This is a genomic window from Gilliamella sp. LMG 34362, assembly GCF_984569125.1.
In genome coordinates this window covers 748395-806065 of sequence record NZ_OZ474902.1, presented here as the reverse complement: position 1 = coordinate 806065, position 57671 = coordinate 748395, and the positions used below count along the sequence as shown (strand labels likewise).

Sequence of the window (57671 nt, the reverse complement as noted above, 5' to 3'; positions counted from 1 at the left end):
TCACCTTTAGTGTTAACTAAAGCACCTCCAGAATTACCATGATTGATGGAAGCATCAGTTTGGATAAAATTTTGTCGACGATATGGACTGAGTCCATCACGACCAGTAGCACTAATGATACCTTGAGTAATAGTTTGCCCGATGTTATAAGGGTTGCCAATGGCTAAGACGACATCACCAATTTTCGGATCGCGGGAAGAATTAATCGGTATTCTTGGAAGATTAGATGCTTCGATTTTTAATACAGCAATATCAACTAATTTATCGGAACCAACAGGTAATGCAGCAAAAATCCGCCCATCTTGCAAAGCAACAATAATTTGTTCTGCTCCATCAACAACATGATAATTGGTAACGATATAACCAAGCTCACTCATAATAACACCAGAACCCAACGGTGTTATTGGACTATCTTGTGATTGTTTAGGTACAGAATTAATTGAGCGACTATAAATATTTACCACGGCTGGTGCGGCTATCTTTACTGCATTTGAATAACTCATAGGTTCATCATTAAAAATAGATCTTGAAAAATCAGATTGCGTTCCATTTCTTAAAGAAGGAAAAATAATGAGTAACACTATCGCTAAAACAGCACCAATTAATATTGGCCATAGAATTTTTTTAAGCATAATGGTCACTAGTAGGATGAGAATGATTAATAGGATTCTATCATATATAACGAAGGGTTAAAAAGGCGTTTTCGTCGATGCTAAGCACCGACGATATCTAGCTAAATAATTAACGTAAAATGAGATAAAGACGACTATCGCCTCTAACAATATTTAAAGCAATAGCAGAAGGATTGCTATCAATAATTGTACGTAAATCAGAAATACTATTCACTCTCGCTTTATTTACACCAGTGATTAAATCACCTTCTTGTAAACTTAATCGAGATGCAGGTGAATTTTTAGCAATACTTTCAATCAGCACACCTTTTTGGCCTTTTACCTCACCATTAGCTAAAGTTGCACCATCTAGAGCTGGATGAAGAGATTTTGCTTGAGTAGTTGATTCATCGCTGTTTTTTAATTTCACCTCAACAGAAATTTCTTTTCCATCTCGAATAATACCTAACTTAACAGTACGGCCAGCGCCCGTTGTGGCAATTTTAGCGCGTAACTCAGCAAAGCTCTCAACGGGTTTGCCATCCATTGAGATGATTATATCACCTGATTTTATACCAGCTTCTTGGGCTGCTGAATCAGCAATAACTTCACTAACAAAGGCGCCTTTCTGCACTTCAAGATCAAAAGCTTTCGCGATATCGGAAGTTAATTCGTTACCTTTGATACCTAAAACCCCTCGTTTGACTTCACCATATTCAATAAGTTGAGAAGTTAAACTTTTAACCATATTGCTCGGTATCGCAAAACCAATACCTACATTACCACCACTTGGCGCAATAATAGCAGTGTTAATGCCAACGAGTTCACCATTCAAATTAACTAAAGCGCCACCAGAATTACCTTGGTTAATGGAAGCATCAGTTTGGATAAAGTTCTCAAATCCATTCATGTTTAGCCCACTACGAGCTAGTGCTGAAATAATACCTGATGTTACTGTTTGACCAATTCCAAATGGATTACCAATCGCAACAACATAATCACCTACTCTAGTTTTATCTGAATCAGCAATTTTAATTGCAGTTAATCTGCTAGCATCATCAACTTTTAACAATGCAATATCACTTTGTGGATCCCTACCGATTAATTTAGCTTGATATTCATGACCGTCATTTAACGAAACAGTAATTTTATCTGCATTATCAATAACATGATTATTAGTAACAATATACCCTTTTTCGGCATCAATAATTACACCAGAGCCTAATCCCGAAAATGATCTAGACTGACTATCAGGATAACCAAAAAAGCGTCTAAACTCTTCTGGCATATTACTTTGCATTTTTGCTGTGCCTTCAACTTTTATACTTACAACCGAAGGTAATACTGTTTCTAACATTGGTGCCAATGTAGGCTGTTGCGGTTGTGAATTATTATCTGTAGGAATAAATGGAAAAGCAGCATAAGCATTCGGTAATGTAGCTAAACTTAAACCTAAACTTAAGGCAATAATACTTAATAAATTTTTTGGTTTACATAAAGAATGACTCATTATAAAACTCTCTTATTTAACGGATTTAATATTTACAATATAAATCTGATTAATATTATCTTATCAAAAAGTATTTAAAATTAATCATGGTTTAATATCTTCACTTTTGAATAATCCAGATGGGTTATCTGAATAATCTTTGGGCTGTTTTTCAAGCGTTAATTCTTGTTTAACGCTGATGTCATTATTTGACTCTAAATCAATAATAGGCATATTCTCGTTATTTACAAATTGACCTGAACTTTCAGCTATGTGTTGATATAATCGACGAAATTCTTTAGCCATATTATCTAAAATCTCAGCACTATGTGAAAAATGCTTAACCATCATTTGTTTCTGTGAAGCTAACTCTTCTTGAGCTTGCTCTAATTCGCGTTGAGCTTTGATATATTTACGCCCTTTTGGCGAAATAAAATTCATGAAAATCATGCCTAAAATAAATCCAATTACTAGGCCAATGATGATATAAGTCATCATGTTATTATCCATATTTCACTCCTTATAGCTTTTAATTATATAACTTAAACATATTATTTGGTTTATTTTGCATGGTTCGCAAGTTTAATCAATTGTTTTTTCAATTTATCTGGTGCTTGTTCTGCAACTGCATTTAAATATATTGCTGTTTGCTTACTAATCACATTACTAATTTTAACATTCTTGGCTGACAAAATTACTGATTGCGAATAATTAGTTGCTATAGTCGGATTAATTTTATATTGGATAGAAGATAAAGATGGTAAAATTTTTTGGCGTATCCCAGATAATAAGTTACCTTGTTCGTACTTCAGTCTTGTTAACCAACTGGCCGAACTGACTTCAAGAATAAGCACACCTTGACGATAATTAGCAACCCGATATTGCTGATTTAATGGCGTTGGAAGTAATTCATCAATAACTTTGGTCAATTGACTTAAAGCGACAGCTCTTTCCTTTAATTTTGATAATAATGCCCCTTGTGACAACAAAGAGGTCAACACTTTTGGTTCATTATCACGCATAATTCAGGCTATCCTTACTTCTTGCTAAAATTAATAGCAACTAACTCAACCATAAACATTTTTATGCCAAATAATTTACCTTATCTAATTAAAAATGTCCTGTAAAAAAATAATATTTACAGTTTTTTTGTATTATCAGAAAACAATTGAAAGACTAAACCAAATAATTGAACTCGCTCGAATAATAAATAGGTAGAATCAAAAATTTTGATTCTACCTATTCTAGTTTACTGATTAATTATCCAATTAATAATTAATCATAAACTTTATTTTCTCGAATAAATATCCAAAGCACAATTGCTCCAATTACATCAAAGAAAGCTAACGCAATAAAGAATGGACCAAAACCAATTATGCCAACAAATGCACCGATGAAAAGGTTAAATATTAACTGTCCTGTCCAAGCACAAGCGCCTGCCATTCCAACTGCTGTAGCAACTTGATTTTTCTTAAATAAATCGCCACCTAAAGTTGATGCAACAGTAGATAATAATTGATGAGAGAAACCACCAAGACTAATTAAGAATACAGCTAAGTATGGGTTTTCAACAATACTAACAAAACCAATTGTCATCATTAATACTGCACCGATCGTAAAGGTAATCAATCTCGAATTGATTAATGATATTCCACGATCATTAAAGAACTTCGCTACAAAACCACTAGCTAAACAGCCGAGATCAGCCATCAAAAATGGTAACCAAACAAACATGGCAATTTCTTTTAAACTAAAATGCAATGTTTCAACAAAGAAGATTGGTACCCAAAAATTGATTGTTCCCCACGCTGGATCAGCAAGAAAACGAGCAATACCAATACCCCAAAAATTACGCTGAGTAAGGATTGTTTTAAGGGATGCTTTTTCCTGTTTGTTATCGCTGTCTAAATATTTCTCTTGTCCAGCTTCAATATACTCTCTTTCTTCTGCAGATAGTCTTTTTGAATCTTTAGGATCACGATAGAAAATAAACCATGCTAGAGCAGCAATTAATGCTAATGATCCTGAAACAACAAAAGCAAATCCCCAACCTTGGAATAAAATACACCAAGCAATCAAAGGTGGAGCAAGCATCGCACCAAATGAGGTCCCCATATTAAACACCCCTGACGCGATTCCTCTTTCTTTTGCTGGAAACCATATGGATGCGGTTTTTATTCCTGCAGGAATAGCTGATGCTTCACTAAAGCCCATTACTCCACGCATGAAAGCTAAACCTTGCCATGTACCAGTTAATGCATGGCCCATAGTTGCTAGTCCCCAAATTACTGCGCAGATAGCAAATCCAAGTCTTAGACCAATTGTATCAATAAAAAAGCCCATAATAGGTTGACCAATAGTATAGGCCAACTGGAATGCACTCACTATCCAAGAATATTGCTCTTTAGTAATACCAGTGGTTTCTAAAATTGTCGGTGCAGCAACACCTAATGCAGTTCGATCTAGATAATTGATAATAGTAATACCACAAACAAGTAAAATCATGCACCATCTAAACTTTGGTATTTTTCTCATTTTATTTCCTTCATCCTATTTAATGTTAATTTGAATTATTGCTATTTAGAAAAATAATGACTTGCATTGTTAAAACAAATATTTCTAATCATATTGCCAACTAAATCAAAATCAGCAGGAATTTCGCCATTTTCCATCCAATGTCCCACCATATTGCAAAGGATTCGCCTAAAATATTCATGTCTGGTAAAGGATAAGAAACTACGAGAATCAGTTAACATACCAACAAATTGACTTAATAATCCCATTTGAGAAAGTTGCATAATTTGGCGTTCCATGCCATCTTTCTGGTCATTGAACCACCAACCAGATCCAAATTGAATTTTTCCTGCAATGCCTGAACCTTGAAAGTTACCAGCCATAGTAGCTAACACTTCATTGTCACGAGGGTTTAGGCAATATAAAATAGTTTTCGGTAATTCGTCAGTTAAGTCTAAAATACCTAATAATGAAGAGAGTGGTTCGGCAATTGGTCTATCGCCAATCGAATCAAATCCAGCATCAGGGCCAAGTAATTTAAACATTCTTTGATTATTATTACGTAGCGCACCTAAGTGTAATTGCATTACCCAATTGCGTTTATGATATTGCTTACCTAACCAAACCAATACCGCGGTACTAAATTGAGCAATTTCTAATTCAGAAAGGGATTGATTAGCAAGGCGTTTTGTTATTATTTGATCAAGCTGTTTTCCGGTAGGAATGTCGGCATAACGTAAAATTTCTATACCGTGATCTGATGCTTCACAGCCATGCTGTTCAAAATGATCTAGGCGTTTGGTTAATGCACAAAGTAGTTTGTCAAAATTATCAATTTCAATATCCGTAACTTTGCCTAATTCAGTAATGTACTCAACAAAACCAGCCAATTCTATTTTGAAGACTTTATCTGGCCTCCAGCTAGGCCTTACTTTAGTCTGAAATGAGGTATCTAATGCAATTTGTTTATGATATTCAAGTGAATCGATGGGATCATCAGTTGTACCAACGGCTTTAACATTCATTTGAGTTAAAATCCCGCGAGTAGAAAACTCAGCTGTTGCTAATTTAGCATTAGCTTCAGCCCATATTTGATCAGCTGTTTTTTCATTAAGAATAATATTTTTTATACCAAATGGTCTCTTTAACTCTAAATGGGTCCAATGATAAATAGGGTTTCCTAGTGTTAAAGGAACAACTTTTGCCCATGTAAGATATTTTTCATAATCAGATGCGGTACCAGTTATAAATTTTTCATCGACACCAGCAGTTCGCAATACTCGCCATTTATAATGGTCACCAGCTAACCAAATTTCAGTTAAATTACCGAAATTTTTATTCTCAGCGATATCTTTTGGTGGTAAATGACAATGATAATCATATATAGGTTGATCTTTAGCATAATCAAAATAAAGCTTTTGTGCTGCATCAGTTTGTAACAAAAAGTTATCATCTAAAAATTTTTTCATACTCTAAAGCCCAATTTAAAAAAATAAATCCTGAATAGTTTGTTTTGCACCATTCTCCATTAAACAAAGATAATGTTGAGTTACTTTATCTTTAAATAATGAATTATTTGGTAGATCAGATCCAAAAACAGCGTCTAAAGTTAATAAAGCATTGACTCGCCCAATACCATCATCACTGGCGGTTACTAGTTTTTTTAACTCATCCACCATTGGGTCACGAAGATCGATTATTTGTTTATGATCATCAATACCACCAACATAACGCATCCAGCCAGCCACACCTAAAGCAAGTAAAGAAAAATCAGAATTATGTTTGATATGCCAACGAATTGAATCAAGTAAACGTTGTGGTAGTTTTTGCGTTCCATCCATGGCTATTTGCCATGTTCGATGTTTTAGTGATGGATTACTAAATCTTTCAATCAATTTTTCAGCATATTGCTGTAAATTAACCTGTGGTGGAACATTTAAAGTTGGAGCTTGTTGTTGTAGCATTAATGATAAAGTTGCCTGTTTATAAGCCTCATCATTCATACAATCATTAATATTCTCATAACCAGCTAAATAACCTAAATATGCTAAGAATGAATGGCTACCATTTAACATTCGAAGTTTCATCTCTTCATATGGGACAACATTATCAACAAATTCAGCGCCAACTTCATTCCAATTAGGTCGAGCAGTAACAAAATTATCTTCAATAACCCATTGAATAAATGGTTCACAAGCTATACCACAAGGATCAAACATACCGCCTAGTACATCTTGAATTTCTGTTAATGTTTCGGCTGTCGCAGCTGGTACAATACGATCAACCATGGTACAAGGGAAAGTGGTGTTGGTTTCAATCCATTGGGCTAACTCTGGATCACGTGCATTTGCTAAGTCTAGAATCGCTTTTTTTAATACCAAACCATTTTCAGGCATATTATCACATGATAAAGCAGTAAATGATTTTAAACCTCGTTGCATCCGTCTATATAAGGCCTCAACAATCACGCCAGGAGCTGACATAGGTTTAGTTGGCGAACTCAGATCAGATTTAATTAATTGATTATTTAAATCCAAGCCAGCACCACCTGGTAACATACAATAACCTTTTTCGGTTACCGTCAATGAAACAATCTCGATTACCGGATCAGCCATTTTTTCTAAAATAGCTTCAATACCATCTATTGGCGCTAATAATGATTCTTTCACACTGCCAATAATATAGGCTTGTTTAGACGTTGCACCTTTTTCTAAAACCGTATAGAGATGATCTTGTTTTCGAATATCATTAATAAGCTCTTCACCGCCAACAATATTCACCTCACAAATGGCCCAATCACTGTTACCTTTATTTAACAGACGATCAGTAAATAATGCCTGATGAGCTCGATGAAAAGCCCCAAAACCTATATGTACAATCCGCGCTACCATTTTTTCTCGATCATATAAAGGTTTGTGTTCGATTGATTGGGGAGTATTTGATAAATTTAACATGTAACACACCATTATTAACTAGTTGACAGTATTTATTGGTTAGACATATTTTCATTTGTTGATAAAATTTTCACCTTTATTTTTTTATTTTTGTGACGAATATCACATTTTTTGGTTTATATTATGAGTTATTTTGCAAAAAACACTATAATACCGAAGAATATTGGTAAACCAATATAAAAACTGAAACGACTTTCTGTTATTATAGGCTTAGAGGAGTTGTAATAATTAGCGTATAATTATCTACATTAAACTTTAAAGTATTCTAAGGACTATAGATTATGCCAAGGGTCAATCGACTTTATCAAGAAATTGGTAATGAGTTGAAATCATTATTAAAAAGTGGAACTTTTAAAATTGGTGATCGGCTCCCACCAGAAAGAGACATTGCTGAAACTTTTAATGTCAGTAGAACAGTAGTTCGTGAAGCGTTGATTATGCTAGAGCTTGAAAATTTAGTTGCAGTAAAAAAAGGCTCCGGTGTTTATGTAATTGGTTTACCTGATGAAGTCTTATCTGAAAAAGATAGAAAAATTGAAGAAGAAGATTTAGGTCCATTTGAATTATTACAAGCTAGACAATTAATTGAAAGCAATATTGCCGCTTTTGCAGCTTCACAGATTGTCAAAGCAGATATTGTTGAATTAAGAGCAATATTGGAACAAGAACGGAAAATATTAGAACAAGAAGTTCTTGATGACTATAGTGCTGATGAAATGTTTCATATTGCTATAGCACGAGCTACCAAAAATTCTGTACTTGAACGTTTATTGACAGATCTATGGGCTAAACGATCTACAAGTAAAATGTGGGACCAGCTACAAAGTAGAATTACCGATCATAGTTACCGTAAAAAGTGGCTATATGATCATGAAAAAATTCTACAAGCTTTACAGTTAAAAGATGCTATGGCTGCACGCCATGCTATGTGGCAACACTTAGAAAATGTTAAACAAACATTAATGACTGTTTCTGACAGTGAAGATCCAAATTTTGATGGTTATTTATTTGACTCTATTCCGGTCACTATTGTTAACCAATAGCTGAAAATATGCATTGTTAATGGATCTTCATTTAAGAATGACTTATTAAATAAAGAATCATTGAGGAGATTTTAGATGGAACAAACAATGCGTTGGTTTGGACCTGGCGACCCAGTATCATTGGATGATATTAGACAATCCGGAGCAACCGGAATTGTTACAGCATTGCACCATATACCTAATGGTGAAGTATGGACTATTGATGAAATTCAAAAGCGAAAAAAAATAATCGAAGATAAAGGCCTCACTTGGTCAGTTGTCGAAAGTATTCCAGTTCATGAAGAGATAAAAACCCATTCAGGTAACGTTGAACAACATATTGCTAATTATCAACAATCTATTCGTAATTTAGCCGCTTGTGGTATTGATACTGTTTGTTACAATTTTATGCCGGTATTAGACTGGACTCGCACCGATCTTGGTTATCAATTACCAGATGGTTCAAGAGCTCTTCGCTTTGATCAAATTGCCTTTGCAGCATTTGATATCCATATTTTACAACGACCTAATGCCGAAAAAGATTATAGTCAAGAAGATATCCTTTCAGCAAAAACTTACTTTGAACAAATGACACAAGCCGATAAAGATAAACTGGTCGCAAACATTATTGCTGGTTTACCTGGCGCTGAAGAAGGTTATTCACTTGATCAGTTTCGAGCTCATCTTGCAACTTATGATGGTATTGATAAAGCTAAATTACGCGAAAACTATGCTTATTTCTTAAAAGCTATTGTACCTGTTGCAGAAGAAGTTGGAGTTGTATTAACTGTTCATCCAGATGATCCTCCTAGACCGATTTTAGGTCTACCTCGCATTGTTTCAACGATTGAAGATATGCAATGGATAAAAGAGACTGTTGATAGTATCCATAATGGTTTTTGCTTTTGTACTGGCTCTTATGGTGTTCGTAGTGATAATGATTTAGTTACTATGGCTGAAAAATTTGCCGATCGAGTTTATTTTATTCATCTACGTGCAACAGTACGTGAAGATAATCCATTATCTTTCCACGAAGGCGATCACCTAGCTGGAGACGTTGATATGTATGGCGTAATAAAAGTACTTATTGCGGAAGAAGAACGTCGCAAAAAGGCTGGCATAAACCGTTTAATACCCGTTCGTCCTGATCATGGTCACCAGATGCTTGATGATCTTAAAAAGAAAACTAATCCAGGTTATTCGGCAATAGGACGCTTAAGAGGTTTAGCTGAAATCCGGGGGGTTGAATACGCAATTAAACGTGCATTTTTCGAATAAAAAATAATTTTTCTGTATTGAAAGCCCTGATTATGGGCTTTTTTTATTTTACATAATTTACATATAAAAATAGCGTGATATACACGCTATTTTCCTTATATAGTTAGGATGTTTTTACTATAAATAATTATTTTTCAGAATTATCATTGATATCTACTAATTGAAACATTTTTAATCAAATTAAAGAATTAAATTTGCAAGCCAATTTCTTAGTCTATACCTGTTTTCTATTGTTTAAAGTGAATTAATAAAATCCATATTACAATTGGTGAACCAAATATGCTAGTATTTTTAACCAATATATTAAAAATATTTAAAAAATCGCGATACATATCACACATATTTATATAATTGGTATAATAAATTTATAGAACCAAAAGATAAACCTGTTTAAATTAATAGTTAAATAGTCTAAACAAGAATACCTAATAAAAGCAGTCAATATTTTTGCGTTTATAAGCAATATTACAAAAAATGCTATTAAATGATTGTGGTTTTGACATAATTTATACTTAACCGCTATACTTAAGGGGATATTTTCTACATCTATATCGTTAAGCAGTTTTTTAATAAGCAGTTTAAACATAAGGGGTGTAATATGGGTATCTTAAATAATATTTTTTCAAAAATATTTCCAAGCGCACAAGCCGCTGTAGGTCATGCTAAAGATGCAGTGAAAGAGCAAGTTGATAAAATCACTGACACAGTAAAAGACAAAACTTCAGATAATACTTCAAGTAATAACACAAATAATAGTAATTCCGATCAAAATCAACAAAACACATCGGACAACAAAGCGCCGATATCTGAGATCGATGTCATGTCAATTTTGGATAATTTGGCTAAAAAATTTCCAGAAAAACTTAATTGGAAAACATCTATTGTTGATTTATTGAAATTATTAGGTATCGATAGTAGTTTAGATGCACGTAAAAAACTCGCCACCGAACTTAATTATACCGGCAGTACTGACGATACCGCATCGATGAATACATGGTTAATAAAAGAAGTAATGAAGAAAATAGCTGAAAAAGGTGGTAATGTTTCTCATTTATTTTCTTAATCAGAATTGATACGTGATTTGTTATCCACCTGTTTATCAGGTGGATTTTTTTATAGTCAATTAATTAAAACACGCTATTGTTAACAACTTTAAGCTTTAAATGCATGCAAACGATTCATCGCACTTTCAATTCCATCAGTTAATAAAATATTAGTACAATAGACTGATTCATCAATAGCTTTATCAATTAATTCTTGCTCTGGTTTAGAGGGTTTATTTAAGACATAACCAACTACTTTATTTTTATCGCCTGGATGGCCAATTCCAATTCTTAATCGATAGAAATTCAGATTATTGCCAAGTTTACTGGCAATGTCTTTTAAGCCATTATGGCCACCATGACTACCGCCAAATTTTAATTTGGCAATCCCTGGATTAAGATCTAACTCATCATGAGCTACTAATATCTCATCAGGCTTAATTTGATAAAAAGAAGCCATTGCTTGCACTGCTTTACCACTTAAATTCATAAAGGTAGTTGGTACTAACAAACGAACATCATGCCCATTGATGTTAATTCGAGAACTATATCCAAAAAATTTAGGATCATTTTTTAATGGTTGATTATAACGTTCAGCAAGTAAATCAACATACCAAGCTCCCGCATTATGGCGAGTTGCGGCATATTCATTACCCGGATTGGCTAACCCTACAATTAGTTTGATTGTTGACATAATAGTTTAATCGTTAATTATCCTGTTATTACAAAAAAGCCCCTAATAGGGGCATTTATCTAATTCAGAAGAAAAGATTATTGATGGAACATTGCTGAAATCGATTCTTCGTTACTAATACGTCGAATTGCTTCAGCAAGCATACCTGATAATGTAAGTTGACGCACATTTTTCAATGCTTTAACTTCCGCAGTTAATGGAATTGTGTCACAAACTACAATTTCATCAATAGCAGAGTCTTTAATGTTACTTACAGCTTTTCCTGAGAAAATTGGGTGGGTCGCATAAGCAAAGACACGTTTTGCGCCACGAGCTTTTAATGCATCAGCCGCTTTACAAAGTGTTCCTGCCGTATCGATCATGTCATCAACTAAAATACAATCTCTATCAGCAACATCACCGATAATATTCATCACTTCTGCTTCGTTAGCACGTTGACGACGTTTATCGATAATAGCCATATCAGTGTCATTTAAAAGTTTAGCAATCGCACGAGCACGAACCACACCACCAATATCTGGAGATACCACGATTGGGCGTTCAAAATCACGTTGCAACATATCTTCTAAAATAACAGGGCTACCAAACACATTATCAACGGGTACATCAAAGAAACCTTGAATCTGTTCAGCATGAAGATCAACGGTTAAAACCCTATCAACACCTACAGTCGATAAAAAGTCAGCAACAACTTTGGCTGTAATAGGCACACGGGCTGAACGCACGCGACGATCTTGTCTTGCATAACCAAAATAAGGAATAACAGCAGTAATACGACCAGCAGATGCTCGACGCATCGCATCAATCATCACTAATAATTCCATTAAATTGTCATTGGTAGGCGCACAAGTTGATTGGATAATAAAAACATCTTCACCACGGACATTTTCATTAATTTGAACATTTACTTCACCGTCACTAAAACGGCTAACAATAATATCACCAAGAGAAGTATAAAGACGATTAGCTATACGTTTTGCTAGTTCGGGTGTGGCGTTACCAGCAAAAAGCTTCATATCAGGCACGAGAAATCCTCAAGCATGTAATCATGATTACATAAAACGTAATCGGTTAAATCGGGATCACAATTATATAATCATTTACAGATTATGCTCAACCACATTATAAAAATTTATTAAAAATATTTTACATTCATCACATTAATCTATAAAAAACTAAGTTAATAAGATGTTTTTTTGAAGTGAATAAAAAATCAGGTAAACTACTATATAGCTAAGATGATCAATTATCTTAATAATCTATTTAACCTAACAGCAGATACGTAATGAGTGAACAATTAGACACAAATAACCAAGTAACAGAATCTAAACGAACAATACGAAGTTTTGTATTAAGACAAGGCCGTTTAACTAAAGGACAACAACAGGCTTTAACGCATTTATGGCCTATCTATGGTGTTGAGTACAATGCTACCTCACCAATTGTTTTTAAAGATAATAAACCGGTGGTGTTTGAAATCGGTTTTGGAATGGGCGCTTCATTAATTGAAATGGCAAAAAATGCCCCATCCAAGAACTTTTTAGGTATTGAAGTCCATAAACCGGGCGTTGGAGCTTGTTTAATGGCAATTGAGGAAAATCAATTATCTAATTTAAAAGTTATGTGCCATGATGCCGTTGAAGTGTTAGAAAACATGATACCTGATAACTCATTAGATAAGGTGCAAATTTTCTTCCCCGATCCATGGCATAAAGCAAGACACAATAAACGTCGAATCATTCAACCTAATTTTGTTGCTTTAATTCATAGAAAATTAAAGACTGATGGTATTTTACATTTAGCTACCGATTGGCAACACTATGCAGAGCATATGCTTGAAGTATTAAATCAAGCGGAAGGATTTAAAAATTTATCTGCCACTAATGACTATATTCCAAGACCTGAAGATCGCCCTATTACCAAATTCGAAAAACGTGGTCAAAATCTGGGGCATGGTGTTTGGGATTTGCAATTTATAAAAAAACAGTGATATTAAGGAGCCGTTATGCCAAATAAGACAATTGATTTAATTTGCCAGCGTCGTTCAATTCGATCTTATAAATCAACGCCATTAACAAGTGAACAGATTAATGAAATTATTCAAGCGGCACAATCGGCTCCAAGTTCAAACTTTTTACAATGCGCAACCATCATTAGAATCACTGATAGTGAGAAAAGATCAGAATTAGCTCATTATTCAGGCGATCAGAGTTATATCGTTCAAGCGCCAGAGTTTTGGGTATTTTGTGCCGATTTTAACCGCCATTTTCAAATTGATGCTACTATTCCACTTGAAAAAGCCGAGCAACTTTTAGTGGGTTGTATTGATACCACACTTATGGCTCAAAACGCGGTTATTGCAGCACAGTCATTAGGTTTAGGTACGGTGTACATTGGCGGTTTACGCAATAATATTGCTAAAGTGACCGAGTTACTTGCGCTACCTAAATATGTTCTTCCTTTATTTGGACTTTGTATTGGTTATCCTGACCAAAATCCTGATATTAAACCACGATTACCAAAACAATTGGTTTTCTTTGAAAATCATTATCAACCAATTAATCATCAATTATTAGCACAATATGATAGCCAAATGCGTGACTATTATGGTCACAGAGAAATTAATCAAAAAACAAATGGTTGGAGTGATAAAATTGCAGAAACAATTAGCAAAGGGCAACGAGATTTCGTTTTAAATTATTTGCATAAACAAGGATGGATAACTAAATGAAAAAAGATCAATACCAATTAGATAAAGTTGTAATACTAAGTCGTCATGGAATACGCACTCCATTAGCAAACACCATAGAGTTTTTAGAAAAAGCTAGCCCATTAAAATGGCCAAGTTGGGATCATGCTTATGGTTATTTAACTACCCGAGGAGGGGTTTTAGAATCTTATTTTGGACATTATCTATCGCAATGGCTTGAACAACAAAACATTCGCCTTACACCGGAAAATCCTGATATATATGTTTATGCTAATAGTCTTCAAAGAACAGTTGCCACCGCGCAATTCTTAGTTACAGGGGCTTTTGCGGGTTATGATATCCCGGTTAACCACAAATATACCATTGAAAAAATGGACCCTATATTTGATCCAAGTGTACAAGATGATTCACCAGAATCTAAACAAGCATTATTAAAAGATATTGATGATGCAGATAAAGCTGAATCAATTTTCAAAAATTTAGCGCCAGCTTATGCGATGCTATCGGATATTTTGGACTATAAAAATTCACAATTATATGCTGAATATCAATGTGATTTTGCTGATATTCCTTATGATCTTCATTTTGTAAAAGATGAAGAGCCAGAATTATTAGGGCCTCTAGCAATTGGTATTTGTGCTGTTGATGCTTTCTTATTACAGTACTATTCAGCTTTTCCTAAAGAACAAATTGCATGGGGAAAAATAACCAGCCACGAACAATGGCAACAACTCATACAAATTCGTAACCACTATATTAATTTAGTTTTTCATTCCAGATCTATAGCTCGAAAAAATAGTGCGTTATTAATTAATATGATAGATGATCTGTTACACCAAAAGAATAACAAGGTAAATTTACTCGTTGGCCATGATAGTACCATTGCTGCACTACTTGGTGCCTTGGATTTTGCTGAATACCAACTTCCTAACCAATGTGAAAATACACCAATTGGTGGTATGGTTATATTACAACGTTATCGTAATAAAGCATCGGGGGAATATTTGTTTAAAGCTGAATACGTTTATCAAAGTTTTGAACAACTTTATACCGCGCAACCACTTGATATCAATCATCCACCACAACATTACCAACTTCAGCTAAAAAATGCCGTAGCAAATAGTGATGGTTTTTATCAGTGGCAAGACTTTGAAACTCGTCTAAAAGAATTTAAAAAATAAATAAATTAGATTGTCTATAAATGTTTAAAGTTTAAACGATTAGACAATCTAAATATCTCCTCTATATTACTAATACATTTTAATTAATTTCATAAAGTAAATTTGGATATCATTCACTTTTATTTGATTATTTCATCTATTTTATCTATCAGCTTGTTATTAAAACTAAGTATCACTCTTAGTATTGCTATTAGTTTTTCTTCAGTTAGTTTTATGTTAATTGATAGCAAATATGCTTATCACTTGCTAAAGCTATTAGCTTCATCAAAATAACATGCCTACTTTGTCAAGTTCGTCATAGAAGTCATTATAGTAAAAAATACCTATGGTAAAAAAATTATGATTATTTATTATTACGTTTCTGGACATCAAAATACATAATTACTCATTTATCTTTTCTCTTTACACTTATCAATAACTGTATATTTGATAAAATTTTTATTGCAAAACAAATGTCTATGATGTTTAATTCGACTAATTCTAGTATTTTGTTAATATTGGTCTAGAAGGAGCTTAATTAGTACTAAGCTAAATCAACTTTAGTTTTGCATTGAAATCATCCTTAACAATATGGTTAAGGTCATTAGGTGCTTTTTAAACTGAATATAATTAATAAATTCGATAATTAATCTAAATTCAATAAACGTAATTAGCATAAATTAAGGTATCAAGATGAAAATATTAGTCACTGGTGGTTGTGGATATATTGGCAGTCATACTTGCGTTCAATTAATTCTTTCTGGTTATACTCCGATTGTGGTTGATAATTTATTCAATAGTAAAGCTTCGGTTTTAGAAAGAATAAAAACTATCACTGGACAATCAGTTGAGTTCTATCATGGCGATGTTTGTGATGCTAAGTTACTGACAAAAATCTTTAATGAACATGACATTAAAGCCGTTATTCACTTCGCTGGCTTAAAAGCCGTGGGCGAATCAGTATATAAACCTCTTGAATACTATGAAAATAATGTCTATGGCACTATTGTGTTAATGAAAGCGATGCGTGAGGCTGGAGTTAAACAATTAGTGTTTAGCTCATCAGCTACCGTTTATGGTGAATTAGCTCCCGTCCCTTATGTCGAAACATTACCACAAGGATTACCGACTAGCCCATATGGTAAAAGTAAGCTGATGGTCGAACAATGTATAATGGATTTAGCGGTTGCTGAACCTGATTGGTCTCTTACCTTATTGCGTTATTTTAATCCTGTTGGTGCTCACCCTAGTGGTTTAATGGGGGAAGATCCACTCGGTATCCCTAATAATTTAATGCCATATATTACCCAAGTTGCGATTGGAAAACGAGACTCTTTATCTGTTTTTGGTAATGATTATCCAACAGCTGATGGAACCTGTGTTCGTGACTTTATTCATGTCGTCGATTTGGCTGATGGTCATATTGCAGCACTCAAAGCCGATCAAAATAAAGCTGGAGTACATATCTATAATTTAGGTTCAGGAATTGGTTTTAGTGTCCTACAAGTGATAAAAGCCTTTGAAAAAGCTTCTGGAAAACCACTTAATTGGCATTTTGCACCAAGACGTGCTGGTGATTTAGCTGCGTTTTGGGCAGATACAAAGAAAGCAGAACAACAATTGGGCTGGAAAACTAAATTAACCCTTGATGATATGGTCAAAGATTCATGGAATTGGCAATCTAGCAATCCTCAAGGCTATCCTGATTAATTAATGTTTGGCAAATAATAGGAAAATAACCAATAAGAGACATAAATGGATATTTTTAACCCAGTAGACCATCCACATCGTCGATATAACCCATTAACCGATCAATGGGTATTAGTTTCGCCGCATAGGGCAAAACGCCCTTGGCAAGGTCAACAAGAGACAATAAATGAGGAACAAAAACCTTATTATGATGCAGATTGTTTTTTATGTCCGGGAAATAAACGTGTAACCGGTGATATCAATCCTAATTATACGGGAACATTTGTCTTTACTAATGATTTTGCCGCGTTAATGCAAGATATACCTGACTCACCTATTAGTCATGACCCGTTATTCCAAATGCAAAGTGCTAAAGGTACAAGCCGAGTTATCTGTTTTTCTCCCGACCATAGTAAAACGTTACCCGAACTAAATTTATCTGCCATTGAAGAAGTGATAAAAACTTGGATCACCCTACAGCAAGAATTGGGAAAAAATTATCCATGGGTACAAATCTTTGAAAATAAAGGGGCGGCTATGGGCTGTTCCAATCCGCATCCTCACGGGCAAGTTTGGGCAAATAGTTTTATACCGAATGAAATTGCACGAGAAGATTTTAATATGTGTAACTATTTTCAAAAGTATGGGCGAAATTTGCTAGTTGATTATGTACAAAAAGAGTTAATCAATCAACAGCGTATTGTTGTTGAAACTGAACATTGGTTAGCTGTAGTTCCATTTTGGGCTGTCTGGCCATTTGAGACACTATTGTTACCGAAAAAACATATTCCTAGATTGACTGATTTAAATCAATCAGAACAAAAAGATTTAGCTATAGCTTTAAAAAAATTAACTTGTCGCTACGATAATTTGTTTAATTGCTCTTTTCCTTATTCTATGGGGTGGCATAGTGCACCATTTATTAATGATAATACCGATTATTGGCAAGTACATGCTCATTTCTATCCCCCATTATTACGTTCAGCCAGTATTAAAAAATTTATGGTCGGTTATGAAATGCTGGCAGAAGCGCAACGAGATCTAACGCCAGAACAAGCAGCAGAAAGATTGCGCAATCTTAGTGATGTACACTATAAAAATAAATCTAACGAATAACGAATAACGAATATTTTATAGTTAAAAATTGGACATAAAACAGCTAACATTTACGTTATCCTCAATATTTTTTATCACTACAAAAAATTTGAGGAAAGGGATTTTTTAAGGATAAAAAATCGAAGATTTTACATAGTTAACCTAACAATCTAGGTTAAAATTAGGTATGATATTCCCCTATTCACTAATGGATATTAAGATAAATGAAAAGCAAAGCGCTCACAGCAATTTTTCCGGGAACATTTGATCCAATCACCAATGGTCATATCGACCTAATTACCCGCGCATCGCAATTGTTTCCCCGTTTAATTGTAGCTATAGCGCAAAATCCAAATAAAAAAACGCTGTTTACTTTAGAAGAACGAGTAAACTTAGCCTCAACATCGGTTGAACACTTATTGAATGTGGAAGTGATTGGCTTTGATAATCTTATGGCTGATTTCGCCCAAAAACATGCGGCGACAGTGATAGTCAGAGGAGTGAGAACAACTCACGATTTTGAATACGAAAGACAATTAGCTGAAATGAATCGAGCATTAAAACCTGATTTAGATACTATCTTCTTAATGCCATCTATTGCAATGGGATTTATTTCATCAACCATTGTTAAAGATGTTGCTTTCCATGGTGGAGACATCTCTAATTTAGTACCTTTACATGTCAAAACAGAGTTACTAAAACGGTTAACATAACTTCAATTTATTAATATGGTTAATTTTTACACCCCGACAAAAAAGAAGCTTACTGCACAAAAATTGACAGTTACTATCACTAATTTAGATGCCTTTGGTCAAGGCGTGACAAATCATAAAGGTAAAACAATTTTTGTAAAATCAGCGTTACCTGATGAAACAGTTGATATCCAATTAACTGATGATAAAAAAAATTATGCTAAAGCAAAAGTTATAAAATACCACAATTATAGCCAACAGCGAGTCACACCAAAATGTAAATACTATACAAAATGTGGAGGCTGTGAATTACAACATATTTCATCAAATTTACAGCAACAAGCTAAATATGAAGCATTGATCAAACTTTTACAGAAAGAAGCTGGGGCGGAGTTCGACTATAAAGACAATTCACCTAATATCATTGCCGACCAACCATACCATTATCGTAGGAGAGCTAGATTATCAATTAATTTAGTTAAAGGTGAATTATTAATCGGCTTTAGGCAGGCAGAATCAAACCAAATTATAAATATAGAACACTGTCCGGTATTAGTTGAACAATTAGATAAATTATTAATGCCATTACAGTCTTGTTTAAGACAAATTAAACAAAAAAAATCGCTTGGACATATTGAATTAATCGCCGTCGATAGTGGCATTATCCTTGTGTTAAGACACACCATGCCACTCACAGAGCAAGATAGCATTTTATTAAAACAATTCGCTGAAGCTCACAATATTTCACTCTATTTTCACGGTCATGACCTGATTCATATCAGTGGCAGCACTGAACATTATTATCTGATTAATCATCTAAAATTAACTTTCAGTCCACTAGATTTTATACAAGTTAATAGTCAAATTAATCAAAAAATGATTGATAAAGCCTTAGAATGGTTAGATATAACTTCGGATGATAAAATACTCGACCTATTTTGTGGTATGGGTAATTTCTCATTACCTATGGCAATAAAAAGCCAATCAGTCACAGGTATTGAAGGTGTTGATGCTCTGGTTGAAAAAGCCAAGATCAATGCTAAACTTAATAAAGCTAAAATTGGTGCTAAAACTCAGTTTTTCACCTGTAATTTAGAAGATAAACAGCAATTTTCAATATGGAATCAGTCAAAATTTGACAAAGTATTATTAGATCCAGCTAGAGCCGGTGCTTATAATGCTACAGCAGAAATTGTTAAGATATCACCTACAAAAATAGTTTATATTTCGTGCAATCCTGCTACATTGGCTAGGGACTGCAAGCTATTTATTGAGGAAGGATACAACATTGTAAAAGTAGCTATTTTGGATATGTTTCCACAAACTAAGCACATTGAATCAATGTTGATGTTAACTAAATCAGGATAATAATTATGGTATCAATTAGAGGCGCCCATCAACAAAATGACGAACATTACACGCTCGCACAATTTGATGTTGAACGATGGGCAAAACAAGAACTGTTATTAACCAATATTGAATCTTATCAAAAATTTAAAGATATTTGGGATTTTTGTTTTGAGCATAGTGCTGGTGAACCAGAGCAAATCTATTGCTTCGAAAATGCCATTGAAATGGTTGAAATTTTATCCACCTTAAATATGGATATTAATAGTTTAGCAACCGCTCTTTTACTACCTTTCTTTGATACTAAAATTATCTGCCGTGAAGATCTACCGGAAAATTTTGATCGAGAAATAATTCATATTCTTTCTAGTGTTGTCAAAATGAAAGACATTAGGCAACTACGTGCTATCCGTAATGGTCATGCAACAAACGAACAAATTGATAGTATTCGTCGTATGTTACTCGCGATGGTTAATGATTTCCGTAGTGTAGTCATTAAACTAGCTGAGCGTATTACTTATTTACGAAATTTGATGCATGCGCCAAAAGAAGATCAAGTGCTAGCTGCTAAAGAGTGCTTTAATATCTATGCTCCCTTAGCTAATCGACTCGGTATTGGTCAATTAAAATGGGAGCTTGAAGATTTTTGTTTCCGCTATTTACATCCTGACCAATATCGTTTTATTGCCCATAAATTACATGAGAAACGTCTAGATCGCGAATCATATATCAATCAATTTGTTAAAAATTTACAGGATATGATGAATAAAGATCATATTCGTGCCGAAGTTTACGGTCGCCCTAAACATATCTATAGCATATGGCGAAAAATGGAACGTAAACATCTACAATTTGAAGATTTATATGATATTAGAGCGGTACGCATCATCTGTGATCGAATCGAAGACTGCTATAATGCCTTAGGTATCGTACATAGCCATTATAAACATATTGCAAAAGAATTTGATGACTATGTCGCCAATCCAAAACCCAATGGATATCAATCAATTCATACCGTTGTTTATGGACCAAATGATAAAACTATTGAAATTCAAATACGTACCGAACAAATGCACAATGATGCTGAATTAGGTGTAGCGGCACATTGGAAATACAAAGAAGGCAGTACAGATAAAATGACTGCCTACGATCAGCGTATTTCTTGGCTACGTAAATTATTAACTTGGCAACAAGAGATGTCAGAAAGTGGTGAAATTCAGGAAACTGTCCGTAGTCAAATTTTTGATGATCGCGTTTATGTATTTACACCAAAAGGTGATGTTGTTGACTTGCCTGCTGGTTCAACCCCATTAGATTTTGCTTATCATATTCATAGTGATGTTGGTCACCGTTGTATCGGTGCTAAAGTTGCGGGGCGCATAGTACCGTTTACCTATATATTAAAAACGGGTGATCAAGTTGAAATTATTACCCAAAAACAACCTAATCCAAGTCGCGATTGGCTAAATCCAAATACTGGATTTGTAAATAGCAGCCGAGCACGAGCAAAAATACAAGCTTGGTTTAAAAAACAAGATCGAGATAAAAATATAGCTGCTGGCCAACAAATTTTAGACAACGAATTAGAACCGTTAAATATTAGCCTAAAAAGTGTCGAAAAGATTCTGATTAGTAAATATAACGCCCATTCGTTTGACGAAGTATTAGCAGGGATAGGTAGTGGGGATGTTAGAATTAACCAACTGGTTAATTTTATTAATGCCCAATTTAATAAGCCAACAGCTGAAGAGGAAGATGAAGCTGTTCTTAAACAGATCACCCAAAAATCAACCTCTCAAGCCAAAAATACCAATAAAACATCATCGATAAAAGGTGGTGAAATTATTATCGAAGGTGTAGATAATTTACTCTACACCATTGCTAATTGTTGTCGCCCTATCCCCGGTGATCCAATTGTCGGTTTTGTTACCCAAGGACGTGGTATTTCAATCCATCGTTCAGATTGTGAACAACTGCAAGAACTAAAAAATCATGCACCAGAACGAATCACCAGTGCAGTGTGGAGTGGTAATCATAACACAAGTTATACCATGGTCATTCGCATCATAGCTAGTGATAGAAGTGGATTATTGCGTGACATAACAACAATTTTAGCTAATGAGAAAGTAAATGTTTTAGGTGTTTCGAGTCGCATAGATATGAAACAACAAATTGCAACGATCGATATGGATATGCAAATTTTTGATCAGGACTCTCTTGAACGAGTTATGAATAAAATAAAACAACTTTCTGACGTGCTGGAAGCAAAACGCTTACAAGGATAATAATTCGGTTGCCACTAAGATGTGAGTGGCAACCTTATCTATTGATTAACTTCGCTGTAAAATCTCAAATTGGTAATCATAACAATTTTTATCATCCGCTTTATGATTTTCTGAATAAATTTGTTGCCATGATGTCTGTAAATAATCAGGAAAATAAGTATCGCCAGTCAATTTGGCATCAATATGAGTTAAATAAAGTCGATTAACTAAAGGTAATACCTGTTGATAAATATGACCACCGCCTATAATAAATGCTTCGTCTACTTGTTGTTGATTAATCATTGATATTGCCTCATCAATCGATTTAACCCAACTAACATTAGGATTAATTGACGTATTACTCTCAGCCTGTCGACTGATGACAATATTATGGCGATTAGGCAATGGTCTACCAATAGATTCAAACGTTTTACGCCCCATAATCACCGGTTTATTTAATGTGTTCTTTTTAAACCACGCTAAATCTGCAGGCATGTGCCATGGCATTTGATTGTTCATACCAATTACACGATTATCTGCCATTGCAACAATTATACTTAATATCATTGTAGTTCCTTTATACATAACCTAAAGATTTGATGCGCTCACTTACATTACTCGGAAATTTGGTCTGCGACCACAGTCTTTGGCTTAAAGAAAGTAATGTCTCTTTTTGACCTGAAACTATCCAATTCGCTAATTCAGTCGCCACATCAGGATAAATAGTAGGTTTAGGTGACGGTAGACCTAACCAATATTTCAACTTCATACTATTTAAATGTTCCATAACGGTTGCCATATCCAAAGACTGCAAACATTGGGCATTGTAAACTTGTTCAAATTGACCCGCGACTGGTTTAGTTAAAATCTTTTTACCCAAAGATAACGCTTCTGAAATTAAAGCAAATCCAGTATTTGAAATAATACCAGAACAACTGAGTAGAGCTTGAGTAAAATTATCTCGACTTAGCGGTTGTAATAAAATATTACCGCGTGCAGAAGATTGTTTTATTTCAGGGTGAAAACAACTAAATTGATATTGCGGAAATTGGCTTAATAATTCGGTTATTTCCGTTAAATCTTCAAAAGGCAAATAAACGATAATTTTACCATCTTCAGTTGGTGGTGTAGCAAATGAATCAATCATTGGCGGAATCAGTTTATGACCAAAATGGAACCAATGTAAACCAATAGGTTGTGTAACTGGAGCATAGTATTTCATAATCACATTTGCTATCGTGCCATATTCTTTAGGCTTGAGATATTGGCAAACAGACTGATTACTGATACCTAAACATTCGCGATTCTGATGATGTGCAGCCCAAGCACTAACTGGTTCAAAATCACTAATAATACAGTCATATGCAGATAAATCTAAATCGCGAACATCTTTAATTAATCTAAAAGCCCGAATTCTTTGGATGGTTTTACGAAAATTGATTTTGCCATTAAGCGTAGCAAATGAAAGGCCACCAAACGTTCGGTAGTTGCCAAAAGCTTGCATGTCAAAATAATCTTTAGGATCACGACCACTTAAAATATAGTCAACATCCGCTCCAACCTTTTTTAAAGCTTTGGCTAATGTTCGACAACGACTGATATGGCCATTTCCTGTTCCTTGTACTCCAAAAAGAATTTTCATATCGTTATTATTCATAATGTTTTTTATGTGAATATGATACCAGAACCAATTATATTTGGCTTATATATTTTTATGATTATCTTGTACTAAGTAACCATTAATAGACCAATTAATTTTGATGTTACAGATTGAAAAATTAGTGATTATTAGCAATTGAAATTGAATAAAACTTCCATCTGTTAAAGTGGTATAAATTTAATGTTTTCTCTAGTAAAATAACTACAAGGTTTGTTAGATTAATTGCGTGATAAACAATGTCATTAGCCATAAACAAAAAGCGAGTGAATATTTTAATTATATCAACAATCTTTTTGTTTTTTTATTCTATTTGGCATGTTCCACTCATTATTTCCAAACCTTGTACTGTTCATCATTCACCTAGCTTACAATCTTTAAGGGTGAACGCAAATCATCACTCTCCAGTAATTGATTTGTCGACTTCTAAATCAACAAAACCTTTTATTAGTGAATCAGTTAATCATTGTTTTGCTTGTGGCATGGCTATTGCTAATTATAGCGTTAATATTGATTATCCGATTTACCGTGAACAATTTCTACCAACAAATTTTATTCCTGAATATAAAGAATTTATTCCTGAGTTAAAACCACCAAAAATTAGCTAATTTACGCTCTGTTAAATATTAGTAATAAATACTGGAAATCAATAACACATTAGCTTGCTAAACGACTAGACGAGTTTGGAAAGCAAACTGCTGGTTATTATTTAACTAAATAAATGATTATAGGAATACTATGAAACGCCGAAATTTTATAATGAATATTACTGCTGCCGTTGGTGGTTTAATTGCAACAAAAGCCATTGCCAAATTAGATCATTCATCAATGTCTGACATGGTTTGTGATGTTAAATCTGATAATTGTGATAAGGGGGACAACATGCACGATCATATGAATATGAATATGAATATGAATATGAACAACAAACAACCACAAAAACTATTATCTACTTCAGCATTACCAAAAGGTCATGATTTACCCAAATTCCAACTGTTAAAAAATAGTAGTCATCAATCAGGTATATTTGAAGCTACTATTGAAGCCAAACCAGTAAAAATTGCATTAACGCCTGATATCACTACCGAATTTTGGGCTTACAATGATTCAATACCTGGGCCGCTTATTGAAGTTTATGAAGGTGATAAAGTCAAATTGACAGTAAAAAATAGACTGTCACAATCAACAACGGTGCACTGGCATGGTTTACTTGTGCCATCAAATCAAGATGGCAATCCACAAAATGAAATACCGGCTGGCAGTGAACGTATTTACGAATTTACCATCCCTGAAGGTAGTGCTGGTACCTATTGGTATCATCCTCATGGTCATAACACCGTTGCCGAACAAATAGCGAGAGGATTAGCGGGGGTATTTATTGTTCGTAGTAAAAAAGACCCTTTAGAATCTTTACCAGAACTAAATTGGTTTTTCTCAGATCTAAAACTGACAGACAAAGGAGAAATTGCCGATAACTCAATGACTGATTGGATGAATGGTCGAGAAGGACAATTTGTATTAATTAATGGTGGTTATCGTCCAAAAATGAAAGTTAATACTGCAACACGTGTTCGAGTTTGGAATGCCTGTTCTGGACGTTATCTTAACCTTTCAATTCCAGGTTGTGATGTCTTTTTAGTGGGTAGTGATGGTGGATTGATGCCTGAACCAATTTCCCTTGAAAAGCCACTATTATTATCACCTGCCGAACGCGCAGAATTGGTAATTTTACCCAAACAAACCGGTACGGTTTACTTACAATCAATTGGTTATGATCGCGGTAAGATGGGAAATGTACCACCAGAACAAGATATAATACTTGCTGAATTAGAGCTACAACAAGCGAATTCAATTGTTTTACCTTCGCCATTACGAACTCTACCTAAAATTGGTGAAGCAAAAGCGCATAAAACACTTGAATATACAGAGGTCATGGACAAGAGCGAACCAAGAGGTGGCATGCTGTTTTTAATTAATGGCAAACGCCATGATATGAAACGAATTGATCTAGAAAGCAAAATCCACGATGTTGAAGAGTGGACAATATTTAATAATTCACATATGGATCATAATTTCCATATTCATGGTACACAATTCACGATTGTATCGCATGAATTTGATGGTAAAAAATATCCACCAGAATATGTGGCATTAAAAGATACCATCAATTTACGTCCTCACGAAAAAATCACCATAAAAATTCAACAAAATATGCCAGGATTGCGCATGTACCATTGCCATATTGTTGAACATGAAACACTCGGTATGATGGGACAATTAATGGTTAAGGATTAGATAACTATATACCCACTATAAAAAATGGTGGGTATTTTTAATTACTATTATCATAAAAATTCGAATATTCAGACAGTTTATTAATCAATAATAATAGTTTTTCATTTTGGCAAAAAATGCTAAGATACTGCGATTATGACTATGATTAATTACTGGCAACATATAAGTAAACGCCTTATTATTAAAACTGCATTATCGCACTTATTATTAGGTGTAATTGCTACTGGGTTCGGTTTTTACCAACAAAATGCGTTACCAGTTCAATCATTTACAAGTCAAGTTGGTATTATTGCGATTACTGAAATAGTTCAAGATCAGCAAATTCCAACTAAAAAAACCTCGCAAATCTTATCTTTGTCACCAAAGCAGCATTACAATAAGCAAATTATCGCGCGAAATTATGACGAAGTTAATCCAAATACTGTTATTCGATTATCTCCCTATAATGGAATAAGAGCCGGTCCAAACGCTACCGCCTAATAGATTTTACATAATCAAATTAATTAATTTATTTAATAAGGTTTAATCCTTATATCTCCCATTATAAAAAACAATAAGAGAAAATTTATGTTATTAAAATTATTAACTAAAGTATTCGGTAGCCGTAATGAACGCGTATTAAAATCTATGCGTAAGCGTGTTGAAACGATCAATGCCCTTGAGCCAGCAATGGAAGCATTAAGCGATGAAGAACTTAAGGCAAAAACTAACGAATTTAAACAAAAAATTGCCGACGGTACAAAATTAGACGATATATTAGAAGAAGCTTTTGCCGTAGTCCGTGAAGCAAGTAAGCGTGTATTTGGTATGCGTCATTTTGATGTGCAATTAATTGGCGGTATGGTTCTAAATGAACGTTGCATAGCTGAAATGCGTACCGGTGAAGGTAAAACATTAACCGCAACGTTGCCTGCTTATTTAAATGCGTTAACCGGTAAAGGGGTACATGTTGTCACCGTTAATGATTATTTAGCGCAACGTGATGCTGAAAATAATCGTCCTTTATTTGAATTTTTAGGCTTAACAGTGGGCATTAACTTACCTAATATGCCACCGCATTTAAAACGTGATGCTTACAATGCTGATATCACTTATGGTACTAACAACGAATATGGGTTTGACTATTTGCGTGACAATATGGTCTTTAGTAAAGAGGCCAGAGTGCAACGCCCACTTCATTATGCTTTAGTGGATGAGGTCGATTCAATTTTAATTGATGAAGCAAGAACACCACTAATTATTTCTGGTCAAGCAGAAGACAGCTCAGATAGATATGTTAGTATCGATAAAATCATTCCACACTTAACCCGTCAGGAAAAAGAAGATTCGGATCAGTTCCAAGGCGATGGTGACTTTTCGATTGATGAAAAATCACGTCAAGTTAACTTAACCGAACGAGGTTTAATTAAGGTTGAAGAACTACTAATAAAACAAGGCATAATGAAAGGTGATGAATCCCTTTATGCACCTAGTAATATTGTACTAATGCACCATGTTAATGCTGCACTTCGTGCTCATCACTTATTCCATCGTGACGTTGATTATATTGTTAGAGACAATGAAATCGTTATTGTTGATGAACATACAGGCCGTACGATGGATGGTCGTCGTTGGTCTGACGGTTTACACCAAGCAGTGGAAGCTAAAGAACATGTTAAAATTCAAAATGAGAATCAAACATTAGCCTCTATTACTTTCCAAAACTATTTCCGTCTCTATGAAAAATTAGCCGGTATGACAGGTACTGCTGATACCGAAGCTTTCGAATTTAACCAAATTTATGGTTTGGATACCATTGTTATTCCAACCAACCGACCGATGGTAAGAAAAGATCAGCCTGATCTTGTCTATATGACTGAAAAAGAAAAAATTGATGCTATCGTGGCTGATGTACAAGCTTGTGTTAAACGAGGACAACCGGTATTAGTCGGTACTGCATCTATCGAAAAATCAGAGCTTGTCTCACATGCCTTTAAAAAAGCAGGTATCAAACATAATGTTCTTAACGCCAAATTCCATGCGCAAGAAGCCGAAATTATCGCTGATGCAGGTAGTAAAGGAGCCGTGACAATCGCAACTAATATGGCTGGTCGTGGTACAGATATTATGCTTGGTGGTAACTGGCAAAGTGAAGTTGCAAAATTAGAAAATCCAACTGAAGCAGATATCGAAAAAGCGAAACAAGCATGGCAAGCTAAACATGAAGAAGTGATTGCACTTGGTGGATTATATATTCTTGGTACTGAACGTCATGAATCACGTCGAATTGATAATCAATTACGTGGTCGTGCTGGTCGTCAGGGGGATCCTGGTGCTTCTCGCTTTTATCTATCATTAGAAGATCCATTAATGCGTATTTTCGCATCAGATCGTGTCGGTAATATGATGCGTAAATTTGGTATGAAAGAAGGTGAAGCAATTGAACACCCATGGATTACTAAAGCTATCGCTAATGCTCAGAAAAAAGTTGAAAGTCGCAATTTTGATATTCGTAAACAATTACTCGAATATGATGATGTCGCCAATGATCAACGTAAAGCTATTTATAGCCAACGTAATGATTTATTAGATAACGTAGATATCAAAGAGACAATTGATTCAATACGTGGGGATGTATTTACAACGGTTATTGATCAATATATTCCACCACAATCGATTGAAGAAATGTGGGATGTTGCTGGATTAGAAGCCGCCTTAAAAAATGATTTTGATTTAGATTTACCTATCGCTAAATGGCTTGATGAAGAGCAAAATCTTCATGAAGAAAATTTACGTGAACGTATCTTACAACTTGCTCAAGATAAATATCTTGAAAAAGAAAATGCAGCTGGTGCTGATGCCTTTAGACAATTCGAAAAAAGCGTTATGTTACAAACGCTTGATACATTATGGAAAGAGCATTTAGCCGCTATGGATTATTTACGTCAAGGCATTCATTTACGAGGATATGCACAAAAAGATCCTAAACAAGAATACAAACGTGAATCATTCAATATGTTTGCCAATATGTTAGAATCATTAAAATATGATGTAATTGGTATTTTAAGCCGCGTGCAAATTCGTTCACAAGAAGAAGTTGATGAAGCTGAACGCCAACGTCAAGCTGAAATCGAAAGATTGATGGCAAAACAACAAGCTAACCATGATTCAATGACGGCTATTGATGGTGAGAATGATGGGCAATCATCAAATTCACCACAACCGATTGTCCGCACGCAAGCAAAAGTAGGACGTAATGATCCTTGTCCATGTGGATCAGGCAAAAAATATAAACATTGCCATGGAGCTGTTAATTAAGCCAAAAATTTAGTATGATTAAACAATATTGATGTTTAAATCAACGAATTTTGTTACTTAAAAATCAAAAGGGAAAGCATTGGCTTTCCCTAACTTTAATCATAAACAGACAGGATCATGAAAAAACATACTGAAATTGCTGTAGGTATAATTCGTTCACAAGATTGTCAAATTTTTATCACCCAACGCGGTGAAGATTCTCATCTTGCTGGTTTTTGGGAGTTCCCTGGCGGAAAAATCGAAACTGGTGAAACACCTTATCAAACATTAGAACGTGAAATAGCCGAAGAAGTCGACATTCACATTCATCAGGCTCAATTTTTAAAAACCTTTGAACACAGTTATGAAGATCGCGATATCACCATTCATGCCTACTTAGTAGAAGAATGGGATGGCGTACCTTTTGCGAAAGAAGGACAACCAAGCCGTTGGATTGATCAAGAAGATCTGAATGCAGATGAATTTCCTGATGCTAATAGACTAATTATTGAAATGCTTAAAAATTTAGATAAGCAAATTTAATTTATCACTAATATTAGTTAAGAATTTGGCTTATCAGCTATTCTTAACTAAAGCTTTTCTAAAAATTTTGTTGTGATGTTATCTACTATCCCTCACCCATGCTGTTTAAAATTTAACCTCTCGCTTTATTGCCACTAGAATAAAATCGCCAATATGCGTATTATTAACACGATTTTCTCTTAATTTTGACAATTATTAGAGATTATCGTGTTTATTTTAAGAAGGTATAGAAACAATGAAAGAATATAAAGTAGTAATTTATCAAGAAGGCGCTTTGTCTTCAATGCTCTTAGGCGCAGCTAATTCAAATCCTGAAAAATTTGGTGCTTTTTTAAATGATAATGCACAACAAGGTTGGCGCGTTATAACAATGCAAAAAGATATGCGCCGTTTATTTTTATTCTGGCGACGAGAAGCTTACTTAGTTGTAATGGAACGAGATCGTAGCTAATTAAAATAGAATAAAATCTTTTCTATTTTACTATTAGGAATCAATGTAAATTAATTATATTGGTTCCTATTAAAAAGGTGATTATCTCAATACTGTTTATTTTACTGATTTACGATGTAACCTCTGCTCAGCCAAGGCGAGAAAAACAATCCCAACAATAATAGACAATGCCCCTAGTAGGCGCGTAAGTGTAATTTGCTCATTAAATGCAACAACAGACACTAACATCACAGTAACAAGTTGCAAATGCGATGCAGCAAAAGCTGGGCCAACTGGCGCTTTTTTTAATAATACCATCCAAGTGATAAATGCTCCAGCATATCCAACCATAACTAAATATGCCCACCCATGACTAAAAATCCTTAACAACCAACTTATATTTGCTTCAAATGGCAAGGCCGAAATAGCCGTGAGTTTAAAAAAAGTTTGCCCAAAAGTATCAAAAAAGAGTAACAAGACAAAACCGATGATATAAAACTTTTTCATTAAGTTAATCCTACTAATATCACGCCGGTAGTTATAAAAAATATTCCTAGTAATCGAAAGGGGGTTAGATGTTCTTTAAATAAGATGCGCCCAGCAAGCATCACGGTTATCATATTAAAAGAGCCTAATAAGATCCCTTGTGATAATGGAACTTCACTTAAAAATGCTAACCAAAACACAAAACCAATGAAATAAGAACCGAATCCTAACCACAGCCATATGTTACCGAATAATTTCTGCCAATAACGGCCGTCTTTATCATTAGAGGTCACAGCGGCATATTTAAAAGCAATTTGCCCTACTGTGTCACAAATAATATTAACTAACCATAATAAAATAATTAAGGTTGACATGAATGACAAATTCCATGAATTTCAAGCACACTATGTTTTATTAAAAATTCACTTTGTGTTGCTAATAACTTCAGTTGACTTTCAATATTTTCAGAATGCTTTTCAATAATCTGATGACAATTATCACAAATAAATAAAATTGATATATGTTGCGGTTCATGAAAATGCGGACAAATAATATAACAGTTAGTTGACTCCACCTTATGAATAAAACCTTGCTCAAGTAAAAATTCCAGAGCACGATAAATTGTTGGTGGTTTAGCTTGTGGTTCGCTGACTTTTAAAAGATCTAAAAGATCATATGCGCTCATTGCTCTATTGGCTTTAAGCATAATATTTAAAACGGTTTTACGCTGATTGGTCAGCTTAATACCGCGTTTCTTGCATAAAGTTTCAACTTTTTCAATCAGCAAGTTATGCATTCAGTTCCCTTCATTCTATTTATTTCTTTTTCAATGCCGCTTTCTTTCGTCGTATTTCTTTCGGATCATTGATTAAAGCTCGATATATTTCAATACGATCACCATCTTTTACTTGTTCAGTAAGCTCACAACGTTTGCCATAAATACCAACAAAATGACCATCTAATTGAATATTGCATAATGATAAGATATTGGATTTTGCAATTGCTTGCAAGACATTCGTTTGTTCATCAACTGCACAATCAATAATAGTCGGCTGATTAGGTAGCGCATATACAACTTGAATATTTATCATCTTAATATATCTGCCTTGCTCTTTGCGAAAATGCTTTAACCATATTGGTCATCACTTCTTTAAAAATTGGAGAAAAAACAGCGCCCATTAATTTGTTATTAAATTCAAAATCTAAACTAAAGCTAATTTTACTGTTTTGGTTATCTAGTTGAGTAAATTGCCATCGTCCTTTTAAATGTTTAAATGGACCATCTAACAATGCCATATCAATTGAATTAGGTTCATTAATCTTATTTATGGTAGTAAATGATTTTTTAAAGCCTAATTTTTCAACTTCAATAAAAGCAGTTAAAATGTTATCTTGCTTGCTAATAATCCCAGTTGCGATACAATCAGGGACAAACTCGGGGTATCTCGCTATATCGTTAACCAATGCAAACATTTGCTCGGTTGAATAAGGCTCGATCACCTCATGAAAAACATGTGCCATAATAATAAAATTAAAAGTTAAAATTAGTGGCATATAGTATCATGTAACTCTATAATAACGCACATTATGACTAAGAAAAAATCACATAAGCCGGGTTCGGCGACTATTGCATTAAATAAACGTGCACGCCATGAGTACTTTATTGAAGAGGAAATTGAAGCAGGGTTATCCCTACAAGGTTGGGAAGTAAAATCCCTGCGAGCAGGTAAAGCTAATATTAGTGACAGTTATGTGTTACTAAAAAATGGTGAAGCATGGCTATTTGGTGCAACAATAACACCATTAAACGTTGCCTCTACACATGTCGTATGTGAACCTATGCGTACTCGAAAATTATTGCTTAATGAACGTGAATTGAATTCGTTATTTGGCCAAATTAACCGCCAAGGTTATACCGTTGTGGCATTATCCTTGTATTGGAAAAATGCCTGGGCAAAAGTAAAAATTGGCGTCGCAAAAGGTAAAAAAGAGTACGATAAACGCACTGATATAAAAGAAAGACAGTGGCAAGTTGACAAAGCTCGCATAATGAAAAATGCTAACCGCTAATCTTACTTACAACAGTAGCAAATCTTAAATTAACGATGGCGTATAATTTTTGGCTGAATAAAAAATGCCTGATGTCTTAATTCTTTAAAACTTAATAAATCACCAATGACATTCACACAAGTCAGCGCCATCTTCTCAAAATCCTGCTCGATTGCATCTATTGGATAGTAACAATAATCAAGATAACTATTGTAATCATAAGAACATAAATAGATCTGCTTTGGATCAATTTTAGCTTCGACCAAATAACTCAGTACCTCTTGCAGTAAGTTACCTGATGGCGTAAAAATAGCTTTTGGTACCCTACCCAATTTTTGATGAACACTTTTCAACAATTGGTAACCTTTATTTGGACAATAATCATCACTCACCAGCCAATCACTATCAACTTTTAATCCAACACTTTCTAAACCTTGCTTAAATCCCTTAAGTCTAGCTTGAATTGACGTTAACTGAATATCACAGCCAATAAAATAAAATTCATCTAACTTTTCGGCATAAGGTTTGATTAAATCAGCGACAGATTGCAGTGCTTCACTAGTAATAAAAGGTAATGTCGTATCTTTTAGATAACGGTCAAAAAGCAATACGGGCGTATTTTGATTAATATCGACATAAAATTGGTCACTATCTAATGACGTTACCACTATCATTGCATCAACTTTACGTTCAACTAAATTTTGCGCAACTTTAAGTTCAACTTCTTTATTATAATGACTACAAGTGATCAATAATTGAATATTCTTTTGCCGAAAGCAATCTTCTAAATGATGTAAAAACATTGAAAAAAATGAATTTGACATATCCGGAACAATAACACCAATAGTATTGGTACTGTTAGCTTTAACTAAATATTGATGAATATGCGATTGATCCCGGTATTTTTCCGCAATAGATAAAACTCTTTGTCGAGTTTGCGGAGAAATGCGATATTTTTTATCTCGTTTATTAAATATATGACTGACGGTCGTTGCCGACACGCCAGCCAAACGAGCAATATCATTAATTTTCAGTTTATTACTCGCCATATACTAATCACCTTAATATTAACGTGGGGTGCGTTGTTGTTTATTTGGGAATACTGGGTTGTTATTCACCGATGGACTTTGATACCAATAAGCAACACTGGCGATATCATCACAACGTTCATACAATCTTATATCATCATTACCTATTTGTTGAAACGCCAGTTTGATATTTTTGTGAAATGCAATTGGATCTGGAAGATGCCAACGGTATAAACCATGCATTGGTAAACCATCGTCACCAAAGCCATGTACAGGATTGGAATCACCTGTTTGGAAAAAGTCACGCGTCGCATCACGGTTTGTTTGATAAGGGTAACCCATAAACATCGTTTGGAAACATTTTGCTTTTGGACGTCCTTGGCTATCTCGATTATGAAATGCCCATGCACCACCAAAGTAATCTTCGGAACCGGTTGAATGTTGGGTTGGATATTCACTGTCATCATCAAGATAGAATTTAAATTCACCTTCACCCCACCAATAACGCTCTAATGCCGTAAGGGCTAAGTAGGTACCGACATAATAACCGTAGCCTTGAACATTATCTAATATAACATAATCTTGTGCATAATTAGTTACACGTTGACGACGCCATTGTGCATGGAAATAAAGCGGATTTTCAAACGGTTTTGGCATTAATGCATAGTTAATGGTAAAGAAGAAATGCTGTAAATCGGCTTCATGTTCATTATGAATCTCAATTCGCGCTTTTTTATTAAATGGCATTCTAAAATAACTATTAAAACCACCGGTTGGATTAACCACAATTGGCATTGAATTTATATCACATCTAGCACCAAAACCATTACAGAAAAAGTCACCAATTGGACTTTCTACTGAAGGAACTGTTTCATCATCCCAATAGATACGAATAACCACATCACGTAATACAAAACTACCTCGATGCGTTCTATCGGTTAAAGTAAACCACATATGACGGATCTCAGCAGGACCAGTAATTTCAGCGATAGTTACTCTTTCACCCGCTGCAATTGAAATACAGCCTTGTCCTTTTCGACCTGGCCCTAAAGCACTAGCTTTCATACACGATTTACCCTTTTCACCAGTCATATTTTCTGGAGAAATTGTTCTGGTTTGTTCAAAGTTAAACTGTGTTACTGAATTAAATATATTCATTTTGTATCCTCAATATTTTTTATCAAATACTATTTATTAAATTACTAAAATCTGTTTTATGATTTAATGTTGTCTTCAAGCTTAGGACTATCTGACTTTTTATCACGGCTTAAGAAGAACACTGCAAAAATCATAAAGGCTAAAACCACCAAACCTAAATTATTAAAGGTGGTTGCTGAACCATGAGTATCATAGAAATTACCAACGAAGGTAGAGAACAAAATCACGCCGACAGAACCAGCAACTTGATAACCTATTAAAAATACGGTAGCAGAGAGACGAGCGTTAAAATTATTATCAATATATTTAAACACTGACACTAAAATGGTTGAGATTTCTAAACAGTGCATCAATTTTATTACTGAAATAATAGCAATACTTTCGACATGCCCAGTTAAGAAGATTCGCGTAGCGGAAATAAAAGCAGCAAAGATTAACGCATTTTTCGCACCTACTTTGTTAACAACAAATGGCACACAAAACATAACCGCAGCTTCTAAAAAGACCTGAAATGAATTTAAAATACCGTATAAGCGATAACCATCATTCACATCTTCAAATTGCTGAGTAAAATAGACTGGGAATAACTGTTGATCGTAAATGTTGTACAAGCTATAAGTTCCGAGAACATAAACAACAAATATCCAAAACTTTTTCAATGCAAATACTGAAACAATTTCGTTAAAACTTAACTTTTCTTTCTTTTGAAATACTAGCGAAGATGATTTGCTTAAATCAGGTTTGAAATTAAGATTGAGTATCATAAAACAGATACCTACAACTGAGGCGGCCCAAAAATTAAGATGAGGATTAATACTAATTAAAATACCAGCGACAAACGTACCAGCTGCATAAGCAATACATCCCCATGTACGACATTGACCAAATTCAAAATCAAATGCTCGGCTTATTTTTTCACAGTATGAGTCGATTAACCCCATACCAGCAATCCAACCAAAGCCAAGAAAGAAACTACCAAAAATAACACCAGCATAAAAATTATGTCGCAATAGTGGTTCATAAACATAAATTAGCGCAGGTGCAGCACAAGTTATAATGATACTTTGAAACCAAATAAGGTGTTTCTTAAGCACAAGTTTGTCTTGATAAACACCATAAATGATCATGATGATCAATGAAATAAAATAGTTAAATGAATAGATGATACCGGTTTGCTTTGCAGTTAAACCAATCTCTTTACTAAGCCATATTGCATAAAAAGAAAAAACAAAACTACCAGCTGCGTAATACATAATGCTATAAAACGAAGCAAACCAATAAGTTGGTTTTTTATAAAATGCACTTGTCATAATTTATCCTATAAAGAGTTAAGCACTAATTTGAGTATGAATAGCTAAAAATTTAGCTTTAACGGCTTTATTGGATAAATGTGATCAACTTCAAAGTAATTTTATTTTTAGTAAACGGTTTAATTGGCAATAAGTAGAAATAACATTAATAAACAGTATGTTATTTAAATTACTGAGAGGTGAATAAAAATTACAATTTAATTAAAAGAGTCAAACATCTCGATTTAAGACTTAAAAAAATAGCTAAAAATGCAATTAGCCAATAAATAAAAAAATAACCGCTAATAATAAACTAGCGGTTATTTCAAATATCATGGTTAAGCATTTAAGCTAATTAATTTACCATCTTGCTTAACAAAAGATTGATTAACATGAACATCTTGACTATTTTTAACACATAGTGGCTCACTGACTACATTATCAATAATAACGTTATTAAACAAAACACTTTGAGCATTCTCAATAAAGAATCCTTTACCTACTTCTGGTTTTACATCTTTAAACATATCGACTTCACCAGCTTGTGCATTTAATTGCATTGAAACCCGAATATTATCAAAAGAGATATTAGAAATTGGCGATTCAGGGATGCCATATAAAAAACCGGCATAGGCTCGAACATTTTTAGCAATAATGTTTGAGAAACTAATATTGTGACATGCCGGCGTTGATACATCGACAGGTAGAGCTTGTTTATTCCAGACAATGGGGTCATTCCCTTTAGGGCCACAATAATAGTAATAGTTCATCACAAACGCAGAGAGAACTTCGTCCATGACGATATTACTAAATGTGATATCAGAAATAGTTCCACCTCGACCTCGTCGAGTTTTAAACCTTACTCCACGATCTGTTTTTTGGAATACACAATTGGTAATCGTAACATTACGAATACAACCACTCATTTCACTGCCAAGAACCACCGCACCATGACCATGAATCATATTACAATTAGTAATTAAAATATTTTCACATGGACTTTTTTCTGCTGTTTCTTCAGTGCCCGCCTTTATCGCAATACAATCATCGCCAACATCAATATAACAATTAGAAATTCTCACATTATGACAAGATTCAGGATTAATTCCATCGGTATTGGGTGAATCAGCTGGGTTAAGAATCGAAATATTATCGACAACAACATTATTCGATTCCATTGGATGAACGGTCCAACTAGGTGATTGAGTCAGAAAGACTTTTTCAATAGTCACTCGTTCACAAAAATCAAAACCAATTAAATAAGGTCGTGGATATTTGAGATTGCTTCGTTCATGACGGAATGTATGCCACCATTTTTGTCCATTACCATCGATCTTACCATTTCCGGTGATAATCACATTTTTGATATTGTGTCCGTAAATACAAGGCATATACACATCTTGCTTAACCCCTTCCCAACGAGAATTAACCACCGGATAATCTTTTTCATCATCAGAAAATAATAAAGTTGCCCCTTGTTCAACAACTAAGGTTAAGTTGCTACAAAGTCTGATTGCACCAGTAAAATAGATACCAACTGGAATAACTAATGTTCCACCGCCTAATTGGTCAATATGTTGAATTGCTTTTTCAAACGCTAAGGTATTTATTGATTTTCCATCACCAATAGCACCAAAATCTGTTATAGAGAGAATCGTCATAAGTTTGTCCTAGATATTTTGGCAAATATACCCCATTTAATGTGGCTTAAATATTTGCTTTGTTACTTTAAACTTTAGGATCAGCACAGCTGATCCTGATTAAGAATTTATTCCGTTTTAGTCGTTTTTTGTTTGAAACCAATATTATTATTACCAAAACATTTTTCATAATTGATGCCAGATAATTCCTCAACCACTTTGCGAGTTTCAGGGCTAACATCTTCCATTTTGCCTCCTTGTCGGATACGGGCAACTTCATTAATAATGATAGAATGAGTAGCATGATCAAGTTTCATTCGCCATGCAAAGAATGCACCAATTAAAGCCATGCCAATAACACCATACAAAATAATGCCATTAATTGCATCAATCGCACTTTGTGGCTGAATATGAGATTTCGATTCAAACCCATATGCACTTAATATCATGCCAAGAACAAACACAATTGAAGCTCTAACTAATTTACCCGCCATGGTCATCGCTCCAGCATAAACCCCTTCTCGACGTCTATTGGTTACAACCTCATCTACATCCGCCAAAAATACATATACACTCCAAGGAATATAGTAAACACCGCCGGTTCCTAAACCAAACCAAATGGTAATACCCACTACAAGCCAAGTAATATGTGGTAGATTAAAGTAATAGATACCGACATAACCTATCATTGATGAGACAACAATTAATAGAGCGATAATAAAAGGTTTTTTAAAGCCTTTTTTGGCACAATACATCATAAAAAAGGCAGTGGAAACTAACTGGCAAATACTACTTAATGAATTCATTGAAGCAACAAATGAACGTGGTTCACCGAGACTAAAAACAATGAAATAGGTAAATACCGCTGTAAATAACCATTCAGCACCAAAACCAAATAAATACATGCCTAAATGCGTTCTAAATGTTTTAATACGGAAGGTGGATAGAATATCAATAAACAGCTTTTTGATAGCCTCAAAAAAACTATGAACTGACTCATCTTTTACTTCATCTTTAGGTTTTTCCCAGCTATTACAATACAACAAAATTAACGCTAACATCATAATAGTTGCATAGGTGATTCCGGTTAATAAAAATGGGGTTGCCGATTCTTTACTATAAAAATAAAAAAATACACCGGGAATTGCCGCCCCCAAGAAGTTCGCTACTTTACCAAACATCGCTTTCGAACCAGTTAAATAAGTACGCTCCGAAAAGTTAGCGGTCATTTCAACCGGTAATGTATTAAATGGAATCATAATACTGGTATAAATAATCTCAAATAAAATATACGTTATGAGGTAATAGCAAAATCCCATACCATCGATCCATAGCATAGGATAAATAACCATTAGAGGAATGCCTATCAAAATAAAGAATCGACGTCGTCCAAATCGTTGACCTATTTTAGTTTGATAAAAATTATCAGTAATAAAGCCCATCAATGGATTGAGAATGACATCAAGATAAGTGGCAATTGAAAAGATTAGTGCAGCTTGTACCACACTTAATCCACAAAAAGTGGTATAAAAATAGAGTAACCAAGCACCGCTAATCGCTAATGCTCCACTACCTATTAAATTACCACTACCATATGAGAATCTTACTAACCATGTAATTTTATTCTCTTTTTTTTCGTTCATAAAAGATACCTATATTATTTTAAAAAAAAGGGTCCCCGCATTAAGTCCCGAAGGACTTAATGTCATAGGTATTAACTATTGAATTTATGCCTAGAGAGTTACGCCGCTTTTTAAGATGGCTAAATTCCTGAAATTATTGATTTCGTTTCGAGTTTTTTCACCACTAGCGATCAAAGCAATATGCTCAATAAACTCTAGCAACAAAGATTGCATGGACACACCTTGTATAAGCTTACCGGCATTAAAATCGATCCAATTGGCTTTCTTGTCGGCCAATTGCGTATTAGTTGCAATTTTTACTGTTGGTACAATTCCACCATAAGGCGTACCTCTTCCTGTAGTGAAAAGAACCATGTGACATCCAGCAGCCGATAAAGCCCCAGTAGCTACAGCGTCATTACCTGGTGCACTTAGTAAATTCAGTCCATGTTTAGTTAACATTTGACCATATTTAAGGACATCAATAACTTCACTGCCGCCCGCTTTTTGGGTACATCCCAGAGACTTTTCTTCTAAGGTTGTAATCCCACCAGCCTTGTTACCAGGCGAAGGATTTTCATAGATAGGTTGATTATTTGAAATAAAATACTGTTTAAAGTCATTTATCATATCGACGGTTTTATCGAAAGTAGATTCATCAACACAATGTGACATCAAGATATTTTCAGCACCAAACATTTCTGGCACTTCCGTTAGTACACTAGTACCACCATGAGCAACAATATAGTCAGAAAAAAGACCGAGCATTGGATTGGCTGTAATGCCAGAAAAACCATCTGAACCACCGCACTCCAAACCAAATTTCAATTCACTTAAGCGCCCTATTTGGCGTTTATCTTGTTTCATAATCGCATAAAGATCTCTTAAGTGAACCAATGCAGCTTCCACTTCATCGGTTTCTTGCTGAGCAATTAAAAATCTAACTCGAGATTCATCATACTCACCTAAATCTGCCTTAAACTCAGAAACTTGGTTATTTTCACAACCAAGCCCTATTACCAATACAGCGCCCGCATTAGGATGTTTAACTAAATTTTGTAATATAGTTTTAGTATTTTGATGATCTTGTCCTAATTGAGAGCAACCATAAGGATGTTCAAGTACTGTAATACCGTCGATATCTAATTGATTATTTAACTCATCACAAAATTGTTTAACAATTTGTTCGGCGATACCATTAATACAAGTGACAGTTGGAATAATCCAAAGTTCATTACGGATACCTACTTCACCATTGTTACGTCGATAGATCTGTACTTCTTTATCAGCTATCTCATGTAACAGATCGTTTTTAGATAAACGAGGTTGATATTGATAATCATTAATATCACTTAAATTGGTTTTCAAATTATGTGAATGAATATGCTCACCAGCCTTAATAAAGCGAGTAGCGTGACCAATTGGTAAGCCATATTTAATAATATTTTCATTTTGCTCAATATCGTTAAGGGCAAATTTATGCCCTTGTTTAACTGGTTCTTTTAGGTCAATGACCAAACCATCTACGACAATATTTTCTTCATGTGCTTCTAAATCAGATAATGCTACCCCAACATTATCTTTATTATTAATTTTTATAAATTTAATCATTGAATCACTCATACTATTTGCTGCCAGCAATACATTTTTCAATTGCTTGACGCATACCATCGTCAATTATGATCGTTAAATACTGTGTTAATGTTTGTGCTAATTGCGGGATACTTAGTAGATCGTGCTGCCAATGGTCTGTATCACCTAATACAACATGAACTAAATCTTCTAATGAACTTTTACCCTCAGCAATCGCTGTCCAACTACTATTAAAGCGTTGTAACCAAATTGCATCATCTTGTAATGGGTAACTTTGCTCATTACGCACTCCACGATAAAAAGCAATTAATGCCGCAAAAGAGAACACCAAATGTTTAGGTAATATCCCGTTCACTTTTTGATAATTGATTAATTGAGGAAGAATACGGGTTTTAAACTTCGTCATACTATTTAAGGCAATCGACATCAGTTGATGTTCAATAAATGGATTTTTAAAACGGCTAATCACTGAGTCAGCAAAATCAACCAACTCTTGATGAGGTAGATCCAAAACAGGGATAATTTCATCGAAGATAGTCTCTTTTATATAAGATAAGATCTGTGCATCATTCATTGATTCACCAACAGTATCAATACCAGCTAAATAAGCAACTGGCACCAGAGCGGTATGTGCTCCATTTAAAATCGCCACTTTACGCTCTTTATATGGTTTAATATCATCAACAATTTTGATATTCATATCGCATTTATCAAGGCATAGCTTTTCTGCTAACCATTGTGGTCCTTGAATAACAAACAGATAAAAATATTCAGCTGAATCAATAAAGTTATCTTTATAACCTAATTCTGTTTCAAGTTCGGCAATTTGTGCTTTCGGATATCCAGGAACTATTCTATCGACTAAAGTTGAACAAAATAAATTATCATTCTCCAGCCAATCAACAAATTTGTCAGACAAGTTCCATTGATTAGCATACTTAAGTACTAATTGTTTGAGTGCATCACCGTTATAATCAATTAATTCACAAGGAATAATGATTAAACCACTCTCTTTACTACCAGCAAAATGAACAAATCTTTCATATAAAAAAGCGGTTAATTTAGCTGGATAACTAGTTGCAGGTTTATCGGTTAATTTGTCACTTTCAACATAACTAATTCCTGCTTCAGTCGTATTTGAAAAGATAAATTGAATATTTGGATCTTTTGCTAACTCAAGATACTCATCATATTGAGTATATACATTGATTTCATTATTCACTGAACGAATCAGTCTAAACTCTTTTACGGCTTCATTTTGTTCATTTAACCCACGAACTAATGTGGTATATAAACCATCTTGAATACTCAATGATGGCGGAAAATCGGTATTTAATGGACGCACCACAACCACACCGGCATCAAGATCAGTCTTCTCGTTAAGAATATCTAATTGCCAATCTAAAAATGCACGTAAAAAATTACCTTCACCAAACTGAACAACACGCGTTGTATATTTTGCTCCCGGAAAATCATTTCTATTTAATGTTTTCATTACTTTAACTCTTATTTAATTACTCTAATTACAACGACTTAATACTCTTAACTTAATTCAATACCAAAATAATTTTTAGCATTATCAAAACTAATATTTTTAACCATTTGTCCCAATAATTGGATATCACGAGGCGCTTCGCCATCTTCAACCCAACGTCCAATCATGCGACATAAAATACGTCTAAAATATTCATGGCGAGTATAAGATAAGAAGCTACGGCTATCAGTTAACATACCAACAAAACGACTTAATAAGCCAAGTTGGGCAAGCTGTGTCATTTGACGAATCATGCCGTCTTTTTGATCATTAAACCACCAACCTGAACCAAATTGCATTTTTCCTTGAATACCTGCACCTTGGAAGTTACCAATCATCGTGCCTAGAATTTCATTATCAGAAGGATTTAAACAGTATAAAATCGTTTTAGGTAGCGCATCTTGTTTAGCTTGTGCATCTAATAAACGAGATAGAGGCTGGGCAATCGGTGAATCATTAATAGAATCGAATCCAACATCAGGTCCCATTAAATTAAACATTCTGGAATTATTATTACGTAATGCGCCAATATGGTATTGTTGGACCCATTGACGTTTGTTGTATTCAACACCTAAAAAGATAAGTACCGCAGTTTTAAATTGAGCAACTTCTTTTGTGGTCAACACTTGACCAGATAATCGCTTACTGAAAATAGTATCTAATTCTTTTTCTGTTGCTTCTTCATAAACCACTGTATCTAATGCATGATCGGAAATCTTACAGCCATGAGCAGCAAAATGGTCCATACGTTTTGATAAAGCTTGACAAAGAGTCTGGAAATTAGAAATTTCAAGATCGGCAACCATAGCTAGTTTTTGCATATAATCAGCAAAAAATTCAGAATCAATATTAAATGCTTTATCTGGACGCCAGCTTGGTAAAACTTTAACGTCAAATGAACTGTCTTGAGCAATAGTTTTATGATGCGTTAAATCATCGATTGGATCATCTGTCGTTCCTACCATTTTAACTTTCATTTTTTTCATAATACTGCGAGCTGAAAATTCCGGAGTGGCTAACATCTCATTACAACTATTCCAAATTTTCTCGGCGGTTGAAGGTGATAATAAAATATTATCAATTCCGAAAGGACGACGAAGTTCTAAATGAGTCCAATGATATAGAGGGTTACCAATAGTATGAGGTACAGTTTCAGCCCAAGCTTTGAATTTTTCAAAATCATTAACATCAGTACCAGTACAGAATTTTTCAGCAACACCATTGGTACGCATTGCCCGCCATTTATAATGATCCCCTTTTAGCCATATGTCATACAAATTTTTAAATTGATAATCGTTGGCAATTTGTTCTGGTGGTAAATGGCAGTGATAATCAAAAATTGGCTGTTCAGCAGCATAATCATGATAAAGTTGACGAGAAAATTCAGTATCAAGCAAAAAGTTTTCAGTTAAAAAACTCATTTTATTCTCCAAAAAGCAGTGATTAACTAGTAGGTTTAGATGTCAATATTTTGTCTTATATTAACATATAAGACAACTTAAAAAGTTGACATACATCACAGAATTAGCTCATACCCATAATATATAAAGGGATATTTTTTATTAAAAGTTAGCTGACAAGTATGTTTATTTGAAAAAATTACAGCAATATTATTTAACTTAAAGCAATTAGATGTTATTTTAAAAGTCTGAGAAAACTTAAAGGATTTATGCCAACTTCACCATGACCCAAGAACAGAACGAATATCAACGACTTTATCAAGTCATAGCAACTGAACTTAAGAATCGAATTATTAATGGTATTTATCCAGTTGGCAGTAAATTACCTTCCGAAAGATTAATTTGTGAAGAGTTAAAAGTTAGCCGATCAGTTGTCAGAGAAGCCATTATCATGCTTGAAGTTGAAGGTTATGTTGATGCACGTAAAGGGTCTGGCATCCATGTAATTGCCAATAGTTTGCAAAATAATATTATTACCGCCTCACAAGGTTTAAATTTTTCGACTACAGGCCCTTTTGAGTTACTACAAGCTCGGCAACTTATTGAAAGTAATATCGCTGAATTTGCCGCCACTCAAATTACTAAAGATGATATTGTTAAACTTTTAGAAATTCAGCATAACGCCAAAAAAGAAGATCATTATCGAGATTCTGATTGGGATTTAAAATTCCATACTCAAATTGCAATGATTACCCGCAATACTGCTTTGATCACCATTGTTCAAGAAGCGTGGCAGCAACGGACATTAAATCCTTTATGGAAAAAACTTCATGAACATGTACAACAACAAGATATTGAAAGTTGGTGGGATGAACATGATAAAATTTTAGAAGCGTTAATTAATCGAGATCCTAAAGCGGCTAAATTAGCCATGTGGCAACATTTAGAAAATACAAAAAAAATGTTATTTGATGCAGCTAGCGAAGATTTCGAAACCAAACGCGATCACTACCTCTTTTCTGATAACCCAGTTATCAGTATTAATGAAATGGAGCATTGAGAGAGAGTAAATAGCCAATTTAACAGCAAAACTCAAAAATAACTTAAAAGCAAATTAAAACACTTTGCATTAGTAGGCAAAGTGTATCAATTCGTGAATCGAAAAAAATTAGATATTGCTAAAATAATTAGCGTTGATCGTCAATTGTCACCCCAGCAGGTGGTGTAAACTTGAACTTATCCATCGCAACTTTGCCTAAAGTTTGACGAGATAAATCATAAAAGCTGCGCTGACCATCTTCTTCAATAATCGTAAAATTCGAAATCATGCCGGTTGGTAAAACCGAAATAACAAAATCTTGATTAGAGCCATCAGTCGGTTTTAAGGTAAAAGAATCTTGTTTACGTGTAACATTATAGGCATTCCAAATTGGATTATGGCTATCAGTAATTAGCAACATTAAACGATTATCTACCGCTTTTTTCAAACTCATTACACTCACTTGTTCAACGGCTGGAGTGTAGACCCACATATTAGTGCCATCAGAAATAATCGAAGTTTCATCAGGTTCAGTCATTGTCCAATTAAAATAATAGGGTCTTGTCACCCATAAATCACCTTTTCCTTGTTGAACTGGTTGCTTATCAGCTGTTTTGACATCTTGTGAAAATCGTGCATAAAATCCATCAATTTTAGCTAATCGTTCTTGTAACACCTCTTTATCGCCTGCCCATGCAGAAAGACTTGTAAGTAACCCAATTAACATTAAAAACTTCTTCATTACCAATCCTTATGTATTTTGTATAATAAAATATATTCAATAATCATTTATTTTAATAACTAATTTAGTTCAAAATATTACCGTTTTTCTGTTTGCTGTGGAAGATATTTTCTTTTCTTTTTCACTATTATTAATGAAGCGGTATATAATAACCATATTTTGTAATTACAGGTATATAGTACACCATGCCTAGTCTCTCTTTTGAATTTGGTTCAGATGAATTTAAACCTTTAGCTGCAAGGATGCGTCCACGCAATTTATCGGAATACATTGGTCAAAGCCAGCTACTGGGTAAAGATAAACCGCTACCCAAGGCTATTGAGGCGGGTCATCTGCACTCAATGATTCTGTGGGGACCGCCTGGTACAGGTAAAACCACCTTAGCAGAAATTATTGCCCATCATGCCAACGCTAAAGTTGAACGTATTTCAGCGGTTACTTCTGGCATAAAAGATATTCGAGAAGCAATAGAACGGGCCAAAATTAACCAGCAATCTGGTGTTAGAACCATCTTATTTGTTGATGAAGTCCATCGTTTTAATAAAAGTCAACAAGATGCATTCCTACCTTATGTCGAAAATGGTACGGTAACCTTTATCGGCGCGACGACTGAAAACCCATCATTCGAATTAAATTCGGCACTCTTATCTCGTGCAAGAGTATATCTACTTAAATCATTGACTAATAATGATATTGAGCAAATTTTACAACAAGCAATGGATGATACTGATCGGGGTTATGGTAACTTACAAATTACCCTTCCTGAGCAAACTAAACAACAAATTGCTGAGTTTGTTGGCGGTGATGCAAGGCGAGCACTAAATACACTCGAATTATTGGTTGATATGTCCGATGGCCAAGCCCTTACACCAGAATTACTAAAAGAAGTCATTGGCGAGCGTAGTGCAAGATTTGATAATCAAGGCGATCGTTTTTATGATCTGATCTCGGCCGTGCATAAATCAATTAGAGGATCTGCAGCTGATGCAGCGCTTTATTGGTATGCCAGAATCATTTCGGCTGGTGGTGATCCACTCTATGTTGCCCGTCGATTATTAGCAATAGCTTCAGAAGATGTTGGTAATGCCGATCCAAGAGCAATGCAAGTAGCACTAGCTGCTTGGGACTGTTTTACCCGAGTGGGGCCAGCTGAAGGCGAACGCGCTATCGCCCAAGCAATCGTTTATCTTGCTTGTGCACCCAAAAGTAATGCTGTTTATCTTGCATTTAACCAAGCAATGAAAGATGCCGCATCTCAGCCAGATTATGATGTACCAGAACATCTACGCAATGCACCAACCCAATTAATGAAGAATTTAGGTTATGGAGCTCAATATCGTTATGCCCATGATGAACCTAATGCCTTTGCTGCCGGTGAAAACTATTTTCCACCAGAAATGGCGGCAACTAAATACTATTATCCCAGCCAACGAGGGGCTGAAAAAAATTACGCTGAAAAATTAGCGTGGTTAGAAGATCAAAATAAAGCGAGTAGTATTCAACGCTATAAATCGAAATAAAATTAACATATAATTTTAATATATTTTATCAAATAAAATTACATTGATTATTCGTCAAAACCTAAATTAGCAATAATCGAAGCGTATTAATCCACATAAAGAACAAACAACAATTAAAGTAGAATTGATAGAAATAAAAAACAAAAAATATTATTTAACAAAGTGTTAATGCAAAAAAAATCAATATTAATTTTAGAAATTAACAATCATTTACAATAAATCATTCGCTATAAACTATCGTTTAACCTATAATCATTCGTGAAATCTTGCACGCAAAAAAAGCCTTTCTAAGAAATAATTAAAGAAAAATGAAATATAGGGAATATACCGTGAGTTACTTAACGAGCAGTAGATATTTAGCACTATGGTTTTATTTAGTATTGTTATTCCAATCAATCCAGTCCTCAGAAGCTAGCCTTTCGCAAACGACGGCTAAAACGATAGTAGGATCACCACCACATTTATCACTACCGTTAGAAATGAATATGGACGATTTAGACTTATTTGGTTTAAAAGTCTACAATCAAAATTATTATGGTGAGGAGGTCGATCATTTACCTCTCATGAGTAACTATCCTTTCAAAGATAAAGTTGCAATTGCTCCAATGAAATATCCAAATGAAAATGAGTTCCATGATGCTGATGGTGATGAATTAATTGGATTTGAAGCAAACGGCAATATTAAAATGGAATGGTTTTATACCAATTCAAAAAATAAATTAGTTTCGTTTGTTCCAAAAGATAATGACACATTTTGTTCTTTAGCCAAAAAAAATATAAATGCTCCGTTCAAAGTAAAATTGACAGCTGATTCTTTATTATTAGTAACCACGCATGGGCATCCTGACTACTTTGTCTATCCTAATGACGATGTAACAACACCACCGTCAAAAACTTATACCATTATGGATGATGTCGGAATTTGTTATGCTAAACCAGAAATAAAACCAAAAGAATCCAAAGCTAATGGAATATCACAATGGGATCGAGATAATGGCTTTTTACCACAATCGAGAAATGATCCTAGCAAAAACTTTCCTACAACCGGTTTTTATGGTGCGCGATTTCAGTTAATTTTGACTAATGCACAATTGGCTAAAGATTATGAGTGGTCAGTTAAACAAGGTGGTGAATTGGTACAAGTTAACAAAGACGACAAAACTCAAGATGTTACAGTATCATTTGATATGCCAGACGCTAAAGATCCAGCAAAAGCTTGGCAATATATAATGGGATCTGATGATGGATATACGGTTATTGTAGAAGGAAAAAATCCCCAAAAAAATACCACTATTCAATATTCATTTACCCTCGTTAGATGGTTTACTGGTTGGGATGAAAATAAAATTGGTGAACCTGGTGCCTCTGTTACAACGGGGCCTAAAGTGGATGAAAGCTGTAGCGCCTTAGCTGGCGGAGGAAAATATCGCATAAGTTATACTAACGAAGTGGTTAATTCCAGCTTACAGGCGGCTAAAGCTAAATATACTCGAGAGATAGGCACGCTTTTCAGTGAATGGGGAGACCCTAGTCAAAAAGCATACCCAAACTCTTGGGCGGCCAATGATAAACAAGATCTTAGACACAAAAGAATTTGGTTATATGATCCGGACCAAAAAAAATACTGTGATTTACATACTTATCAAGCAGTTTATCACTGTGTCGCTGAAAGTGATTTAAAAAATGGCTTATGCACAGCAGTAGCTGAATATAACTAGCAATTTTTGATACGACTGCTTAATAACTATTAACCAACTATCCAATAATAGTTTTTTATGATTTTGGATAATTAGTACTAACAAATAACTTATTAGTTTGCAATCTATTGGTGAAAATAACCTCAATAAGATGAAGGTTATTTATTGTTCATGTAATTATTATCACTAAATTGTATAAATTATCAAATATTGAAAGACAAAATCTTAAATATTGTTATTTATCAAATATATGTTAAAAACATGAATATTTATTTATAAGTAAAATAATGATTAGTTGTCTTTGAGATCGACTAAAGAGATTGTTTGCTTTATAATCAGCGCCACAAAAACATAAAAAAAATAAAAATATCATTTTATCAAATACTTATAAATTACTAAATTAGAATGATAAAACATGAATAAAAAGGAATTTAACAGTGAATCAAATTATCGAGATGTCTGTAAAGATAATATCGTCAATGCTACTTTTATTACTAGTATCTTCCTCTAGCTATGGTTCGCTCGATTCAAAAACCGTTGAAGCTATTCATGGTAATAAGCCATTATTATCAGCAAAATTAGAAAGTAATATGAAAGACTTTGATCTTTTTGGCCTAAATACCGATGGTAAGAACTATTACGGTGATGAAGTCAAAAAAATGCCATATTCAACAAGTTATCCATTTAAAAATAACATCAAAGTCGCTCCTATAAAACTTCCTGATAATAGCCAATTTGTTGATGAGGATGGTGATCAACTATCTGCAATCGATACCAGTAGTGCAATTACCATGAAATGGTATTATACCAATGCTAAAAATCAACTTATTGAATTTGAACCAGAAGATAGCGATACATTTTGCTCATTATCAGAAAAAGGGTGGTATGCGCCTTATAAAATCAAACTAGAAGCAGATGGTGTACTATTATATACTCAATATGGACTACCTAATTCAAATCAATACCCTAATGAAAACATTATTGATAGCCCATCGAAAATGTATACCTTATTGGAAGATAATGGATTTTGTTATGCACGACCTTCGTTACAACCAAATGAAGCCCAAAGTGGCAAAAAAAACCAATGGAATAAAAATTATGGTTTCTTAATTCAATCAAATACAGAATCAAGCAATTTTCCAACTACTGCTTTTTATGGTGCGCAATTTGACCTAACGCTTGCTCAAAAAGGCATGGCCGACCAATATGATTGGCAACTGTTAAAAGGGAAAGAACTTGTCAGTGAACCAATAATCAGTGCGAGCAACGACTTTGTCACACTAAGATTTGGTACTGATAATGCAAAAAATACCTTGATAGCTTGGAATTACATCATGGGTAACAATACCGGTTATGAAGTCATTTTAGAAGGCACTCATAAAACTAATGGTTACAAAATCCGTTATGGATTCACTATAACACAATGGTATTCTGGATGGGATCTAGCTACCATAGGAACGGGTGTTAGTTCAATAGGAAAAGCATTACAAATTGCCGAAGCATGTGAGCAGTTACCAGGTAATTATCGTATTGCTAATGCAGATGAACTGAGTAACGCAGATTTCAATGCAGGAAAAGAAGCAATATTTACTCGTGAAATAGGTTCATTAATGAGTGAATGGGGTTATCCAACACAAGAATCCTACCCAGACTCATGGGCTCCTGCATTAAAAGAAAATAATAAACGAAAAAGAATTTGGGTCTATGATCCGACAATGAACAAATTTTGTGACTTACATCCATATGATGGTAAATATCACTGCAAAAAAGAGAGCCAAGATAAAAATGGCTTATGTATAGCGGTCGATACTAATTAAATTTGTCATTTTATATTTAGAGCTCTATCTATTCATAGGTAGAGCTTATCATTGGCAATTTTTATTTTTCTTTGATAGCACCTATCATTATCGTTTTTACTATTAAAAACCAATACAAAAAATATTATCCGTAATCATTGATTTTCGTTAATAAATTACCGATCACTGTTTATTAAGCATACTACATATAGTAATAAAATGATTAATAGGTACTATATATTGTATATTTTGACAATTATCAATTATCATACGCTCCATTAAAACATAAAAATGGATGATAAATGAATAATGAACAAATCAATGCTAGTAACTAAACGTGATGGAAAAAAAGAACCTATCGATCTTGATAAAATCCACAAAGTAATCACTTGGGCAGCGGAAGGATTAGATAATGTATCTGTTTCTCAAGTTGAATTACGTTCACATATTCAATTTTATGATGGTATTCGTACTTCGGACATTCATGAAACTATTATCCGTGCAGCAGCTGATCTTATCTCTCAAGATGCGCCTGATTATCAATATTTAGCTGCTCGTTTAGCTATCTTTCATTTACGTAAAAAAGCCTACAATCAATTTACACCACCATCACTTTATGAACATGTAAAAAAACTTGTTGCCAGTGAACGCTATGACAAACACCTTCTTGAAGATTATACTCAAGAAGAATTTGAGCAAATGGATAAAATGATCGACCACTGGCGCGATATGAATTTTTCCTATGCAGCCGTCAAACAACTTGAAGGTAAATATTTGGTTCAAAATCGCGTAACCGGTGAAATTTATGAAAGTGCTCAATTCTTATATATCTTAGTTGCCGCGTGTTTATTTGCTAACTATCCAAAAGAGAGTCGTTTAGATTATATCAAACGTTTCTATGATGCCGTTTCGACATTTAAAATTTCATTGCCGACACCAATAATGGCTGGGGTTCGTACACCAACTCGCCAGTTTAGCTCGTGTGTATTAATTGAATGTGATGACAGCTTAGATTCTATCAATGCCACAGCTGGTGCGATTGTAAAATATGTTTCACAACGAGCTGGAATTGGTGTTAATGCGGGTCGTATACGAGCATTAGGTAGCTCCATTCGTGGTGGTGAAGCATTTCATACCGGCTGTATCCCTTTTTATAAATATTTCCAAACTGCAGTTAAATCATGTTCACAAGGTGGTGTTCGTGGTGGCGCAGCTACAGTATTTTATCCACTCTGGCATTTAGAAGTTGAAAGTTTATTAGTCCTACGTAATAACCGTGGCGTTGAAGAAAACCGAGTAAGACATTTAGATTATGGTGTACAAATCAATAAATTAATGTACCAACGTCTAATTAAAAATGAAAACATCTCTTTATTCAGTCCATCAGATGTGCCGGGTCTTTACGATGCTTTCTTTGCCGACCAAAACAAATTTGAAGCACTTTATCATCAATATGAACAAGATGTTAATATTCGTAAACGCGTAGTTAAAGCAGTTGAATTATTTTCATTATTAATGCAAGAACGAGCATCAACTGGCCGAATTTATATTCAAAATGTTGATCATTGTAATACTCATAGCCCATTTAATGCTCAACTGGCACCAGTACATCAATCCAATTTATGTATGGAAATTGCCCTACCAACTAAACCACTTAATAATGTTAATGATGATAAAGGTGAAATTGCACTTTGTACGTTATCTGCTTTTAATTTAGGTAAAATTGAATCTCTTGACGATTTTGAAGAGCTAGCTGATTTAACCGTTCGTGCACTAGACGCATTGCTTGATTATCAAGATTATCCGGTTCCGGCAGCTAAAACGTCATCAATAAACCGCCGCACATTAGGTATTGGTGTAATTAACTATGCCTATTATTTAGCTAAACATGGAGTTAAATATTCTGATGGTAGTGCCAATAACTTAACCCATCGCACATTTGAAGCAATGCAATATTATTTATTAAAAGCATCAAATAATTTAGCTAAAGAAAAAGGTGCCTGCCCACTATTTAGTGAAACAACCTATGCTCAAGGTATCTTACCTATCGATACTTATAAACAAGATATCGATACACTTACTAAAGAACCATTACATTATGATTGGGAATCTTTACGTCAATCAATCAAAACTTATGGTTTACGTAATTCTACTTTATCAGCATTGATGCCATCTGAAACTTCCTCACAAATATCAAATGCCACTAATGGTATTGAGCCACCACGAGGATATGTCAGCATAAAGGCGTCAAAAGATGGTATTTTAAAACAAGTGGTACCTGAATATAAAAAATTAAAAGATTTATATGAGTTACTTTGGCAAATCCCAAATAATACAGGTTATTTGCATTTAGTCGGTATTATGCAGAAGTTTATTGATCAATCAATTTCAGCCAATACTAATTATGATCCAACTAAATTCCCTAATGATAAAGTACCAATGAAACAGCTATTAGCTGATTTATTAACAGCTTATAAATATGGTGTAAAAACCCTTTATTATCATAATACACGAGATGGTGCTGAAGATATTCAAGGTGATATTGAAGTCTCATCAAGTGATGATGGTTGTGAAGGCGGAGCATGCAAAATTTAATTGTTCTGCTTAGCCCTAAAAATAAAAGTAGCGGATAACAACTGAGTTATCCCTACTATTCCGACTTTTTACTTATCTGCACAGTAAAAAGCTTAACAAATTTCTGTTAGGAGTTCGATTATGAGCATGAATTACAGCACCTTCTCACACGTCCATAATGATCAACTTAAAGAGCCAATGTTTCTTGGTCAACCGGTAAATGTTGCTCGTTACGATCAACAAAAATATGAAATGTTCGAAAAGTTAATTGAAAAACAACTTTCTTTCTTTTGGCGTCCTGAAGAGGTCGACGTATCGCAAGATCGTATTGACTATGCAGCGCTCCCAGAACATGAAAAACATATATTTATTAGTAATTTAAAATATCAAACTCTGCTCGATTCCATTCAAGGTCGAAGTCCAAATGTGGCCTTATTACCATTAATTTCTATTCCTGAACTTGAAACATGGGTAGAAACTTGGTCATTTTCAGAAACGATTCATTCACGTTCATACACCCACATTATTCGTAATATCGTTAATGATCCATCGGTTGTATTTGACGATATTGTGACTAATAAAGAAATTCAAAAACGGGCTGGTGATATTGCAGGCTACTACGATGAATTAATTAGTTATGCTAGTTATTATAATTTGTTAGGTGAAGGTAAACACACTGTCAATAATCGAACTATCACTATTGATCTACGAGAGTTAAAAAGACGACTTTACTTATGCCTAATGAGCGTTAATGCGCTTGAAGCGATTCGTTTTTATGTGAGTTTTGCTTGCTCATTTGCCTTTGCAGAACGTGAATTAATGGAAGGTAATGCCAAAATAATCAAACTGATTGCTCGTGATGAAGCATTACATCTAACCGGTACACAGTTCATGATTAATACCCTAAGAAGCGGTGAAGATGATCCAGAAATGGCCGAAATCGCTAAAGAGTGTGAACAAGATTGTTACGACCTCTTCTTACAAGCGGCTAATCAAGAAAAAGAATGGGCTGAATATCTATTTGAAGGTGGTTCAATGATTGGTTTAAACAAAGATATTCTATGCCAATATGTTGAGTATATTACCAATATTCGTATGCAAGCGGTTGGTCTCAAATTACCATTTGAAGTAAAATCGAATCCAATTCCATGGATCAATAACTGGCTTGTTTCTGATAACGTACAGGTTGCGCCACAAGAAGCAGAAATGAGCTCATATTTAGTTGGACAAATCGATTCAGAAATTAGTGAAGATGATTTAAGTGATTTTACCTTGTAATTATTAATCGCAAAAACCCCCCTTTCCTCAAATTTTTTATTAAAGGAACCTTGTCGGTTCCTTTGATATTATTAATCCATTATGCATAGCAATTATTGCTTCTGCATTAAACTATCAAAGCATAATTTAACAAGATTTAAAGCCGTTAATGACGTCAATTCTTCTGCCATGATTTTTAAGCCACTTTGATGCGTCAAAGCATGTCGTCAATGTATCATTTGGTAGCCAAACGATTACAACACTTGTTACTCAAGATGATATTATTGCTAGAACTGAACATGTGATTTAATTGAAAAATAACTCATAACCCCCTAAAGCAAAGACCTACTAATGTAGGTCTTTTTTGTAATGATTTTATTAGTTCTACTAAGTAATAAGTTAAAATCATTATTTCGCAACCGGTTGGATCCACATTTGCTTATTTTTAAAATCAATTTTAACTCTGTTTTTACTTAAAAAGTCAGCGCCTAATAATCCGTCAGATTGAAATTCATTAGGAAATGAATCAATTATTATTGGCAGAACGCTATCATTCGCGACATTATTCACATCAAGTGATATAGATTTAAAATTATCTTCAGGATCGCTTATTGTAATTGATTCCGGTGAAAGTGATTGTTGTTTGATGAGTGATACTGTCGCCCCTGTATCTAAAACCATTTTATAATTCTTGATACCGTCAGACAGAGTGACGACCAAACCTTCATCATTTAAATCAAAGGGGATAGCAACCCAATTTGGATTTAAGTCGGTTGAAGTATCATCGGATATTGTTAAATTACTTTCAGGATAATTGATAGTTAATACATAATTATCAAACAATTTAAGGCCAATAACAGCTTTAAATGCATTGCTATCCTCACTATTATCATTATCCATCGGATCACTCGAAATAAATAATCCCCAGTCTTTATATTCAACCACTTGCACATTATTAAAGATAAAAGAATTTAACACTAACTTATCGATGATAAATGCTCGCAGTTCTGTGACATTACCAGAAAGATCAGTATTTCTGATTTTTTCAGGTTTTTCGGTTTTATTAGGAATCTTATTAATTAAATCCATGGGTAGATGTAAAGCTATTTTCGAACCCGTATCCAATGTCATGGCAATTTTTTCACCTTGAAAATCCATCATGATTAAAGGTAAATTATATTTGTCATCAAAATTTAGATCCCAAGTGACTTCAGCACTTTGTGCAAAGTGACTGATAAACAACATAATTAAAAATAGTATTTTTTTATTCACTTAACTTACCTCATTGTATTCCCATTCCTAATGTCTCTTTTTGATTTGAAATTATTAAAAATATTTATTATTTATCCTTTGTTTTTTAGCCATTTTAATCGTTTCTAATTGATATACAACAATATAATGTCTATATCGTGATTTTTTTTCGTACTACTGATTATGGAATGTTCTTTATTGCCCGATCACCCAATACTCGGATGTTATTATTGGCAGAACGGAAAATGTTATTTAAACAACAGATAATCGACCTTTATCTACTAGCTAAACCACTCAGTAAGCTAATAGAATAAAAAATCAAGCTTAACTGATTTAATACTCTTATTTACCCGCAATAAATCATATTTGATGGTATAGACTTCTCAATTATTTTTACAAAATCTTAAATAATACATTTTATAAGCATGTGGCATAACTATTTTTATCAACTCGTTTTTATTGTTAATAATTCTAAATAAATTGTGTCATGGAACATTCACATTAAGTTATTTAACTTACTATTTTTCCTAAATAAACACTATTTGACGGTATAGACTCCTCAATTATTTTTACAAAAAATATTTACTCTTCAATTTTAAAACTACTAATGGATTGAATAAAACGTTATTGCTTAATGTTATTGTATGAAAACTGTTATCATTCCAGCTTGACACTACTTTAAAATCGGTAGACGATATAATAATTCCATTTTGCTAATTTGATATGATGACTATGATTGATGCGCATTTGTTTTATTCTATCTCTCCGCTTGATTTTAGTGATGAGCAAATAACTGTCCCCTATCTAAAACAACAACTAAATGCGTTTCAACAATGGTCAGTGACTCAGTTTAAAAATAACGCTGATATTGATGACTTAGTTCATCTGCGCAGTCAGTTTATTGATCAGCTACTTCAACGATTATGGCATTATTATCGAATTCCCGAACAAGTTTCATCGCTGTTTAAACAAAATCGCATTGCACTGATTGCAGTTGGTGGTTATGGTCGAACCGAACTTCATCCATTATCCGATATTGATATTTTGATACTAAGTGATAACTCACTAACCAAGCAACTGGAAAAACAAATTGGTGATTTAGTCCGTCTACTTTGGGATCTGCATTTTGATATTGGCCACAGCGTTAGAACGTTAAAAACCTGCTTGCAAGAAGCTAAAAATGATATCACTATCATGACAAACTTAATTGAATCAAGATTAATTGCCGGAAGT

General features: G+C 34.2%; 51 protein-coding genes (2 of these 51 cut by a window edge). 25 read left to right on the top strand and 26 right to left on the bottom strand.

The features are described from left to right. The 7 genes from degS to AC5LWZ_RS03765 form a co-directional block, all read right to left on the bottom strand. Positions 1-632, bottom strand: the 5' portion of a protein-coding gene (gene degS / locus AC5LWZ_RS03795; protein WP_110448445.1) for an outer membrane-stress sensor serine endopeptidase DegS. 421 nt of this gene lie to the left of the window's left edge; 632 of the gene's 1053 nt are visible here — the first part of the coding sequence; the start codon lies at positions 630-632; its stop codon lies beyond the left edge, outside the window. A gap of 109 nt (positions 633-741) precedes the next feature. Next, positions 742-2121, bottom strand: a complete 1380-nt coding sequence (locus AC5LWZ_RS03790) for a Do family serine endopeptidase (protein WP_198201272.1) — start codon at positions 2119-2121, stop codon at positions 742-744. A gap of 84 nt (positions 2122-2205) precedes the next feature. Beyond that, on the bottom strand, positions 2206-2610 hold the full coding sequence (locus AC5LWZ_RS03785; protein WP_110448447.1) for a Z-ring associated ZapG family protein: 405 nt from the start codon (positions 2608-2610) through the stop codon (positions 2206-2208). A gap of 50 nt (positions 2611-2660) precedes the next feature. Then, on the bottom strand, positions 2661-3122 hold the full coding sequence (locus AC5LWZ_RS03780) for a DUF721 domain-containing protein (protein ID WP_110448448.1): 462 nt from the start codon (positions 3120-3122) through the stop codon (positions 2661-2663). Positions 3123-3375: 253 nt separating this feature from the next. Then, positions 3376-4635: an MFS transporter gene (locus tag AC5LWZ_RS03775; RefSeq protein ID WP_493463992.1), complete on the bottom strand. Its 1260-nt coding sequence runs from the start codon at positions 4633-4635 to the stop codon at positions 3376-3378. A 41-nt stretch (positions 4636-4676) separates the two neighbouring features. After that, a complete protein-coding gene (gene uxaC / locus AC5LWZ_RS03770) occupies positions 4677-6083 on the bottom strand; it encodes a glucuronate isomerase (RefSeq protein ID WP_110448450.1) in 1407 nt (468 codons plus the stop codon). A gap of 15 nt (positions 6084-6098) precedes the next feature. Next, positions 6099-7568: a mannitol dehydrogenase family protein gene (locus AC5LWZ_RS03765; RefSeq protein ID WP_493463991.1), complete on the bottom strand. Its 1470-nt coding sequence runs from the start codon at positions 7566-7568 to the stop codon at positions 6099-6101. A gap of 281 nt (positions 7569-7849) precedes the next feature. Between AC5LWZ_RS03765 and AC5LWZ_RS03760 the strand changes: the two genes are divergently transcribed. From AC5LWZ_RS03760 to AC5LWZ_RS03750, 3 genes are all read left to right on the top strand, one after another. Beyond that, the gene (locus AC5LWZ_RS03760; RefSeq protein ID WP_110448452.1) at positions 7850-8611 is read left to right on the top strand and encodes a GntR family transcriptional regulator; all 762 of its coding nucleotides are present in this window, start codon (positions 7850-7852) and stop codon (positions 8609-8611) included. Between the two features lie 75 nt (positions 8612-8686). Further along, entirely contained in the window at positions 8687-9868 is a 1182-nt protein-coding gene (gene uxuA / locus AC5LWZ_RS03755; RefSeq protein WP_493463990.1) for a mannonate dehydratase, read from the top strand. 598 nt (positions 9869-10466) lie between these two features. Further along, a complete protein-coding gene (locus AC5LWZ_RS03750; protein ID WP_086364764.1) occupies positions 10467-10931 on the top strand; it encodes a DUF3597 domain-containing protein in 465 nt (154 codons plus the stop codon). An 89-nt stretch (positions 10932-11020) separates the two neighbouring features. On the opposite strand, the gene pth is transcribed toward AC5LWZ_RS03750, so the two are convergent. Then, complete coding sequence (gene pth, locus AC5LWZ_RS03745; protein ID WP_493463989.1) at positions 11021-11605, bottom strand: aminoacyl-tRNA hydrolase; 585 nt, start codon at positions 11603-11605, stop codon at positions 11021-11023. Positions 11606-11682: 77 nt separating this feature from the next. Continuing rightward, entirely contained in the window at positions 11683-12630 is a 948-nt protein-coding gene (locus AC5LWZ_RS03740) for a ribose-phosphate pyrophosphokinase (protein ID WP_086319756.1), read from the bottom strand. A 260-nt stretch (positions 12631-12890) separates the two neighbouring features. Between AC5LWZ_RS03740 and trmB the strand changes: the two genes are divergently transcribed. The 8 genes from trmB (at position 12891) to relA (ending at position 22583) form a co-directional block, all read left to right on the top strand. Then, entirely contained in the window at positions 12891-13595 is a 705-nt protein-coding gene (trmB, locus tag AC5LWZ_RS03735) for a tRNA (guanosine(46)-N7)-methyltransferase TrmB (protein WP_198201292.1), read from the top strand. Positions 13596-13610: 15 nt separating this feature from the next. Beyond that, a complete protein-coding gene (gene nfsA, locus AC5LWZ_RS03730; RefSeq protein WP_034902029.1) occupies positions 13611-14336 on the top strand; it encodes an oxygen-insensitive NADPH nitroreductase in 726 nt (241 codons plus the stop codon). Next, complete coding sequence (agp, locus tag AC5LWZ_RS03725) at positions 14333-15496, top strand: bifunctional glucose-1-phosphatase/inositol phosphatase (protein ID WP_493463988.1); 1164 nt, start codon at positions 14333-14335, stop codon at positions 15494-15496. The genes nfsA and agp overlap by 4 nt, the downstream gene beginning before the upstream one ends. A gap of 672 nt (positions 15497-16168) precedes the next feature. Then, positions 16169-17185, top strand: coding sequence for a UDP-glucose 4-epimerase GalE (galE, locus tag AC5LWZ_RS03720; protein ID WP_493463987.1), 1017 nt, complete (start codon positions 16169-16171; stop codon positions 17183-17185). Positions 17186-17230: 45 nt separating this feature from the next. Then, complete coding sequence (galT, locus tag AC5LWZ_RS03715) at positions 17231-18280, top strand: galactose-1-phosphate uridylyltransferase (RefSeq protein ID WP_110448459.1); 1050 nt, start codon at positions 17231-17233, stop codon at positions 18278-18280. Positions 18281-18483: 203 nt separating this feature from the next. Then, positions 18484-18972 (top strand): pantetheine-phosphate adenylyltransferase, encoded by a 489-nt coding sequence (gene coaD, locus AC5LWZ_RS03710; protein WP_065577578.1) that lies wholly within the window; start codon positions 18484-18486, stop codon positions 18970-18972. A gap of 15 nt (positions 18973-18987) precedes the next feature. Then, positions 18988-20319 (top strand): 23S rRNA (uracil(1939)-C(5))-methyltransferase RlmD, encoded by a 1332-nt coding sequence (gene rlmD / locus AC5LWZ_RS03705; protein ID WP_493463986.1) that lies wholly within the window; start codon positions 18988-18990, stop codon positions 20317-20319. A gap of 5 nt (positions 20320-20324) precedes the next feature. Next, positions 20325-22583 (top strand): GTP diphosphokinase, encoded by a 2259-nt coding sequence (gene relA / locus AC5LWZ_RS03700; protein WP_493463985.1) that lies wholly within the window; start codon positions 20325-20327, stop codon positions 22581-22583. A 45-nt stretch (positions 22584-22628) separates the two neighbouring features. Here relA and folA read toward each other — a convergent pair whose 3' ends face one another. After that, a complete protein-coding gene (gene folA, locus AC5LWZ_RS03695; RefSeq protein WP_493463984.1) occupies positions 22629-23129 on the bottom strand; it encodes a type 3 dihydrofolate reductase in 501 nt (166 codons plus the stop codon). Positions 23130-23139: 10 nt separating this feature from the next. Next, positions 23140-24204 carry an MJ1255/VC2487 family glycosyltransferase gene (locus AC5LWZ_RS03690; RefSeq protein ID WP_110448465.1) on the bottom strand — a complete coding sequence of 355 codons (1065 nt, stop codon included), beginning with the start codon at positions 24202-24204 and terminating at the stop codon, positions 23140-23142. 254 nt (positions 24205-24458) lie between these two features. Here AC5LWZ_RS03690 and AC5LWZ_RS03685 point away from each other — a divergent pair, with 254 nt between their 5' ends. From AC5LWZ_RS03685 to AC5LWZ_RS03660, 6 genes are all read left to right on the top strand, one after another. Further along, positions 24459-24827: a hypothetical protein gene (locus tag AC5LWZ_RS03685; RefSeq protein ID WP_493463983.1), complete on the top strand. Its 369-nt coding sequence runs from the start codon at positions 24459-24461 to the stop codon at positions 24825-24827. Positions 24828-24957: 130 nt separating this feature from the next. Next, on the top strand, positions 24958-26514 hold the full coding sequence (locus tag AC5LWZ_RS03680; protein WP_493463982.1) for a multicopper oxidase family protein: 1557 nt from the start codon (positions 24958-24960) through the stop codon (positions 26512-26514). Positions 26515-26649: 135 nt separating this feature from the next. Then, complete coding sequence (locus tag AC5LWZ_RS03675; protein WP_493463981.1) at positions 26650-26994, top strand: hypothetical protein; 345 nt, start codon at positions 26650-26652, stop codon at positions 26992-26994. An 87-nt stretch (positions 26995-27081) separates the two neighbouring features. After that, positions 27082-29811: a preprotein translocase subunit SecA gene (gene secA, locus AC5LWZ_RS03670; RefSeq protein WP_198247821.1), complete on the top strand. Its 2730-nt coding sequence runs from the start codon at positions 27082-27084 to the stop codon at positions 29809-29811. Between the two features lie 117 nt (positions 29812-29928). After that, positions 29929-30333 (top strand): 8-oxo-dGTP diphosphatase MutT, encoded by a 405-nt coding sequence (mutT, locus tag AC5LWZ_RS03665; RefSeq protein ID WP_065613906.1) that lies wholly within the window; start codon positions 29929-29931, stop codon positions 30331-30333. A 235-nt stretch (positions 30334-30568) separates the two neighbouring features. Next, positions 30569-30784 carry a DUF4177 domain-containing protein gene (locus AC5LWZ_RS03660; RefSeq protein ID WP_110448470.1) on the top strand — a complete coding sequence of 72 codons (216 nt, stop codon included), beginning with the start codon at positions 30569-30571 and terminating at the stop codon, positions 30782-30784. 96 nt (positions 30785-30880) lie between these two features. Here the strand turns inward: AC5LWZ_RS03660 and AC5LWZ_RS03655 are convergent, their stop codons facing one another. From AC5LWZ_RS03655 to AC5LWZ_RS03635, 5 genes are read right to left on the bottom strand one after another with little or no spacing between them, the layout of a single operon-like run. Further along, positions 30881-31270 (bottom strand): DMT family transporter, encoded by a 390-nt coding sequence (locus tag AC5LWZ_RS03655; protein ID WP_110448471.1) that lies wholly within the window; start codon positions 31268-31270, stop codon positions 30881-30883. Next, the gene (locus AC5LWZ_RS03650; RefSeq protein WP_110448472.1) at positions 31270-31623 is read right to left on the bottom strand and encodes an EamA family transporter; all 354 of its coding nucleotides are present in this window, start codon (positions 31621-31623) and stop codon (positions 31270-31272) included. Before AC5LWZ_RS03650 ends, AC5LWZ_RS03655 begins: the two co-directional genes overlap by 1 nt. Further along, positions 31611-32045, bottom strand: a complete 435-nt coding sequence (zur, locus tag AC5LWZ_RS03645; RefSeq protein ID WP_110448473.1) for a zinc uptake transcriptional repressor Zur — start codon at positions 32043-32045, stop codon at positions 31611-31613. Before zur ends, AC5LWZ_RS03650 begins: the two co-directional genes overlap by 13 nt. Before the next feature lie 19 nt (positions 32046-32064). Next, a complete protein-coding gene (locus AC5LWZ_RS03640) occupies positions 32065-32340 on the bottom strand; it encodes an RnfH family protein (protein ID WP_065577588.1) in 276 nt (91 codons plus the stop codon). A 1-nt stretch (position 32341) separates the two neighbouring features. Next, positions 32342-32803 carry a type II toxin-antitoxin system RatA family toxin gene (locus AC5LWZ_RS03635; protein WP_198201332.1) on the bottom strand — a complete coding sequence of 154 codons (462 nt, stop codon included), beginning with the start codon at positions 32801-32803 and terminating at the stop codon, positions 32342-32344. 33 nt (positions 32804-32836) lie between these two features. Between AC5LWZ_RS03635 and smpB the strand changes: the two genes are divergently transcribed. Beyond that, entirely contained in the window at positions 32837-33319 is a 483-nt protein-coding gene (smpB, locus tag AC5LWZ_RS03630; RefSeq protein WP_065577589.1) for an SsrA-binding protein SmpB, read from the top strand. A 29-nt stretch (positions 33320-33348) separates the two neighbouring features. Here smpB and AC5LWZ_RS03625 read toward each other — a convergent pair whose 3' ends face one another. The 8 genes from AC5LWZ_RS03625 to uxaC (AC5LWZ_RS03590) form a co-directional block, all read right to left on the bottom strand. Beyond that, complete coding sequence (locus AC5LWZ_RS03625) at positions 33349-34347, bottom strand: substrate-binding domain-containing protein (protein ID WP_493463980.1); 999 nt, start codon at positions 34345-34347, stop codon at positions 33349-33351. Between the two features lie 18 nt (positions 34348-34365). Next, positions 34366-35484 (bottom strand): glycoside hydrolase family 172 protein, encoded by a 1119-nt coding sequence (locus tag AC5LWZ_RS03620; protein ID WP_198201333.1) that lies wholly within the window; start codon positions 35482-35484, stop codon positions 34366-34368. A 56-nt stretch (positions 35485-35540) separates the two neighbouring features. Further along, positions 35541-36794, bottom strand: coding sequence for an oligosaccharide MFS transporter (locus tag AC5LWZ_RS03615; RefSeq protein WP_198201334.1), 1254 nt, complete (start codon positions 36792-36794; stop codon positions 35541-35543). 317 nt (positions 36795-37111) lie between these two features. Next, positions 37112-38434 carry a glycoside hydrolase family 28 protein gene (locus tag AC5LWZ_RS03610; protein ID WP_493463979.1) on the bottom strand — a complete coding sequence of 441 codons (1323 nt, stop codon included), beginning with the start codon at positions 38432-38434 and terminating at the stop codon, positions 37112-37114. Between the two features lie 107 nt (positions 38435-38541). Beyond that, complete coding sequence (locus AC5LWZ_RS03605) at positions 38542-40056, bottom strand: MFS transporter (protein WP_493463978.1); 1515 nt, start codon at positions 40054-40056, stop codon at positions 38542-38544. A gap of 90 nt (positions 40057-40146) precedes the next feature. Next, positions 40147-41646 (bottom strand): UxaA family hydrolase, encoded by a 1500-nt coding sequence (locus AC5LWZ_RS03600; protein WP_232350160.1) that lies wholly within the window; start codon positions 41644-41646, stop codon positions 40147-40149. Between the two features lie 13 nt (positions 41647-41659). Further along, entirely contained in the window at positions 41660-43123 is a 1464-nt protein-coding gene (locus AC5LWZ_RS03595; RefSeq protein ID WP_493463977.1) for a tagaturonate reductase, read from the bottom strand. Between the two features lie 47 nt (positions 43124-43170). Then, on the bottom strand, positions 43171-44583 hold the full coding sequence (uxaC, locus tag AC5LWZ_RS03590) for a glucuronate isomerase (RefSeq protein ID WP_110448480.1): 1413 nt from the start codon (positions 44581-44583) through the stop codon (positions 43171-43173). 262 nt (positions 44584-44845) lie between these two features. On the opposite strand from uxaC (AC5LWZ_RS03590), the gene exuR reads away from it, so the two are divergent. Further along, complete coding sequence (exuR, locus tag AC5LWZ_RS03585; protein WP_110448481.1) at positions 44846-45622, top strand: transcriptional regulator ExuR; 777 nt, start codon at positions 44846-44848, stop codon at positions 45620-45622. Between the two features lie 127 nt (positions 45623-45749). Here exuR and lolA read toward each other — a convergent pair whose 3' ends face one another. Beyond that, entirely contained in the window at positions 45750-46343 is a 594-nt protein-coding gene (lolA, locus tag AC5LWZ_RS03580) for an outer membrane lipoprotein periplasmic chaperone LolA (RefSeq protein WP_110448482.1), read from the bottom strand. A gap of 185 nt (positions 46344-46528) precedes the next feature. On the opposite strand from lolA, the gene AC5LWZ_RS03575 reads away from it, so the two are divergent. From AC5LWZ_RS03575 to nrdB, 5 genes are all read left to right on the top strand, one after another. Beyond that, positions 46529-47863, top strand: coding sequence for a replication-associated recombination protein A (locus tag AC5LWZ_RS03575; RefSeq protein WP_493463976.1), 1335 nt, complete (start codon positions 46529-46531; stop codon positions 47861-47863). A gap of 329 nt (positions 47864-48192) precedes the next feature. Further along, positions 48193-49581: a hypothetical protein gene (locus AC5LWZ_RS03570; RefSeq protein WP_493463975.1), complete on the top strand. Its 1389-nt coding sequence runs from the start codon at positions 48193-48195 to the stop codon at positions 49579-49581. A gap of 416 nt (positions 49582-49997) precedes the next feature. Further along, the gene (locus tag AC5LWZ_RS03565) at positions 49998-51377 is read left to right on the top strand and encodes a hypothetical protein (protein ID WP_146208346.1); all 1380 of its coding nucleotides are present in this window, start codon (positions 49998-50000) and stop codon (positions 51375-51377) included. Positions 51378-51665: 288 nt separating this feature from the next. Next, positions 51666-53951 (top strand): class 1a ribonucleoside-diphosphate reductase subunit alpha, encoded by a 2286-nt coding sequence (nrdA, locus tag AC5LWZ_RS03560; protein ID WP_110448486.1) that lies wholly within the window; start codon positions 51666-51668, stop codon positions 53949-53951. Between the two features lie 126 nt (positions 53952-54077). Further along, the gene (nrdB, locus tag AC5LWZ_RS03555) at positions 54078-55208 is read left to right on the top strand and encodes a class Ia ribonucleoside-diphosphate reductase subunit beta (RefSeq protein ID WP_065577674.1); all 1131 of its coding nucleotides are present in this window, start codon (positions 54078-54080) and stop codon (positions 55206-55208) included. Between the two features lie 387 nt (positions 55209-55595). Here the strand turns inward: nrdB and AC5LWZ_RS03550 are convergent, their stop codons facing one another. After that, positions 55596-56459, bottom strand: coding sequence for a hypothetical protein (locus AC5LWZ_RS03550; RefSeq protein ID WP_493463974.1), 864 nt, complete (start codon positions 56457-56459; stop codon positions 55596-55598). Positions 56460-57161: 702 nt separating this feature from the next. Between AC5LWZ_RS03550 and glnD the strand changes: the two genes are divergently transcribed. Then, positions 57162-57671: the beginning of a bifunctional uridylyltransferase/uridylyl-removing protein GlnD gene (gene glnD, locus AC5LWZ_RS03545; protein ID WP_493463973.1), read on the top strand. 2154 nt of this gene lie beyond the right edge of the window; the window shows 510 of its 2664 coding nt (coding positions 1-510); its start codon is at positions 57162-57164; the stop codon falls past the right edge of the window.

What these genes read in the sequence shown, in the direction of transcription:
- AC5LWZ_RS03790 (WP_198201272.1), bottom strand. Translation starts at nt 2,121, where the DNA reads ATGAGTCATTCTTTATGTAAACCAAAAAATTTATTAAGTATTATTGCC.
- AC5LWZ_RS03785 (WP_110448447.1), bottom strand. Translation starts at nt 2,610, where the DNA reads ATGGATAATAACATGATGACTTATATCATCATTGGCCTAGTAATTGGA.
- AC5LWZ_RS03780 (WP_110448448.1), bottom strand. Translation starts at nt 3,122, where the DNA reads ATGCGTGATAATGAACCAAAAGTGTTGACCTCTTTGTTGTCACAAGGG.
- AC5LWZ_RS03775 (WP_493463992.1), bottom strand. Translation starts at nt 4,635, where the DNA reads ATGAGAAAAATACCAAAGTTTAGATGGTGCATGATTTTACTTGTTTGT.
- uxaC (WP_110448450.1), bottom strand. Translation starts at nt 6,083, where the DNA reads ATGAAAAAATTTTTAGATGATAACTTTTTGTTACAAACTGATGCAGCA.
- AC5LWZ_RS03765 (WP_493463991.1), bottom strand. Translation starts at nt 7,568, where the DNA reads ATGTTAAATTTATCAAATACTCCCCAATCAATCGAACACAAACCTTTA.
- AC5LWZ_RS03760 (WP_110448452.1), top strand. Translation starts at nt 7,850, where the DNA reads ATGCCAAGGGTCAATCGACTTTATCAAGAAATTGGTAATGAGTTGAAA.
- uxuA (WP_493463990.1), top strand. Translation starts at nt 8,687, where the DNA reads ATGGAACAAACAATGCGTTGGTTTGGACCTGGCGACCCAGTATCATTG.
- AC5LWZ_RS03750 (WP_086364764.1), top strand. Translation starts at nt 10,467, where the DNA reads ATGGGTATCTTAAATAATATTTTTTCAAAAATATTTCCAAGCGCACAA.
- pth (WP_493463989.1), bottom strand. Translation starts at nt 11,605, where the DNA reads ATGTCAACAATCAAACTAATTGTAGGGTTAGCCAATCCGGGTAATGAA.
- trmB (WP_198201292.1), top strand. Translation starts at nt 12,891, where the DNA reads ATGAGTGAACAATTAGACACAAATAACCAAGTAACAGAATCTAAACGA.
- nfsA (WP_034902029.1), top strand. Translation starts at nt 13,611, where the DNA reads ATGCCAAATAAGACAATTGATTTAATTTGCCAGCGTCGTTCAATTCGA.
- agp (WP_493463988.1), top strand. Translation starts at nt 14,333, where the DNA reads ATGAAAAAAGATCAATACCAATTAGATAAAGTTGTAATACTAAGTCGT.
- galE (WP_493463987.1), top strand. Translation starts at nt 16,169, where the DNA reads ATGAAAATATTAGTCACTGGTGGTTGTGGATATATTGGCAGTCATACT.
- galT (WP_110448459.1), top strand. Translation starts at nt 17,231, where the DNA reads ATGGATATTTTTAACCCAGTAGACCATCCACATCGTCGATATAACCCA.
- coaD (WP_065577578.1), top strand. Translation starts at nt 18,484, where the DNA reads ATGAAAAGCAAAGCGCTCACAGCAATTTTTCCGGGAACATTTGATCCA.
- rlmD (WP_493463986.1), top strand. Translation starts at nt 18,988, where the DNA reads ATGGTTAATTTTTACACCCCGACAAAAAAGAAGCTTACTGCACAAAAA.
- relA (WP_493463985.1), top strand. Translation starts at nt 20,325, where the DNA reads ATGGTATCAATTAGAGGCGCCCATCAACAAAATGACGAACATTACACG.
- folA (WP_493463984.1), bottom strand. Translation starts at nt 23,129, where the DNA reads ATGATATTAAGTATAATTGTTGCAATGGCAGATAATCGTGTAATTGGT.
- AC5LWZ_RS03690 (WP_110448465.1), bottom strand. Translation starts at nt 24,204, where the DNA reads ATGAAAATTCTTTTTGGAGTACAAGGAACAGGAAATGGCCATATCAGT.
- AC5LWZ_RS03685 (WP_493463983.1), top strand. Translation starts at nt 24,459, where the DNA reads ATGTCATTAGCCATAAACAAAAAGCGAGTGAATATTTTAATTATATCA.
- AC5LWZ_RS03680 (WP_493463982.1), top strand. Translation starts at nt 24,958, where the DNA reads ATGAAACGCCGAAATTTTATAATGAATATTACTGCTGCCGTTGGTGGT.
- AC5LWZ_RS03675 (WP_493463981.1), top strand. Translation starts at nt 26,650, where the DNA reads ATGACTATGATTAATTACTGGCAACATATAAGTAAACGCCTTATTATT.
- secA (WP_198247821.1), top strand. Translation starts at nt 27,082, where the DNA reads ATGTTATTAAAATTATTAACTAAAGTATTCGGTAGCCGTAATGAACGC.
- mutT (WP_065613906.1), top strand. Translation starts at nt 29,929, where the DNA reads ATGAAAAAACATACTGAAATTGCTGTAGGTATAATTCGTTCACAAGAT.
- AC5LWZ_RS03660 (WP_110448470.1), top strand. Translation starts at nt 30,569, where the DNA reads ATGAAAGAATATAAAGTAGTAATTTATCAAGAAGGCGCTTTGTCTTCA.
- AC5LWZ_RS03655 (WP_110448471.1), bottom strand. Translation starts at nt 31,270, where the DNA reads ATGAAAAAGTTTTATATCATCGGTTTTGTCTTGTTACTCTTTTTTGAT.
- AC5LWZ_RS03650 (WP_110448472.1), bottom strand. Translation starts at nt 31,623, where the DNA reads ATGTCAACCTTAATTATTTTATTATGGTTAGTTAATATTATTTGTGAC.
- zur (WP_110448473.1), bottom strand. Translation starts at nt 32,045, where the DNA reads ATGCATAACTTGCTGATTGAAAAAGTTGAAACTTTATGCAAGAAACGC.
- AC5LWZ_RS03640 (WP_065577588.1), bottom strand. Translation starts at nt 32,340, where the DNA reads ATGATAAATATTCAAGTTGTATATGCGCTACCTAATCAGCCGACTATT.
- AC5LWZ_RS03635 (WP_198201332.1), bottom strand. Translation starts at nt 32,803, where the DNA reads ATGCCACTAATTTTAACTTTTAATTTTATTATTATGGCACATGTTTTT.
- smpB (WP_065577589.1), top strand. Translation starts at nt 32,837, where the DNA reads ATGACTAAGAAAAAATCACATAAGCCGGGTTCGGCGACTATTGCATTA.
- AC5LWZ_RS03625 (WP_493463980.1), bottom strand. Translation starts at nt 34,347, where the DNA reads ATGGCGAGTAATAAACTGAAAATTAATGATATTGCTCGTTTGGCTGGC.
- AC5LWZ_RS03620 (WP_198201333.1), bottom strand. Translation starts at nt 35,484, where the DNA reads ATGAATATATTTAATTCAGTAACACAGTTTAACTTTGAACAAACCAGA.
- AC5LWZ_RS03615 (WP_198201334.1), bottom strand. Translation starts at nt 36,794, where the DNA reads ATGACAAGTGCATTTTATAAAAAACCAACTTATTGGTTTGCTTCGTTT.
- AC5LWZ_RS03610 (WP_493463979.1), bottom strand. Translation starts at nt 38,434, where the DNA reads ATGACGATTCTCTCTATAACAGATTTTGGTGCTATTGGTGATGGAAAA.
- AC5LWZ_RS03605 (WP_493463978.1), bottom strand. Translation starts at nt 40,056, where the DNA reads ATGAACGAAAAAAAAGAGAATAAAATTACATGGTTAGTAAGATTCTCA.
- AC5LWZ_RS03600 (WP_232350160.1), bottom strand. Translation starts at nt 41,646, where the DNA reads ATGATTAAATTTATAAAAATTAATAATAAAGATAATGTTGGGGTAGCA.
- AC5LWZ_RS03595 (WP_493463977.1), bottom strand. Translation starts at nt 43,123, where the DNA reads ATGAAAACATTAAATAGAAATGATTTTCCGGGAGCAAAATATACAACG.
- uxaC (WP_110448480.1), bottom strand. Translation starts at nt 44,583, where the DNA reads ATGAGTTTTTTAACTGAAAACTTTTTGCTTGATACTGAATTTTCTCGT.
- exuR (WP_110448481.1), top strand. Translation starts at nt 44,846, where the DNA reads ATGACCCAAGAACAGAACGAATATCAACGACTTTATCAAGTCATAGCA.
- lolA (WP_110448482.1), bottom strand. Translation starts at nt 46,343, where the DNA reads ATGAAGAAGTTTTTAATGTTAATTGGGTTACTTACAAGTCTTTCTGCA.
- AC5LWZ_RS03575 (WP_493463976.1), top strand. Translation starts at nt 46,529, where the DNA reads ATGCCTAGTCTCTCTTTTGAATTTGGTTCAGATGAATTTAAACCTTTA.
- nrdA (WP_110448486.1), top strand. Translation starts at nt 51,666, where the DNA reads ATGAACAAATCAATGCTAGTAACTAAACGTGATGGAAAAAAAGAACCT.
- nrdB (WP_065577674.1), top strand. Translation starts at nt 54,078, where the DNA reads ATGAATTACAGCACCTTCTCACACGTCCATAATGATCAACTTAAAGAG.